Here is a 57,671-nt window from a genome sequence, read left to right on the forward strand (position 1 = left end):
GAGGTTGCCCATGTCGTGATACACCGTGCCGCCGCCGGTGCTGCGCCGCACGACCTTGACGCCCAACGCTTTCGCCGCCTCAACATTGACTTCCTTCTCGGCGTTCTGGTAACGGCCCACAATGATGGCGTTGTCGTTCTGCCACAGCAGCATGATTTCTGGGAATTGGGTCAGCTCGGTGAGGCAGTATTCTTCGAAGGCCAGATTCCACGTCGGATCTAGCGAACCGGTTTCCATGTAGATCATCAGGCTGGTCTCTCTAGATTAGTTTGCTCAGGTACACATTCAATGCTGATCGATCACCCCACAGAACACATCCGGCAGGCAATCGAGCCCGGCTATAATAGCGCAGAATCCCCCGATCGTTCACGTTTCCGGCGCTGCAACGGACCTACCGGGGATCAGTCCATGCTTGAGCCGCACTTACCGGACGGTCAGTTTCAGGTAATCCGCAGGGACAAAAAACGATCCTTCGGTCGTGCCCTGTGACACCGTCTTTTGCAGCGTCTGCTCCAGTTGGGCGGCGCTGGTCCGGTCCGCGAAGTAGTCCCGGAACGCCGTTACGACGTCGCGCAGGGCCTTAGGCGTTTCGTGCACGAACTCCAGCCGGTAATGCGCGATCCCGCTGTCGCGCAGTTGGTCGAGATAGCGGCTGGCGACCTGCGCCTGCGCGCCAAAAACCGTATTGCGGCAGCCGACATCCGCCATCACCGGGTGCACGCGGCCCTGCGTATCGCGCAGCGCGACGCGATGCTCTTTGCACGGCTGGCCGCAGTCGAGCTTACTCGTGCCCTGGGACAAGAAGCGGCAAAACACGCAGTGCTCCGTGTGGAATACGGGCAGGTGGTGGAACGCGATCGCTTCAAGCCGCTCGCCGCCAACCGCCTGCGCCAGCCTGCAAATCTGATCCGCGTTCAAGTCATGCGTAGGCGCGAGGCGGTCGATACCCAGCGTAAAGTAGGTCTCCGCCGTGATCTGGTTGGCTGCGTTCAGGCTGAAATCACCGATCAGCGCGTGCTGGTGACGGCTTTGCAGCAGCTCCAACAATCCACCCGACCGGACCACGATCTGGCAGTCCAGGCGCAGCAAGAAGTTCACGAGCGAGCCTTCCTGTGGCTTGAGCACGCGCGGACTGGCAACACGCGGCGTAATCCCGGCGGCCTTGATCTGCTCCACCGCCGGACGCAGCCCGTACAGATCGAGATAATCGAGCGTGATGCTGGCCGGGTTCAGATCCAGCGCGGCATCCAACTGGGACGGCGTGCGGACCAGCAGGTGCAGATGCACAGTATCGGGCGCAGTCGCAGGGCGTGCCGCAGGCAGGGCGCTTTCCAGCACCCGCACCAGATCGTGGAGCACGGGAGCGGGACGCGCCGCCTGCTGGTCGGCAAGCTGCTGGACCGCCGCCTGCCGCAGCCGGTTCAACAGCGAACTGGGCACAAAGGGGTCGCCCACAAGGTCCGCTTGCAGCGCGTCGAGCCGGTAAGCGGTGTTCCCTAACCGCCTAAGCTGCTCCTGTAAAAACTCGACCGTCACCCCGCGATTGGTTGCGGGTGATAACGCCTCATCCGAACGAACCGTCACCTGCACACCGGGCTGATCGACCAGCCACCAGGCGATCTCGAGCGGCTCCCCTACTTTTGCGGATACCCGCAGCTCAAGCGGCTGCCGGGCAAGCGGCGAGTTGGCCTGGATGAACGGTTTGGCGGCGCGATCGGTGTTTACGTCATGCGTACGCCAGACGCGATCGCCGGAGCGAATGCGGCTGAAGTCAATTGTGCGGTTACCAAAACGCAGCTCAAGCTGATCGCCAGCGCGCTCGACGGCATAGAGGCGTCCGCCCTCCTCCTTGAGTTCCGGGCTGCGCCAATCCGCCGCGTCGAACACAAGACCATCGCCCGCCTTGAGCGGTGCCACGTCCTCGACACCGGTCGGAGCAATCAGCACGCGATCACTGTAAACGCGCGTCACGGTGCCGCACATTACACCCCGATGGCGCGGCGACCGCCCTGACACCACCGCCTGATGGTTCGTGCCCGACAGGAAAAACGGGCCCATCCCCCGTGAATAGACCTGCTCAAGCTCGATTTCGTCCTGGCGGGACGGCGCGTACGGGCGTTGTTCCCAGGCCGCATCGACCGCCTGACGGTAGGCGCGTGTGGTCAGAGCGACATAGGCTTCGTCTTTGTAGCGCCCCTCGATCTTGAGCGACGCGATCCCGATCTCGACAATTTCCGGGATCAGAGCCAGAGCATTCAAATCGCCGGGCGAGAGCAAATACCGCGCATCCCCCAGCGGCGTAAGCACATCATCCACCAGAAGCTCGTACGGCAGGCGGCATGCCTGCGCGCACTGCCCCCGGTTGGCGCTGCGCCCGCCCCAGGCCTCCGACGAAAAACACTGGCCGGAGTACGACACGCACAGCGCCCCGTGGACAAATATTTCAAGTTCGCATTTAGTCTGGGCGCGAATGGCGCGGATATCTTTGAGCGACAGCTCCCGCGCCAGCAGCACCCGGCTGACCCCAAACCGCTGCGCCAGCGCGACACCTTCGGCGCTGGTGATGCTCATCTGCGTGCTGCCGAACACCGGCAGATCGGGCGCGATGCGGCGCGCCAACTGCGCCATGCCCACATCTTGCACGATGACCGAATCGGCTCCCGCCAACGCGATCAGCTCAAGCGTTTTTACCGCGTCGCGCAGCTCGTGGTCAAACACCAGCGTGTTGAAGGTCACATAGCCCTTCACCCCGCGCGTATGCAGCGTGCGCATCACGTCCGGCAGCTCTGCCGGCGTGAAGCCCACTTTTGCGCGTGCGGAAAAATGGTCGAGGCCAAAGTAAACGGCATCGGCCCCGGCCTCGATGGCGGCATGAAGCTGCGGCCAATAGCCTGCGGGACTCATCACTTCGGGCTTTTCGTTCATCGCTCATCACCCTACGACTGCCGGTGCGTCAAGGATGCGGGAACTCCCAGCACGCCGCTTCGTTCGTTCACCAGCGGATTCATCACGCGCAAAACGCGCCAAAAACGGCGCGCGTGATCTGCACCTGATTTTCCCTCATTTTTGACTATAAAAACATAGGCAAAGTCGGCTTTTTATTCGACGGCCAGATCAGATCAAAAGATCGGGCACATTCCTGCTTGACGGCGCGAAAAAAGTAGATGTAGAATAGTTGCATAAACAACTATTGCATACACAACTAAATTGACCTATGTCCAACTCAAAGACCCCATCCGAAGCGGGTTCAAGCTCGCAGCACTATCGCTTAATCAACGACATTTACGTGATGTTAGACAACGGCGATCGACGCGCACTCCTCCCCTTCAACCTCACAACGTCGCAGTACAACGCGCTCCTCTTGCTCGACGACACCAACGGCCAGCGGCTGGTACAGCTGAGCGAACGCCTGCTGCTGGACAAAAGCACAATCACCCGCCTCATCGACCAACTCGAACAAGCAGGTCTGGCGCAGCGAGTCACCGATCCCGATGACCGGCGCGCGCAGCGCGTCATCCTGACGCCGCTCGGCGTCGAGCGGCGCGATCAGGCCCAAATCGCTCATAACACGTCGCTCGAACAGCGGATGAGCAGTCTGAGCCAGGACGAACAGCACCAGCTCTACGAGCTTCTGCGCAAGCTGCGTACGGGCCTGCTCGACGATTTGGAACAACAGGACATTTAAGCCTGGAAGACATGCAGCACAGGGAGGCAACCGCTATCGATTTATTTGTGCGCCGGTCAGATGATGCAAGTTAGTTTTGGCAACTCTTACTTTGGAGGAAAGTTCAAAATGAAAACGCGTTCCGCATGGTTATCGCTCGTCCTGGTTGCGACCATCGTGCTGTCGCTGGCAGGCGCCGCATCGACTCAGGCTCAGGACGACGCCAAGCAACTCGTGGTATGGACCGATGAAAACCGCGCGTCAATCGTCGAAGGTGTTGGCGCGGCGTTCGAAGAAGAATATGGCATCAAAATCGTCGTCCAGCAGATGGCCTTTGGCGACATTCGCGACCAGCTCAAGACCGCTGGCCCCGCAGGCGAAGGCCCCGACATCCTGATCGGCGCGCATGACTGGCTCGGCGAACTGGTGATCAACGGCCTGCTGGCCCCGATCGACCTCGGCGACAAGGCCGAAGAATTCGCTCCCACTGCACTGCAAGCGTTCACCTACGATGGCGAGCTGTACGGCATGCCCTACGGCATCGAAAACGTCGCATTCTTCCGCAACACCGATCTCGTGCCCGACGCGCCTGAGACGTGGGAAGAAGTCGGTGAAATCGCCGCGCAGTTGAAGGAAGAGGGCAAAGCCGAATACGGGTACGTGATCCAGATCGCGGACACCTACCACTATAATCCGCTGATGACCTCGTTCGGCGGCTACATCTTCGGGCTGGACGAGAACAACGAATACGATCCGACCGACGTCGGCGTTGACAGCGAAGGTTCCATCGCGGCGGCCACCTGGATCGACGGCCAGATCGAAGCGGGCCTGACCCCCGGCGAAGCGGACTGGGACACCATTCACGCGCTGTTCGAAAGCGGCGACGCGGCCATGATCATCACCGGCCCGTGGGCGCTGGAGCGCATCCAGGCATCGGGCGTCCCGTACGCGATCAGCCCCATCCCCGATGGTGGCAAGCCGTTCCTGGGCGTGCAGGGCTTCATGATCAGCGCCTTCAGCAGCGAGCCGCTCCTGGCCCAGGCGTTCCTGACCGAATACCTCGCCACGGAAGACGTCATGCAGCAGTTGTTCGAAGCGGGCGACCGTCCCTCGGCGTTCATCACTGTAGCCGACGCGATCGAAGATCCCGACTATGCGGCCTTCGCTGAAGCCGGCGCAGTCGGCCAGCCGATGCCCGCCATCCCCGAAATGTCCGCCGTGTGGACCGCCGTCAACGACGCGATCACACTGACCTTCCAGCAGCAGAGCGATCCGGCAGATGCGTTCACCACGGCTGCCGAGCAGATCCGCACCGCGATTGCCGGTGAAGAATAAATCTTCACGGCTCGCGGGGAGATCACCCATGAAGCTAGCACCACAGGGTTCGGCCAGGGGTGGAGTAAAGCCCCTGGCTCCCTTTTCGGGCCGGGTCAGTAAAATCGCGCTGCGGTTGGTCGCGCTGGCGATCCTCGATGCCTTTGCCCTGATGTTCCTCACCCGGCTTTGGGCCGATGAGGTCTGGTTTCTGGCGGTATCGGTCAGCGTCATCACGCTCGGACTCAACGTATTCTTCCTATCGGACAGGTTTTATCCGTTCCGCTGGTTCTCGCCAGGGCTGGCGCTCATCATTTTGATGGTCGCCTACCCCATCGTTTACACCCTTTACATCTCGTTCACCAACTACCGCGACGGCAATCTGCTGCGCCAGAATCAAGCCATCGCGCAGATCGAAAACCGGCAGTATCTACCGTCCGACGCGCCGCTGTACGGGTGGACCGCGTTCGGCACGGAAGATGGGCACTATGCGCTGTGGCTGGTCGCGGACGACGGCAGCATGGTGTTCGCGCCGGAAGATGACGCCGCGCGCGTTGTCACAGCGGACGATCCGCAAATCGCCGAGCTGGACGAAGACAACATACCGGAGCGCTTCGGAGACTACGAGCGGCTGTCGGTGTTCACGGTTCCCTCCGGCTTTGAAACGCGCACGTTCGGCAAGCCGCCGGAAACCATCAAAATCGAGACGCAGTACAAAGCAGGCCAGTACCGCCAGCAGTACGTGTACGATGCCGCCCAGGAAGCCATGATCGATCAGGCGACCGGCGTGGTGTATACGGCGAAGCGCGGCACGTTCACCGCGCCGGATGGCAGCACGCTCTCGCCCGGCTACTACGTCCCGATCGGCCTGGACAACTTCAAGCGGCTGGTCACCAGCGACGCCATACGCGGGCCGTTCCTGCGCGTGTTCATGTGGACCTTTGCGCACGCCATCCTGACGGTGCTGATCACGTTCCTGTTCGGGCTGGGGCTGGCGCTGGTGCTCAACGATCCGATCGTCCCGGCGCGGCGAGTGCTCCGGTCGATGCTCCTGATCCCCTATGCCATTCCGGGCTTCATCAGCGTGCTGGTGTGGCGAGGGTTGCTTCGCCCGGAGTTCGGCGTCGTCAACCGGATGCTCGAAGACGTGTTCGGCTGGGCCCCATCGTGGTTTGCCGATCCGGTATGGGCCAAGCTCGGCATTTTGCTGGTCCAACTGTGGCTGGGCTTCCCGTACATGATGCTGATCTGTATGGGCGCGCTCCAGACGATCCCGCCGGAACTGCACGAAGCGGCCAAAGTGGATGGCGCAAACACGTGGCAGCGCTTCCGCAACATCACCCTGCCGCTGCTTCTGGTCACGGTCGGGCCGCTGCTGATCGCCGCGTTTGCCTATAACTTCAACAACTTCACGGTAATCCGCCTCTATAACCAGGGCGGCCCGCCAATCCCGGGCACAACGACCCCGGCGGGGCACACCGATATTCTGCTCACGTATACTTACCGGTTGGCGTTCGCCGGTCAGCGCGGGGCGGATTACAGCTTTGCGACGGCTATCACGCTGGTGATCTTCGTGCTCGTCGCCGCCATCACGCTCTTCAATTTCCGTTTTACCGGGGGATGGGAGGAGGTGTCCGAAAGTGTCTAGCGTCCATGTGTCCACCACCTCTTCGCCGGACGTCGAGGCGTCGCGCAAATACACCGCTGCCAGGAAGCGCCGTCACGCCCTGGATCTGACACTGCGCCTGATCGTGATCGGCATAGCGATGATCTTCGCGCTGTTCCCGGTGATCTGGATCGCGTCGGCGTCGGTGAACCCCAACAACTCGCTGGTCGGCCAGCGTTTGGTCCCCGAGCACGCGTCACTGGCGAACTATAACGAGCTGCTCCACAGCGACGTTCATCCTTTTTTGCGGTGGATGTGGAACTCGTTCAAGCTGGCGAGCATTTCCTCGGTCCTGTCAGTGCTGGTCAGCGCGCTCAGCGCCTACGCGTTCTCGCGCTTCCGGTTCCGGGGCCGCCGCAGCATGCTGCTGACGGTATTCCTGGTCCAGATCTTCCCGAACTCGCTCTCGATGGTGGCGACCTTCCTGCTGATCCAGCAGATCGGAGAGTACATCCCCTCGCTGGGGCTGAACTCGCACGGCGGGCTGATCCTGGTCTATCTGGGCGGCGCGATGGGGATCAACACGTGGCTGATGAAAGGCTACTTCGACTCGATCCCGCGCGAGCTGGACGAATCGGCCATGATCGACGGCGCGTCGCACTGGTATACGTTCTGGCGTATCATCATGCCGCTTGTGCGCCCGGTGCTGGCCGTCGTCGGCGTGCTGTCGTTCGTCGGCACGTATGGCGACTATCTGTTCGCCCTGCTGCTGGTCAAAGACAAGGACCTCTATACGCTGGCGGTCGGCATGAGCATCTTCATCGGCGACCAGTTCAGCCAAAAATGGGGCGTGTTCGCCGCCGGGGCGCTGCTCGGAGCGATTCCAATCGTGATCATTTACTTGCTCTTGCAAGATTTTATCGTCAGCGGGCTCACCCAGGGCGCAGTCAAAGGCTAACGCCGCGCTCGCTGTAAGCCGCACCATCTATCTACGTACCGCAAAGGCCGAATCACATGGAAGATTTCATCTTTGGGACCCTGGCAACTGACGAGCTAAAGCTTGTCCACCATCGCACCGCGCGGCAGGGCATCCATCACGCCCACTCGCTCGCGCCATTCGATCCCAAGCCAGGCGAACCGGTCACGATCACAACGCGCATCGGACCCGACCTGTCCGCGTCGCGCGTCGTCTGTTATTACACGTTGGATGGCAGCACGCCGGAAGGCAGCCGGGGACAGGCTCACAACGGCCTGACGCTCGATCTGGAACGTGTCGAAGTCGTGTGGGACACACTGCTGTGGGGATACTCAAGCATCTGGCAGGGAACCCTTCCCGCGCAGGCGAACGGCACGATCGTCCGCTACCGGATCGGCGCGTGGGACGGCGACAACCCGGAAACGTTCGCGGATTGGCCCGATATCCAGCTTACGGCGGAAACGGCGGCGTCGGCCTTCTTCCGCCACGAGGCGCTGCCAAACCTGACGCTGGGCGATCCCGCGTGCGGGCATATCTTCACTTACCACGTAGACGAGCACACCGCACCGCAGTGGGCCAGGGACGCGATCATCTACCAGATCTTCGTCGACCGGTTTTATCCCGGCGACGGTAAAGACTGGCTGCAAACCGGCGACATGAGCGGCATCTGCGGCGGGACGCTGTGGGGCGTGCGCGACAAGCTCGACTACATCGCGGATCTGGGCGCGACCTGCATCTGGCTCAGCCCGATCTTCAACAGCCCGTCGCACCACGGCTACGACGCGACAGATCTGTACCACATCGAGCCGCACCTGGGCGGCGACGAGTCGCTGCACGCGCTGGTCGACGCGGCCCACGCGCGGGGCATTCGCGTTCTGCTCGACTTCGTATGCAACCACATCTCGGCGCAGCATCCGTTCTTCCAGGACGCGCTGAGTTCGCCCTCCAGCCCATACAGCGAGTGGTTCACGTTCGACGACTCGCCCATCGGCTACCGCACCTTCTTCGAAGTGCCGTCCATGCCGCAGGTCAATCTGGCGCATCCGGGCGCAAAAGAGTGGATGATCGATGCGGCGCGGTACTGGCTGCGCGACTACGACGTGGATGGCTACCGGTTGGACTATGCGAACGGCCCCAGCCCGGACTTCTGGCCGGATTTCTGGGCCGCATGCAAAGCCATCAAACCGGACTCTTTCAGCTTTGGCGAAGTCATCGACGCGCCGAGCCTGCTGCGCCCATACGTGGGCCGGTTGGATGGCGGCCTGGACTTCCACCTGAGCGATGCGCTGCGCAAAACGTACGGCTGGAAACAGTGGACGGAAAGCGACCTGGATCGCTTCTTGGAGCGCCACCTGTCCTACTTCCCGTCCGACTTCGTGATGCCGACCTTCCTCGACAGTCACGACATGGATCGTTTCCTGTTCATCGCCCAGGACGATATCGAGGCGCTACGCAAGGCGCTGGCCATCCAAATGCGCCTGCCCGGTCCGCCGATCGTTTACTACGGGACGGAAGTGGGCATGTCTCAAACCACCGGCAAAAATGACGGCTCGATGCTGGAAGTCAGCCGCGCGCCGATGGTCTGGGACGCAAGACAGGATCGAGACCTGCTGCACTACTACAAGGAACAGATCCAGCAGCGGCGGGAAAATCGCGGCATCTCCGCATAGCAGGCCAGAAACAACAAACCGGGCCTACTTGCTGCTAGATGGCAAGTAGGCCCGGTTGCTAAACATCAACCGTGGCCCAGGGCGCGGTTTGTTTTTTCCCTCGAACAACACCTTCTACATCACGAAACCCCACCGCAGCAGTGCTTGAACTTTCTACCGCTCCCGCACGGGCACGGATCGTTGCGCCCCACGCCTGCAAACCGGCGCTGCCGCTCCATCTCTTCGCGGGCCAGGTGCAGCATGATGTTGGCCGGGGGCCGTCCCTGCGCGAGTTCGCTCGCCATGAAGCGCATCGGCTGGTCGATGTGCGTGAAGAACGCCTTGTACCCGTCGCAAAGGTAGTTCAGCCCCGGCTCACCGTCCGGCGTCGTGAGAATCCGATTTTTCGGGCAGCCGCCGTTGCAGATGAACCGCACCTCGCAGTCGCGGCAGTACTGCGGCAGCGTATCGCGCTTGGCCTGCCCAAAGCGCCACTGCTGCGGGCTGTTGGCAAGCTCGGCCAGCGGCACGACCGCCATGTTGCCCAGCTTGTGCGCAGGTTCGACAAAGTGATCGCACGAGTACACGTCGCTGTTGTGCTCCATCGCCAGCGCACCGCCGCACGTCTCCTCGAAGATGCACAGCCCCGGCGACTGTCCCAACCACGCCGCCAGCGCCACATCGAAGATCTGCACGAAGACCCGCCCGACGTCGCGGCGCACCCATTCATCGAAGACACTGCTCAAGAACTGCCCGTACTGCTTGCCGGTCACCGAGCGCGCCGTGACCGCCGTGCCTTCCTGAAAGCCGGTGACGTTATCGCGCTCCACGATGGGGATGAACTGGATGAACTGCGCCTCCACCTCGTCGCGCAGGAAACGGTAAACTTCCAGCGGATGCCGCGCGTTCCGTGCGTGGACGCACGCCAGCACGTTGAAATCGACGCCGTACTCCTTGAGCAGAGTCACCCCGCGCAGCACATGCGCCAGCGTCGGACGTCCCCCCTTATCGACGCGGTAACCGTCGTGCAGGTCGCCCGGCCCGTCGATGCTGACGCCGATCAAAAAGTCGTGCTCGTGGAAAAACTGCGCCCAGTCGTCAGTGAGAGTGGTCCCGTTCGTCTGAAGCGTGTTGTGAATCCGCATACCCGGCTTGCGATATTTCTCTTGATAGCTGACAGCGGCGCGGAAAGAATCCAGCCCCATCAGCGTTGGCTCACCGCCCTGCCACGCGAACGTCACTTCGGGGACCTGCTGCGCCTCGATATATTGGCGCGTGTAGTCTTCGAGCAGGTTTTCGGGCATACGAAAATCGCTGCCCGGATAGAGTTTTTCCTTCGAGAGAAAGTAGCAGTATTCGCAGTCGAGGTTGCATATCGCGCCGCGCGGCTTCAACATGACGTGGAATGCCGGGCGGATCGAAGGGGGCGATTTTGCTTTCAAGCCAACGGCCTCCCACAGCCGGATCCGCCTGTTCGACCGGTCCGGCTGCGTCCATACTTATACGGTAGCGGGCATCTCCTGCGCCGCGACGAGCGCGTGTACCAGATGGCACGCGGCGCGGTGGCCGGGACTGACCTCGACCAGCGGCGGCTCCGTCTCGAAACACTGCGGTTGGGCCAGCGGGCAGCGCGTATTGAAGTTGCAGCCCTTCGGCGGATTCGCAGGGCTGGGCACGTCGCCTTCCAGCTCGATGATCTCGCGCTGCTCCTCGATCACCGGGTCGGGGATCGGCACAGCCGACAGCAGCGCCCGCGTATAGGGATGCAGCGGGTTTTTGTACAGCTCGTTGCGGTCGGTCAGCTCCACGATTTTACCCAGGTACATCACCGCAATGCGATCGCTGATGTGGCGCACCATACTCAGGTCGTGCGCGATGAACAGGTACGTCAGCCCCAGCGAATCCTGAAGTTCCTCGAGCAGATTCACGATCTGCGCCTGGATCGAGACGTCCAGCGCGGAGACCGGCTCGTCGCAGACGATGAAGCGCGGCTCCAACCCCAGCGATCGCGCGATGCCGATGCGCTGGCGCTGCCCGCCGGAAAACTCGTGCGGGTAACGCTTGGCGAAATAGGGCCGCAGCCCGACCATTTCCAGCAGCTCGCGCACGCGCTCGTCGCGTCGTTCGCGCGGGATAACGCGGTGGTACATCATCGGCTCGCTGATGATGTTGCCCACCGTCATGCGCGGGTTGAGCGAGGCGTACGGATCCTGAAAGATCATCTGGATGTTACGGCGCATCGCGCGCATTTCCGCCGGTTTAAGCTGCGTGATGTCCTGATCCTCGAAGAAGACTTTCCCGGCGGTCGGCCTGTAGATCTGGAGCAGCGTTCGACCCACGGTCGTTTTACCGCAGCCGCTCTCCCCTACCAGCCCCAGCGTCTCGCCCTCGTAGATCTCGAAGCTGACGTCATCGACCGCCTTCACGTCACCGACGTGCTTACGGATGACCGCGCCCTGGCGGATCGGGAAATACTTCTTCAGGCCCTCCACCCGCACCAGGATATTTTGATTAGGCTTCGACACGCTGACCTCCGTTTACGTGCGCGCGCTGCGTCTCATCTTTGCGCCAGCAGGCCACGCGGTGCTGGTCACTCACGAATTCCTCCGGCGGCATCTCGGTCAGACAGCGCTCGATGACCATGCTGCAGCGCGGCGCAAACGGACAGCCTGCGGGCAGCGCAACCTGATCCGGCGGGTGGCCGGGGATCGACGCGAGCTTGGTGTTGGGCGGCGCGTCCAACCGGGGCAGCGATCCGAGCAGGCCCAGCGTATACGGATGGCGTGGATCGGCGTAGAGATCCTTGACCGGCGCGGCCTCGATGATGTATCCGGCATACATGACCATCACGCGCTGCGCCAGCCGCGCCACCACGCCCAGGTCGTGCGTGATCCAGATCACGGCCATATGGGTCCGCTGCTGCAAGCGCCGCACGAGATTCACGATCTGCGACTGGATGGTCACGTCCAGGGCGGTCGTCGGCTCGTCGGCGATGAGCAGATCCGGCTCGCAGGCCAGCGCCATCGCGATCATCGCGCGCTGGCGCATCCCGCCCGAAAACTGGTACGGATAATCCTTCAGGCGCGCTTTGGGGTTGGGAATGCTCACCATTTCCAGCAGTTCGGTGGCGCGCAGTCTCGCGGCGATTCCATGTGCCTTGCCGTGCTGTTCGAGCGCTTCGGTGATCTGACGCTCGATGGTCAGCACCGGATTGAGCGACGTCATGGGGTCCTGAAAGATCATGGCGATCTCGTTGCCCCGGATCTTGCGCATCGCTTCGTCGTTGAGCTTGAGCAGATCGCGCCCCTTGAACATCACCCGGCCCGATTCGATCTTGCCGGGCGGTTGGGGAATAAGGCGCATCACCGACCGGACGCCGACACTTTTGCCGCAGCCGCTTTCACCGACGATGGCCACGATCTCATCCTGATTGACCGTGTAGGAGATGCCGTTGACAGCGCTGACGACGCCTTCACTGGTATAAAAGCGCGTTACGAGGTTTTCAACTTCTAGCAACAAGTCTCTTGACTCCTCACTCTATAGATAATAGGGCGTCTCTATTCCGGCTCGCCGGGTGCGCCGTGCAGCCGGTCCGTGAGATTCATGAAGCTCGCTAACAATTTCTCCCGCGCCAGGACCGGATCGCGGCGTTTGATTGCCTCAAAAATCGCGTAGTGTGCTTCGTACTCTATGCCAAGGCTGACATCGCCGCCCAAATCGTCGTTGACCGTCTCGAACGCGCGCCAGAACACGCGCAGCAGGCTAACGAATGTATCATTTTCGAGCGACTGGTAGAGCACATTGTGAAACTGTTCGTCCAGATCGGCAAAACCGGCATTGCTGTTGGCGCGCGCTTTCCACGCCTGCATGATGGCATCCAACTGCGCGATATCGTCGGGCGTGATGCGCTCGACGACCTCACCAATGGTGGCCGATTCGAGCCAGATGCGGATTTGCAGTAGTTCGCGGAAGGCCGCCGGATTGAAGCAGATCCCGTAGCTCAACGTCTCCAGCACGGGGTCCAGGTTCCACTTGCGTACGAAAAACCCTTCGCCGCGCTGCACGCGCACGATCCCCAGCGATTGCAGCGACTTCATCGCCTCGCGGATCGAGCTGCGGCCCACGCCAAGATCGGCGGCAAGCTGTGCTTCCGGCGGCAGCGAATCACCGGGTTTGAGCTTCTTTTCGAGGATATAACGCTGAATGTGCTTGCGGACCGCCTCGCTGAGAACGGGGCGACGAAGATTAGCGTCCATATTTTTAAGCCTGAAAAAAGCCAGTGACGGCGCAAATAGTTCTCAAACTGCGGGACGGAGCGTTGTTGACAAGCCCGATATTCTTATACTATAATTCAGATGTCTGATATCTGAACTAAGTATAACATTAGCTAAATTTGAATGTCAACACCAGCGCATTTCAGCATTCGCTGAGCAACTAGTTTAACAAATCAAAGTTTTAAGGAGGCGCTTATCTGACCTTTCCCCCAGCTCATTCTTCACCTTAATTAACTAGTTCCATGGCACGATTAATCTGGAGAAAACCTCATTATGATGAAGAGACTCATTGCGATTTTCCTCGTCCTCGCCGTCGCAATCCCCACATTCTCCGTCACCTCGGCGCAGGGTGACGAACAGGTGCTGTACATCGGTCTGGACGTTGGCCCCGGCGGTTACAACAACAGCATGCCCTACAATTATGGCGCGGGGCACACCATGCACAGCAAGATGTACACGCCGCTGTTCATCTGGAACGCCGATTCAACTGACATCGTACCGTTCATCGTGGAAAGCTACGAGTCCAACGACGACTTCACCGTCTGGACGTTCAAACTGCGCGAAGACGTCTACTTCTCGGACGGCGAGCAGCTTACGGCCAGCGACGTGAAGTTCACCGCCGACTTCATGACCTCGTCCGACATCAACCTCGAAAACTTCAATCACATCAACGAAGCGTTCGGGCAGATCGAGGGCTTCGAGGCCCATCGCAACGGCGAAGCGGAAGAACTTTCCGGCGTTCAGGTCGTCGATGACTTCACCTTCCAGTACACGCTCAGCTCGTCCAACCCGCGCATCTATGGGCGCATGTACGGCACGTACATCTTCCCGCAGCACGCGATCGACTTCGCCCCGGCGGACTACCAGACGACCGACTGGTGGTATAATGCCGACAAGCAGGTTGGCTCCGGTCCGTGGGTCGTGGCCGACTACAAGCGTGATGAATATATCGAGCTTGCGCCCAACGAGTACTACTTCCAGGGCAAGCCGAAGCTCGACCGTCTGGTAAACCGCTACTTCCCGGATGAAACGGCTGCCGTCCTGGCGCTGGCCGCGGGTGAAATCGACTTCTCGTACGTCAGCCCGGACGTGCTTCCCACGCTCGATCCCGATACGTTCGAGATCTACGGCGGCAATTCGTATGTGTCGATCTTCTTCCACATCAACTACAACAACTCGCCGGAAGAATGGCAGGATCTGCGCGTGCGTCAGGCGTTCATGTACGCCATCGACCGTCAGGCCATCGCGGACGTCGTGCTCGAAGGTACCCACATGGTGCTGCCGTGCCTCGTCCCGATCGAAAGCGTTTACACCGACAACCTGAACGACTATGCCTATGATCCCGACAAGGCGAAGGCGCTGCTGGCCGAAGCCGGTGTCGATCCCGCCGACCTGGGCACGATCGACTGGGTCACGCACCCCGGTTACGCCAACCCGCTGATGAAGGATGCAGTTCAGGCGTCCCAGGCGTATCTGGCCGACATCGGCATCCAGGCCGAAATGCGCTACCTCGACCTGCCGACATGGCGTACCACCTATCTGGCCGAAGGGTACCAGATGGGCTTCCGTGGTCAGGCGTATGCCATCTTCAGCCCGCCGCTGGCCGCACTCTACACCAACGCAGGCGCGCAGGGTGGCGACATCAACGGATGGGACTATGCCGCGACCGGATTCGAGGACGTGGTGAATCAGGCCCTGACCGCACCGACGTTTGAAGAATACACCGCCAAGCTGGGCGAGCTGTGCCAGATGGAAAACGACCAACTGCCCTGGCTGCCCATGTGGGTCGGCGAGCGCTACGGTGCGCTGAACCAGCGCGTCAAAGACTTCTACTGGTATCCCGCCGGTGGTGGTGGCCCTTACGACGACCACTCCGAACTGTGGTACATCGAGGACTGAGCCTCACCGCATCATCTAGCGTACGAGGGGGCGGGCAGCCGCCCCCTTTTTAAGCGACGTCATCAATAGACTTTATTCCCCAATATTCGCCGAAGAGGTGTGTGAATGGGTGGGTATGTAATACGGCGTCTTTTGATCAGTATCCCTGTATTGTTTCTGGTCACATTTCTGGTTTTTACCCTGATCGAAATTGCGCCCGGCGATGTGGTTGACTACTTTATCTCGCCCGAGTCGATGCAGTACACGACCGAAGCGGACATCCAGCGGCTACGCGAGCGGACCGGCCTGGACCAGCCCTTCCTGGTGCGCTACGGCAACTGGCTGGGGCATCTGGCGCAGGGCGACCTGGGCTACAGCTTCGTGGAAAGCAAGCCCGTTAGCGACCTGATCGTCGAGCACATGAAAAACACGCTGCCGTTGATGGGCCTCGCGTGGGTTATGGGCATCGTGATCGGGATCACCCTCGGCGTGTTCGTGGGACTCCGCCAGTATTCCGTGTGGGATTTTTCGCTCACAGGATTCTCCTTTCTAGGGTTATCGATCCCGGCATTTATCTCCGGCATCCTCGGACTCTATATCTTTTCCGTGCGATTAGGCTGGTTCCCGGCGGGCGGGATGCGCACGGCAGGCGGTGAGGGGTCGGTGTGGGACTCGCTCTATCACCTCATTTTGCCCGCCTCGACGCTGGCGCTGATGGACATCGCGCGCAACATGCGTTACATGCGCTTCAGTATGCTGGAAGTGCTCAACCAAGACTACATCACCACCGCCCGCGCTAAGGGATTGCGCCCCCGCCTGATCAACTACCGGCACGCCATGCGCAACGCGCTGCTGCCCGTGGTGACGGTAGTGGGGCTGAGCCTGCCGCAGCTGGTCGCAGGCGCGGTGTTTATCGAGACGATCTACAGCTGGCGCGGCATGGGCACGCTGTATCTCAACGCGGTTTCGGGGCGCGACTATCCGGTGATTATGGGCGTCAACCTCGTCTTTGCCGTGATGGTGCTCGCCGCGAACCTGCTGACCGATATTGCCTATTCGATGGTTGACCCACGGGTCCGTTTTGAGGACTAGCACACGATGACCGAGCATATCGAATCCATGACCAATAATTCCGTCCCGGTCGTCAATCTCGAAGCCAACGCGCGCATCGAAACGCCCACGCAGATCGCGTGGCGGCGCTTCAGGCGTCACCGTCTGGCGTTCATCAGCCTGATCGTGCTGGTGATCATCACTGTGATGGCGATCGGCGCGCCGCTGTTCACCCAGTACAACCCGGACGAAATGAGTCTGCGTGACCGCGCGCTGGCTCCCAGCAGCACCCACTGGCTCGGCACGGATAATCTGGGCCGCGACATGTGGTCGCGCACGGTCTACGGCGGGCGCGTCTCGCTGGAAGTCGGGCTGGCGGCGGCAGGCATCTCGACCGTGATCGGCGTGATCCTGGGCGCCATTTCCGGCTACTATGGCCGCTGGGTCGATATGGTGATCATGCGCATCACCGATGTGGTGATGACCTTTCCGCCGATCATTATCATGCTGACGGTCGCTGCCATCGCCGGGACGGGGCTGCTGAACGTGATCCTGATCATCGGCGGGTTGCGCTGGCCCGCGACCACGCGCCTCGTACGCGGGCAGTACCTGTCGCTCAAGAATCAGGAATTTGTGCTGGCGGCGCGCACGATGGGCCTGCCGGACTGGATCATCATCACGCGGCACATCCTGCCGAGCGTGATGGCGCCCTTGATGGCAAACGTGACGTTTGCCGTCAGCGCAGCGATCTTGGCCGAAGCCGGGTTGAGCTTCCTGGGTATGGGCATCCCCCTGCCTACGCCGACCTGGGGCAACATCATGGAAAACGCGCGCAGCCTGACCATTTTGCAGGACAAACCCTGGATGTGGATGCCCGCCGCCGCCGCAACCCTGCTGACGGTGCTGTGCATCAACTTCGTGGGCGACGGCCTGCGTGACGCGCTCGATCCGCAGCAGCAGATGTCCTGACGCGGAGACAACCAGGCGATGAATCCCCTGCGGAGAGACCAGATCCGCGGCAACTGGGCCGCGCTCGTTCTGCCAATCGACGCCGACGACCGTATCGATTTCGCCCTTCTCGCGGACGAGATCGATACATTGACGGGGATGGGTGTCGATGGGCTGTACTCCAACGGAACGACGGCGGAATTCTACAACCAGACTGAAGCCGAGTTCGACGCCATCCACGCGCTGTTTGCGGAGAAATGCAGCGCGGCGGGTGTGCCCTTCCAGATCGGCGTCAGCCACATGAGTCCCATGATTTCGCTGGAGCGCCTGCACCGGGTGCGCGATCTGCATCCGGGCGCGGTGCAGGTGATTCTGCCGGACTGGTTCCCCCCTACCGGTGCAGAGGCCATCGCGTTTTTGCAGCGCATGGCGGATACCAGCGCGCCGGTGGGTCTGGTGCTCTACAACCCGCCGCACGCCAAATGTAGGCTCCAGCCGGAGGAAATCGGCAGGCTGGCCGCATCGATCCCGGCGCTGCTGGGCGTCAAAGTGGCGGGCGGTGACGCGGACTGGTACGCGCGTATGAAAGCCGCCGCGCCCGATCTCTCGCTGTTCGTGGCGGGGCATACGCTGGCGACCGGATGGAGCCTGGGCGCGCACGGAGCCTATTCCAATGTCGCGTGCCTGCATCCGCGCGCCGCGCAGCGCTGGACCGACCAGATGCGGACCGATCTACCCGCCGCGCTGGAACTGGAAACACGCATCCAGACCTTCATGCGCGAGCACATCCACCCCTACATCAACGAGCAAGGTTATTCCAATCAGGCCGTCGACAAGCTGCTGATGGCAGTTGGCGGTTGGTGCGACGTCGGCACGCGGCTGCGCTGGCCGTATCGCTGGATTCCGCTCAGTGAGGCCGACCGCCTGCGCCCCATCGCGCGTGACTTATTGCCTGAATTCTTCGTCTGAATCGAGAGCTTCTCATGCCGCCCAATATTCTTTTGATCCTGACCGACCAGCAGCGCACGGATACGCTCGGCTTTCGGGGGCAGGCACCCTGCCGCACGCCACATGTGGACCGGCTCGCCGCCGAGGGCATTTCGTTCGATCGCGCGATCTGCACCGCGCCGCTGTGCTCGCCGTCGCGCGCGTCGATCTTCTCCGCTCAGTACCCGCATCAGGTCGATATGATGACCAATCACGGCACGCTCAGCGTGCCGCCACACCTGACGGATCCGCTCAAAGCACGCGGCTACTATACGGCTTACGCGGGCAAGGCTCACCTCCAGCCGGAGGCGGAACCGGCCAATATCTTTGGCTCTAAAGAGGAACAGGAAGCGCGCTACAAGCTGGAAGGCTTCGAGTTCAAGCCGGAAAATGCGGACCGCGTAATCGCGCGCTGGTTCGACCGCGTGGCGGGCGAAAATCAGTCCGAGTACGTCGCGTGGTGCGAAGAAAACAGTAAGCCGAACGGCTTTCCTTATGCCGATCCGCGCCTGCGCACGCATCGACAGCCCGCCATGTCGATTCCCAAGACGGCGGTGATGGAGATGGATGTGCAGGACACCATCGACGGCTGGATCACCAACCATGCGCTGCGCTTCTTCGAGGAGCGCCCACGCGGGCAGCCGTTTTTCCTGGTGTGCAGCTACGTCGGCCCGCACCCGCCATTCAAGGTGCCGGAACCGTACTACAGCATGTACGACCCGGCGGACATTCTGGAGCCGCCCAACTTCCACGACGGGCCGAACAAGCCCCGCGCCAACGAGACCAGCTTCTACCACCAATTGTGGCTTGATCACGGCGACGACTGGGCCTCGTGGCAAAAGTCGATGGCGGTGTATTGGGGCTATTGCACGATGATCGACGATCAGGTCGGGTTGCTGCTGGGTGCGCTCGAAGCCGAGGGCGTGCTGGACGAGACGCTAGTGATCTTCGCCTCCGATCACGGCGAAATGCTGGGCAGTCACGGCCTGTGGCACAAGATGATGCCTTACGAAGAGGCGATCCGCGTGCCGCTGGTGATGCGCCTGCCGGGCACAATCCCGGCGGGCGTACGCAGCGACGCGGTGACGTCGCTGATCGACATCGCGCCGACGATCCTGTCGGTGTGCAGGGAAGCTGTGCCGCCGGAGTACGTTGGGCGCGATCTCTCGCCCGCGTTCGCGGACGGGGCGGAGTTCCAGGCCGATGCGTACCGCTTCGCAGAGCACAAGCCGCTCGGTGAGTGGCACGCCACGGTCGAGTTCCGGCTGGTGGTGGACGACCGCTACAAATACGTATGGAACCAGGGCGACCTGAACGAGCTGTACGATCTGCAAACCGATCCCTACGAGCTGGACAACCTGATCGACCGGCCCAAACACGCCGCGACTCAAACACGCTTGCGCGCGCGCCTCGCACAGTGGATGTACGACACGGACGATCCGTTGAGGGAGGCGTTCGAAAAGGAGGTCTCGTGAGCGCACCGAATATTCTGTACCTGCACTCGCACGACACCGGGCGCACCGTGCAGCCTTATGGTTACGCTGTGCCTACGCCGAGCATCCAGCGGCTGGCCGAAGAGGGCATGCTGTTCCGGCAGGCGTTTTGCGCCGCGCCGACCTGCTCTCCCAGCCGTGCCGCGCTGCTGACGGGGCAGAGTCCGCACAACTGCGGGCAGGTGGGGCTGGCGAACCTGGGCGTCAATCTGCGCGACACGCATAAACATGTGGCACATACGCTGCACGGCGTAGGCTACACCACGGCGCTGTTCGGCGTGCAGCACTTGCACGTCGATTCCACGCTGTTGGGCTACGATGTGATCGCGGAGGTGAAGAAAGACCCGAACCGGGCGCACCCTTCCGCCAAGTATCCCGCCGCGCAGACGACCGAAAACGCGATCCGTTTTCTCGAGGCGACCCCACCCCAGCCATTTTTCATGTCGGTCGGCTACTTCGAAACGCACCGGCCTTTTCCGCCCTCCGACAGCCCGGACGAAGAGAAGTACAGCCAGCCACCCGCCCCCCTGCCGGACGCGCCCGACGTACGCCGCGACATGGCCGGGTTCAAGGCCAGCGCGCGCATCCTGGACCGCAACATCGGCGCGGTGCTGGATGCGCTGGAGCGGACCGGGCTGGCGGAGAATACGCTGGTGATCTGCACCACCGATCACGGCCTCGCGTTCCCGTGGATGAAGTGCACGCTGACCGATCACGGCACGGGCGTCATGCTGATCCTGCGCGGGCCGGGAGGCTTCACGGACGGAAAAGTGTGCGACGCGCTGGTGTCGCACCTCGACCTGTACCCGACGATCTGCGAACTGGCAGGCATCCCCGCACCGGAGTGGACGCAGGGACGCTCACTGCTGCCGCTGGCGCGCGGCGAAGCGGACGCCATCCACGATGCGATCTTCTCGGAAATCAACTACCACGTCGCCTACGAGCCGCAGCGCGCCGTGCGCACCACGCGCTACAAGTACATCCGGCATTTTGGCGCACGTGATACCGTGTACGTCGCCAACACCGATTCCGGCCCTAGCAAATCGACGCTGCTGGCGGCGGGGTATGCCGATACGCCCATCGCGCACGAACAGCTTTACGACCTGACGTTCGATCCTCAGGAGCGCCGCAACCTCGCGGACAAGCCGGAGCTGTGGCCCGTGCTGGACGAGATGCGCGCGCGCCTGGACGCGTGGATGCAGCGAACGGACGATCCGCTGTTGGCGGGTGACGTACCGCTGCCGCCCGGCGCGGTAACCAGCCCACTCGACGAACCGGAAGCCGAGGATTGGAACCGGCGGCGTCCGCCGATCGCGTGGGATACGCGCATCCCGGTCGATAACCGCCGCGTATGAAAAGGAAATTATGAACCACACAATTGCGTTCCCGCCGGGCCTCAGCCGCTTCCAGCCCCTGCCGACCATCCTGTGTTACGACGACTTCGATCGCGGCACGAACGGCTGGGTAGACCTAAAGCCCAATTACCGTTTCGAAGGCTTCGAGCCGCGCAAAGGCCCGCTGGACCTGACGCGCTGGGGGCCAACGATGCTCAGCAGCGCGACCTTCGCCTTCCCCGGTACGCACGGCTCGATGGACGGCACGTACTCGCTCAAGCTGACCACGCGCCCCATCGCCAACCCGTACGAGCAGATCCCCGCGCCGGGCAGCCTGGGTCACGCTATCAAGCGCATGGCGATGCACCAGCCGCCGGGTCTACTCCAGTTCGAGATGTGGTACACCTACACGCCGGAACAGGATCGCATCGGCCTGGGCGAAAAAGACATCCGCGCGTTCGGTTTCCTGTTCGATTTGCAGGACGGCCAGTACCGCTACATGCCCGGCGTGCGCTACCTCAATGCGGTGAACGGCGAGCTGGTCCAGCGCTGGCAGTACTGCAACGCGGACGGCGTGACCGACGCCGAATGGGAATATGGCATGGAGGGCTGGTGCAAGCGCGGCATCGATCCGCAGTGGTTCGGGCGGCGCTACGCTGACGGGCACACCGACGGGTTCAAGGATGTGCCGGATGGCGCGCAGCACCTGTGCTACAACGAGAGCGACGATAAGATCAATTGGATGTACCTGCGCCTCACGGTTGACCTGGAAAAGCGCGCGTACGTCGAGATGCAGTCCGGTAACCGGGTGTTCGACCTGCGCGGCCTCAGTCCCACGCTCGTACCGGGGTACGCCAACATCGAGGGCCTGCTGAACCCGATGCTGTGGGTGGAAACCGACACGGATCGCCGCGTGTTCCTCTACGTGGATTCGGTCGTGATCTCGATGGGATCGGGGGAGAACGCGTGATGCGCCAGTTTCAGACAACGGTATTAGAGCGCAAGACAGCGATTCGCGGCGCGCATGCCACCGAGCCGTTCGAGGCAGGCTGGGCAAGCGAAGCGATCTACTTCGTCGAGGCGCACGAGCTGGCGGGCGGCACGCTGCGCGCCGTGGTGCAGATCTCGCCGGATGGCATCCGCTGGATCGACGAGGGATCTGCGTGCGAACTGGCTGAGCCGGGCCAGACATTCGTCCGCGTGGCGCACTTCGGCGGCTTTTTGCGGCTGGCGCTCAACGCGCCGGAGAACGGCGATGGCGACACTACCGCCCTCGTTACGGTCCATCTGGCGCTGAAGTCGTGATGCGCGGCGGTTATTGAGGTTCGGGCGCCTCGGTGGTGGCACGCGCGCGGATGCTGATGCGCAAGCCCTCGTACGTGCCCACCAGTTCCCGCTTGGCGGCTTCGGGATCGCCGCGCTTGACGGCATCAATCACCGCACGGTGGCGGTGGACGTTTTCGAGCTTACGTTCAGGCGTGGGCGGATCCTGCTTGAAGGTGCGGAACGCGATCCAGAACACTTCGAACAGCTTGAGCATCGTTTCGTTGCCCAGCGCGCCGTAGAGCGTGCGGTGAAAGTCGGCATCGATCAGCGCGTCGTCGAAGTTACCCGCACGGATCTGCGCTTCCCACCGGGCGATCAGGTCTTCCAGGCGAGCGATCGTCTCAGCATCGATGATCTGGACGACATCGACCATCACGGCGGATTCGAGCCACATGCGGATATCGAGCAGTTCGGCCAGCGACTTCGTGTTGAACTTCAGCCCATATTCGAGCGTCTCGAGCACGGGGTCCAGGTTCCATTCGCGCACGAACAGGCCGTTGCCATGCCGGGCCTCGATGATGCCCAGCGATTGCAGCGCCTTGACCGCCTCGCGCACGGAACTGCGCCCCACACCGAGGTCTTCCGCCAGCTGGTTCTCGGATGGCAGCGCATCGCCCGCTTGCAGCTTCTGCGTAATGATAAAGTCCTTGATGTAATCGCGGACGGACTGGCTGAGTGCGGGACCGCGCAGCTTGTGAACCATGAGAAATTCCTCAGATATCCGATGATAACTGACATCTTAGCCTGAGTGTAAGTTTGTGTCAAACCCGACTTGACACACCTGACAGGGCCGCCTACAATCATATCAGACATCAGATATCCTATAAAATACCGATCATGTTCAAAAGTACTGTTTTTGCCCCCTACTCCGCATTACCCGATCCGGCGGCGTTGTCTCATGCGCCCACCCACTCCCGGACTGGTTCGTCACTGATGTGTATCCCAATCTGCCGCATCCTTCGGAGGCCCCATGGCGTCGCCTAATCTGCTCGTGATGCTGACCGACCAACAGCGCATCGATACCGTGGGCGCGTACGGCAGCCCCGTCTGCCAGACGCCCACTCTCGATCGCTTCGCGCAGACGGCGGCGGTCTTCGACCAGGCGTATACGGTCTGCGCGCTGTGCAGCCCGGCGCGCGCCTCGATCTACACCGGCCTGTATCCGCACCATCACGGCATGGAGCGCAACGAGATCGAGTTCCGCGACGACGCGCGGCTCGTCTCACAGGATCTGATCGATGCGGGCTACCGCTGCGGCTTCGTCGGCAAGTGGCACTGCGGCGTCGAAAAGCTCCCGCGCGATTTCGGCTTCGAGGGCATGAGCGTGCCCGGCTACGGCAACGCGCGCAAGACGCCCGAATATCGCGCCTACCTGGAGCGCACCGGCCTCGAACCGGCGACGGTCGAGACGGAGGGCGCGGGTTGGGCCAATAACACCGTGCTGATGGGCAAAATGAGCGGTCCCGTTGAGGCGTCCGTGCCGTACTTCCTGGCGGAAGAGGCGATTGCCACCCTGCGCCGCTACCACGACGCGGGCCAGCCGTTTCTGCTGTTCCTGAACTTCTGGGGGCCGCACGCACCTTACCTGCCCTCCGAGCCGTACGCGTCGATGTACGATCCGGCAGCGATCCCGCCCTGGCCGAACTTCGAGGATACGTACGAGGGCAAGCCTGTCGCGCACCGCCGCTACCGGGATTCGTTCTACGGCGAGGGCAACCCGGTCCGCTCGTGGGACGAGTGGGCGAAGTGGGTCGCACGCTATTACGGCTTCATGACGCAGATCGATGCGCAGATGGGCCGCGTGCTCGACGCGTTGGACGAACTGGTGCTGGCCGACAGCACCGCCGTGATTGCCAGCACGGATCACGGCGAGCATGCAGGCGCGCACGGCGGCGTGCACGACAAAGAAATGCTGATGTACCAGGAGACGTATCACATCCCCTTCATGCTGCGCCTGCCAGGGCAAAAAGAAGGGACGCGCGTCGCGCAGCCGGTGAGCAACCTAGACATCACGCCGACGCTGCTGGATCTGGCGGGCGTCGAGCCACAGCGTCCACTGGACGGGCGCAGTCTCGCGCCGCTGGCGCGCGGCGAGGATCAGCCGGAGCGCGGTGACACGGTGCTGTGCGTGTTCAACGGCCATCACATTCTGTACCAATCGCGCATGGTCACCAACGGCGCGCTGAAATACATCTTCAACCCCACCGACCGCGACGAGCTGTACGACCTGAATACAGATCCGTGGGAGCTGTGCAACCTGATCGACGATCCGGCCTATGTGGAAGCGCTTAAGGCGCTGCGCGTGCGGATGGAAGCGCACCTGCGCGAAGCGGGTGACGATCTCGTGCACATCTATTTCCAAAACCTGTTTGCACCGCGCCAACCGGCCACGCCGGAGCACTTCACGCCGTACCGCGACTGAGCGGCACAGGGGGATAGCATAATGCCAGAGACGTATACCGCCCCAGTCACGCGGCTGTGGGACTCGGACGTGCTCGTGGTGGGCGGTGGCCCCGCCGGAGTGATCGCGGCTGCGGCGGCGGCGCGCAGCGGCGCATCCGTGACGCTGATCGAGCGTTACGGCTTTTTGGGCGGCAACAGCACCCAGATTCTCGATCGCTTCTGCGGCTTCTTCACGCCCGGTCCCGATCCGCAAAAGGTTGTGGGCGGCCTGCCGGACGAGGTAATCGACGCGCTGTTCCAGCGTCACGCCGCCAGCTACCACATGTGCCCCTACAGCGACGCGCAGTTGATCACCTACAATCCTGACGTGCTCAAAGTGATCTGGGAGCGGCTGGCGCTGGATGCGGGCGTGCGGCTGCTGGGCCACGTCCAGGTGATCGACGTGCTGCGCGACGGCGACCGCGTGACGGGCGTGATCGGCGCGGGTAAAAGCGGCCTGATCAGCCTCGGCGCGGCAGTGATCGTCGATGCCTCCGGTGACGCGGACGTAGCATTCCGCACGGGCGTGCCTTGCGAGGGCGCGGAGACGGGCGTGCTCCAGGCGCTGACCACCACCTTCCGGCTGATCAACGTCGATACGGACCGCGCGGGGCAGGTTGCGCCCGGCACGCTGCACGCGATGATGGTCGAAGCGGACGCGCGCGGCGACTACGACCTGCCGCGCCACCAGGGCAGCGCCAGCCTGACATGTATGCCGGGCGTGGTCGCCACTAACATGACGAAAGTGATCGACGTGGACGTAACCGATCCCTGCCAGATGTCCGCCGCGGAGATCGAAGGGCGGCGGCAGGCGATGGAATACGCCCGCTTCCTGGTCGAGCAGGTGCCGGGATACGAGCACGCCGTGCTCGGCGGGCTGAGCACACAGATCGGAATCCGTGAAAGTCGCCGCATCCGGGGGCAGTACCGGCTGACGCGCGACGATATTGTGACCGGGCGGGCCTTCGAGGACGCCATCGCGCGCTGCGCGTGGCCGATCGAGGATCATCACGCCCGCCCGGATACACGCTGGGAGCGTGTCGCGCAGGGCGGCACGTTCGATATCCCCTACCGCTGCCTCGTGCCGCAGGCCGTCGAGGGGCTGCTGGTGGCCGGGCGCTGCCTGTCGGCGGACCACGACGCGCACGCCTCCGTGCGGGTCATGGCGCAGTGCATGGCGATGGGACAGGCTGCCGGGGTCGGTGCGGCACTGGCCGCGCAGCGCGGCGTTTCTCCCGGCGATGTGCCGGTGCGCGAGGTGCAGGATCGCATCCGCGCATGGGGCGCATTGATCTGACGGATCGCCAGCCCGCGTAATTGACTTCCGCTGGCGGTTGATCTACAATGACTGTATTAAGATATCAGACATCTGAACTCACTTTAGTGGAGAATTAGTTTTATGCTCGAACACCTCTCGTGGGATGCCCCTATTATTGCGGATGTTGAGGTTCTCGTGTGCGGCGGCGGCCCCGCCGGGCTTGGCGCAGCGTTGGCATCAGCGCGCCAGGGCGCGCACACGATGCTCATCGAGCAGCAGGGCTGTTTGGGCGGCGTCGCCACCAGCAGCCTGATCGGCACGTGGTTCGGCAGCTACTCGCGCGATGGCCGCTACCCGGTGATCGAGGGCGTCTTCAAGGAAATCGTGGACCGGCTGGTGGCCGAAGGCTCGGCCAAACCCCCGACCAACGACCTCGATGGCGGATCGGCCTACAGTGGCTATGCGCCGTGGCATCGCGGCACCGTGCCCTTCGAGTTCGAAGCGGCCAAGCGACTGTTCGACTGCATGGCCCAGGAAGCCGGAATCACACTGCGCTTCTTCACTACGGCGTTGTACCCCAAGATCGAAGACGAACGCATCACGGGCATGTTCGTCGCGTCGAAGGCCGGAATCGAGTTCATCCGCGCGCAGACGGTGATCGACGCCACCGGCGACGCGGACGTCGCGTTCCGCGCGGGATGCCCGATGCTGATCGGCCTGGAGGAAGAGGGCCACCGGGGCTGGATGTCGCCCGGCGCGATGTCGTTCGTACTGGAAGAAGTGGACGCACAGGCCTACGGCGATTACTGCCGGGCCGGGGATTACCGCTTCCGCGACATGATCAAGCACCTGCGCGAAATTGGCGAATGGCCCTACACCGACGACATTTTCATTGCGTTCGAACTGCCCAACCCCAAACAGTATTACGTCAAGGTCAGCCCGACCACGCACGAGCAGGGCTTCGACGGCACCGACCCCGACGTGCTGACGCTTGGCATGACCAGAGGCCGCCAGGAAGTCCACCGACTGCTGACCGTCCTGCGTAAGTACTTCCCCGGCTTCGCCCATGCGCGCCTGTCGCAGACCGCGCCGGTGATCGGCGTGCGCAATACGCGGCGCATCATCGGTGAGTATCAGGTTGCCACCAGCGACGTGCGCGACGGGCGTCACTTCGCGGACACCATCGCCCTGACCGGCTATCACTGGGATATGGCGACGCCCGGCACAGAGCAGCGCCTGCTGCACAAAGTCGAGATCGCCCTGCCCTACGCCGAAATCCCCTACGGCTGCATCATCCCCAAGACGGTCGACAACTTGCTGGCCCCGGGCCGCGCGATCTCGGCGGAATGGGACGTGCTGGGACCGTTCCGCATCATGCCCGCCGCGTTTGCGATGGGCCAGGGTGCAGGCACGGCGGCGGCGATGGCGGCGCACAGCGGCATCGCCATGCGCGACGTGGACGTTCCGGCGCTGCGCGAGCGGTTGCGCGCCCAAGGCGCGATCGTGGACGGGCCGGAAGGCTAGGAACGAACGATGTCCCCCCAACTTCCAAATCTGGTTGTCATCACCTGTCACGACCTGGGCGCCACTCTCGGCTGCTACGGCAAACCGATCCATACGCCAAACCTGGACGCCATCGCCGGACAGGGCGTGCTGCTCGAAAATCACTTCGCGCCCGCGTCGATCTGCTCCCCGGCACGCGGATCGCTGTGGACCGGCTGTTATCCGCACACACACGGCCTGATGGGCCTGATGCCGCGCGGTTGGGAAGTGGACGCGGATCGCTGCCCGCCGCTGCCCATGCTGCTCAAGGACGCGGGCTACGAAAGCCACCTATTCGGCGTGCAGCACGAACATTGGGATCCCGCCCGTCTGGGCTATGACGCCATCCACAAGCTGCCGTCCGAGTTCTGCGACGACGTGACACCCGCCGTGGTGGACTGGCTGCGCGCGCATGCGGACGGCGAGACGCCATTCCTGGCGACGGTTGGCTTCTTCGACCCGCACCGCATCGGTCTCGCCAGCCAGGGCTACCGCCCCGACCTGCTCAACCAGCCGCCGTCGCACTTCTGGCGCGACGTGTACACCAGAGTCGATCCCGATACGGTCGAGGTGCCGCCGTTCCTGCTCGATACGCCCGTGCAGCGCGCGGAGCTGGCCGACTTTTACGCCGCGATCGAGTTCGTCGATCAGCAGATCGGCGCAATCATGCGCACGCTGGACGAAACCGGGCTGGCCGATAACACGCTGCTGATGTTCGTCATCGATCACGGCGCGTCGTTCCTGCACGCCAAGGGCACGCTGTACGACGGCGGCACGAAGGTCGCGTGCATGCTGCGCTGGCCGGGTGTGATCCCGGCGGGGCAGCGTGTGACGGGGCTGACCAGCCACGTGGACATCGTGCCAAGCCTGCTGGATCTGCTCGGTTTGCCGATTCCGGCGCATGTCGAAGGGCAGAGCCTCGCGGACGTGCTGCGCGGCAGCGACAGCGTCACGCGCGATTACGTCTATGCCGAAAAGAACTACACGCAGTACTTCGACCCGCAGCGCATGGTGCGCTCGGAGCGGTTCAAGTACATCCGGCGTGGGATTCGCAGCTCGATCTTCGACTTCGTGCTGACCGAGCTGGAAATGAGCGCGCCGAGCTTCCGCAACAACAAGGACGTGTTCGGATTTTACTCCTGCGCGCGGCGCACCGAGGAACTCTACGATCTCGACGCGGACCCCGCCGAACTGCACAACCTGGCCGAAGATCCGGCCTACGCGGACACGCTGAACGCCCTGCGTGCCGCGCTGGATCGCCACCTGGATGCCACCGCCGACCCGTTCCGCGACCTGCGCATCACGCCGCAGATGCCTGCGGACGTCTATGCCGAAATGAAGCGGGCGAGGTAGGCTGCGATGAACTCACGCGAGCGTATCAAGACATCGCTGGCGTTCCGGGAACCGGACCGCATCGGCAAGGGGGACGCCTATTGGGAAGATACGCTCACCCGCTGGTACGACGAAGGACTGCCGCACGACGCCGATGTGAAGGGCGTCTTCGGGTTTGACATCGAGCCGATCTTCATGGACGCCTCGCTGCGACTGCCGGAAACGCTGCTCGAAGACACCGACGAATACACCATCCGCCAGGACAAGATCGGCTACACGGCCAAGCAGTGGAAAGGCCGTTCCGGGGCGCTGGGCTACCTGGACCACATGATCAAGACGCGCGAGGATTGGGATCGCCTCAAGAGCCGCCTCGCAGTGGACTTTGGCGGCACGAGCCGCATTCACACCGTCTCGTACTTCGAGCCGTTCGTGCCGTACCCCACCTGGGCGGAGATGGGCGCGACCTTCCGCGATTTACTCGCCAAAGAGCGCTACTTGCTGCTGCACGTCTACGGCCCGTGGGAAGCGACGTGGCGCAAGCACGGCTTCGACACGTCCCTGATGACGCTGGCGCTGGAGCCTGAGTTCATCGCGGACATGTGCGAAACGCACGTCGATCTGGTGATCGCCACGCTCGACCGCGCGCGGGAAGAGGGCATCGTGCCGGACGGCCTGTTTATGGTCGAAGACCTGGGCATGAGCACCGGGATGATGTTTTCACCGCGCATGTACGCGCAGGTGATCTACCCCGCACACAAACGCCTGGGCGACGCGCTGCACGCGCGCGGCATCGACTATTTCATGCACAGCGACGGCGACATCCGCACGGTAATCCCGCGCCTGATCGAGGCGGGCGTGCAGGTGCTCCAGCCGCTGGAAGCCAAGAGCCGCATGGACGTGCGGACGCTCAAGGCGGAGTACGGGCGCGATCTGGTGTTCTTCGGCAACATCGACGTGCGCAAGATGTCCGCGTCGAAGGCCGAGCTTGAAGAAGAAGTGCGTACCAAGCTGGCTGCGGTGATGCCGGGCGGCGGGTATATCTACCACTCCGATCACTCGGTGCCGCCGACCGTTAGTTTTGAAAACTACTGTTTCCTGATGGATCTCTTAAGTCGATACGGTTCTTACTGACCGTTGGAGGACAATACAACGATGCATCAATTTTCAGGTACGTGGCCCGCGCTCGTAACGCCGTATACGGCGGATAATGCAATCAACGTCGATACGGTGGTCAAGCTCGTGTCCTACCACCTGGAGAAAAACGTCGGCGGCTTTTATGTCTGCGGCAGCACGGGCAGCGGCGTGTACCAATCCGTGGCCGAGCGCAAGCTGATGGCCGAAACGGCACTGAAGACGGTCGCCGGACGTGTGCCGGTCGTGGTGCACGTTGGTGCGGTGGCGCTGGTGGACGCGATCGATCTCGCGCGGCACGCCCAGGAACACGGCGCGGCAGCGTTCAGCAGCATCATCCCGCCGCTGTATCCCCACATGAGCGACGTGCTCGACTATTACGAAGCACTGGCAAGCGCCGTGCCCGATTTTTCATTTTTTCCCTATCTGGCCCGGCCCGAAGTCAACGCGCTCGATCTGGTTCGCAAGCTGATCCACCTGCCCAACGTGGTCGGGACCAAATACACCGGGCCGAACATGTACGAATTCAAGCAGATCGCATCCCTGCGCGACGAGAACTGGTCAGTCTTTTCGGGCATGGACGAGCAGAGCATCTTCGCGGCGATGAGCGGTTCGTGCGGGCACATCGGCTCCACGCTGAACTTCATGCCGGGCGCATACGCCAGGATTCGCGCGCACGTCCTCGCCGGGGAACATGACTCCGCGCTGAGCTTGCAGCAGCAGGCCAACGCCGTGACGCGCGTGCTGCTCAACCACGACTTCGGCGGCACACTGTACGAGACGATGAGCATCCTCGGCTTCGACTGCGGCACCCCGCGCCTGCCATGGCATCCGCTCTCGGCGGAGGACAAGGAAACTTTCCGCACGGAACTCGAAGCGGCGGGATTCTGGGACGTGGCGAAGATGTAGCGACGGCCTGCAAGCGACCCTGCACGCGTTTGGACTGAACGAGGACTATCACGCATGAAAGTTGCCGCACTCACCTACCAACAGCGCCTCGACGCGCTGCGCGCCACCAAAATGGCCCAGACCCGCGAGAAGCAGGCCGTGCTGGGCGCGATGGACCACGACGACTGGGCCATCGTGCTGCCGCCGCCGGAACTGCGCGAGGTGGTGGACGCGATCAGCGGGTCCGGCGAGCCGATCAAGGACTGCATCTTCAAGGGCTGGCAGCCCAAGGCGAACCACCCGTCCGGCGGGATGTTCGGCCCGCGCGCCGTGGGCGATAACTACCGCGACTTTCTGGAACGTCACCCGGTCTATATCGATCCCATGAGTTCGCTGGCCGGGGCGTATATGTTCAACTTCATGTCGTACCGCAAGCCGTACTGGAATCCCGACTTCGACTTCAGCGACCTCGTGCCGGAGCAGGAAAAGTACAAACTGATCCACGGCATCGGCGGCAGCCAGCACTTTTGCCAGGACCTGCAAATCGGGCTGGACCTGGGCTGGCAGGGCCTGCTGGAAAAGATCCGCGCCTATCGCAAGCAGAACTACCCGCACGGCCACGACTTCTATCATGGCATCGGGCAGGTGGTGCATGGCGTCCAGAACTGGATCGGACGCCACGCCGAGGCCGCCCGCGCGATGGCCGCGCAGGAATCCGACCCGGCGCTGCGGCAGAATCTCGACGAGCTGGCCGCGATCAACGCCTACCTCGTGACCGAACCGCCGCGCACCTTCCGCGAGGCGTGCCAGTGGATTCTGTGGTACCAGATGACAGCGCGCATGTACAACGGCAGCGGATCGCTGGGGCGGCTCGACGTGCTGCTGCTGCCGTACTACGAGCGCGACACGGCGGCGGGCCTGCTCACCGACGAGGAAGCGATCTTTCACGTCGCGTGCCTGCTGCTGCGCGACACGGCCTATCTTCAGCTCGGCGGGCTGGACGCAAACGGCCACGACGTGACAAATCACCTGTCGTACCTGATCCTCGAAGCGGGCCACCGGCTGCGCATCCCGGCCAACATCGGCGTGAGCGTGGGCGCGGGCGTCGATCCGGCGCTGCTCCAGCGCGCGGTCGAGATCATCGTGCAAGACAAGCAGGGCTACCCCAAGTTCCTGGGCACGGATCAGGTGGTCGAGGGCACGGCGAAAAACGACGTTCCGCTGAAAGCTGCACGCCAGCGCGTCTACTCCGGCTGTCACTGGTCGGCCATTCCGGGGCGCGAATATGGCCTGATGGACATCGTGAAGATCAACTTTGGCACCGTATTCGACGTCGCCCTGCGCGACATGCTGGCCGATAGAGACGCGTCGCCGTCGATGGATGCGCTGTGGGATCGCTTCGCGTACCATCTGGGGCGCGCCGTGGACGTGGTAGCTCAGGGGCTGGACGTGCACATGGCGCACATGCACGAGGTCTTCCCCGAACTTGTGCTCGACCTGTGCTGCTACGGCCCGGTCGAAAAGGGCCTCGACGCATCGCACGGCGGCGTGGAATTTTACCTGCTGGGTGTGGATGGGGCGGCACTGGCGACCGTCGCGGACTCCTTCGCGGCCATCGAGCAGCGCGTCATGCAGGAAGGCCGCATGAGCTGGAACGACCTGCTGCGCCACCTGGACGAAAACTGGTCCGGGCCGGATGGCGAGCGCGCCCGGCTGATGATGCGCGGCGTGCCGCGCTTCGGCCACGGCAACACGGCGGCGGACGGGTACGCGCGGCGCATCAGCAATACGTTCAGTGCATTGGTCCACGCCAAGCCCACGCCGGACGGCTTCCGTATGGTCCCCGGCATTTTCTCCTGGGCGCTTACGCTGTCCATGGGGCGCGTGCTGGGCGCGACGCCCAACGGTCGCCGTGCAGGCGAGCCAATCTCACATGGCGCGAATCCGCATCCCGGGTTCCGCAAAGACGGCGCGCCAACCGCGCTGGCGGTCGCCGTGGCAAGCGTGCAGCCCGGCTATGGCAACACCGCGCCGCTGCAAATCGACCTCGAACCGTCCATCGCGCAGGACGATCTCGCGCAGGCGCAGATCGCCAGCCTGATCCGCACGCATTTCGACCTGGGCGGAACGCAAATCAACATGAATGTGCTGGACACGCAAACCCTGCTCGAAGCGTACGAGGATCCGTCGAAGTATCCCGATCTCGTCGTGCGCGTGACAGGCTTCAGCGCCTATTTTGCCAGCCTGTCGCCGGAGTTCCGCAAAATGGTGGTGGATCGGGTGCTCGCCGCCGAAAAAGCCTGAACGAACTGACGCTCTGGTTGGGGCGATGCTGCCCCGTGCCCAGCACGTCACGATCGGGAGCGAAGACTACTTTGCTCCCGATTTTTTCATGAATGCCCGCGTATCACACGCCCGCCGGGGCATCGTAACCGGTCATGGAAATTCAAGCTGTGACCCCGTTCGGAGCGTGACAAAACCCCGGACATGGGAGATTCCTACTATTGCCGGGATCAGCCGGGGCTCGTATAGTGAGGTCGAAATGTTAAGAATGTAAAGACAACGGAGACCATCCCGATATGGGGCGCAGATAGTCGCCATGCGGGGAAAAGGTTCACAGGCAATGACCTACTTAAACTTCCTGACCACAACCGCATAAGCATGTAATCACCGGTCCCGTTTGCGGACCAAACCGGGGCGCTGCGTCAGTTCCTCTGCTGAAAGATCAGGCAGCGTCACACGGATTCAACTCACTTCCGACCAAAATAACCCAGGAGGCTCAGCCGCAGATAGGCCTATCTCAGTGCAAGCCCTGGCTATTTGACGGGCACACTGTAGAGGAACCCAAAACCGCATGGGGCTGCTTAGCCGGCCCGCGCGCCGTGCGGAAAACGCCTAATGCACCAGCCTGACGCAGATAGTCGTTGGAGGGGGGCTGCACAGGCGGACGCGATGCGCCCGAACTTCGGGCGAACTGATGACGGCACTGCCGACAGAATTCGCGAGCACGCGCTGAAGGAGCCGGAATGCTTAGCCTACGTCGTACCGTAATTTACCTGTTGATACTTTGCGCGGTGATCCTGGCCGCGTTTAGCCGGTGGTTGGCCGCCAGCGCCGAGGAAATGACCGAACAGGTCACAGGCGCGCCCAATGACCAGAAGTTTGTCTACGCCGCCCTGGCGACCTGTATTCTGCTGCTGGGATTGATCGGCATACGCATCGTTGTCGCCCGCCTCGACCGCGTGCTGGATCGCTGGCACGTGCCCATGCACCAGGCGCTGCGCATTCAGCGCCTGGAAGTCGCCTCGCCCAATCAGATTCGCAGCGCCATGCATCACAGCCTGCACTCAATGCGCTTTTTGGGCAGCGTGGTGATCGCCGGGATTTACCTCTCGCGCATTCTGGTGCTGTTCCCCGAAGCGGAACCGCTGGCGCTCGAACTGCAAGCGCTGATCCGCATGCCGCTGGAGAAGATCTGGCAGGCGTTCGTCGCTTATCTGCCCAATCTGTTCGAAATCATCGTCATTCTGGTCGTGACACGCTACCTGCTCAAGCTGGTGCACCTGTTCTTCCACGCGCTTGGCATGGGGATCATCGTCGTGCGCGGGTTCTACCCGGACTGGGCCGAGCCGACCTACAAGATCGTGCGGATTCTGGCGGTGGTGTTCGTCGGGTTCATCATCATGCCGCTGCTGCCCGGCTCCGACTCGCAGTTCTTCGAGGAAATCTCGTTTTTCCTGGGACTGCTGGTGTCTCTCGGCTCGACGTCTGCCATCAAGAATATGACCGCTGGCATGGTGCTGACCTATACGCGCTCCTTCCAGATCGGTGACCGCATCTGCGTCAACGGGTCGGTGGGCGACGTGCTGGAAAAAAGCCTGTTCGTGACGCGCATCCAGACCATCAAAAACGAGCAGATCGCGATCCCGAACAGCCTGGTGCTGGACAACGAGATCATCAATTACGCGACGATGGCCGAGACGGACGGGCTGATCCTACACACCTCGATCACCATCGGCTACGACGTGGACTGGCGCCAGGTGCACGAACTGATGATCGCGGCGGCGCTGCAGACCGAGCACATCCACGAAGATCCGGAGCCGTTCGTGCTGCAAACCAGCCTGGATGATTACTACGTGTCCTATCAGGTGAATGCCTACACCGACCGGCCCGACTGCATGGCGACGATCTACTCCGAGATGCACCAGAACATCCTCGACGCCTTCCACGATGCGGGCGTAGAGATCATGTCACCGGCCTACACCGCACTGCGAAACGGGAACGATCCGGCCATCCCGAAGATCCGCCGCGCCAACGAACTACCCCACACAACGCCGCGCCGTCCATCCCGCCCGCCGCAAAGCCAGCCGGTCAGCCTGCCCATGCGCGAGCACGCAGGCGCTGCCCGATAGCTATAGACACAAAGGGATCTTCGAGGACATGGCGATCCTCGAAGATCCCTTCACGCTCACGGGATGTTTACCTCGGCTAATTTGATGCGGCAGTTTCGGTCGCAGCCTCGGTTGCACCGGCAGATGGCCCGCCGAAGATGGCTTCCAACTGCGGCAGGACGGCATCCAGCGCAAACGGCAGGCTCAAGGGAGAACTGAAGCCCAGCGCGTTTTCCGACTGTTCGTCGAGGTAGATTACGCGCCCTTCCTTCACCGCGTCGAGCTGGCCGAACAGCGGATCGGCTTCCAGAGCTTCGCGCCCGCCCTCGATGAACTGCAGGTTGAGGATCGCGATCAGATCCTGGTCGAGCAGGTCAATTCGCTCCGTGCTGAGATTCGAGTAAAACGAGTCGCCCGCAACTTCCAGCAGTTCGTCGGGCATCACGAAGCCCAGATCGGTGAAGAAGCGGCCCCGGCTGTCTTCCGCCGTGTAAAAGCCATAGGTCCCGTCATAGTAGTAGGCGACGGCGACGGTCTTGCCTTCAAAGTCGGGATTGTTGGCGCGGGCGTCCTCGAACAGCCCATCGACGTTCGCCACAATCTCTTCCGCTTCCGCGCTCTTGCCCACCGCCTGCCCGATCTCCAGCGTGACTTCCTGCCAGGGCATGCCGAAGTCGATGTAGTCGTCGGTCTGCGCGATGGTCGGCGCGATCTGCGACAGGGTGTCGTACTCGTCCTGCGTGATGCCGGACGTCACCGCGCTGATGAGGTCGGGCTTCAGCGCCAGGATCGCCTCGTAGTCCAGGCCGCCAAACGGCATGTTGAGCACGACGGGCTGATCCCCCTCGACGTAGTCCTCCGCCCAGGGGAAGATGGCGTTGTCTTCGTCACCATACCAGTAGCGCACCGCGACCGGAGTTACGCCGAGTGCCAGCAGGAAGTCCTGTTCGGTATAGCCGATTGCTACCACACGCTGCGGCGCTTCGGTGATCGTCGTGCTGCCGAACTTGTGCTCGATCGTGACCGGGAACGGATCGTCGTCCTGAGCGTGGCTCGGCACGGCGGCAAAGCCCAACACCAGGGCGAGCACCACCAAAATCAAAACGGCTTTCTTCATTTGACTGCACCTTTCGGGTACGGCTGGCCGCGGCCAGTGTCATCAATACAAAAGGGTCTCACACAAGCACACCCACAGGCTCTTTCACCCGTCCGTTCGAGCGCGGCACGGCTTGATGACGCCGCTTGTGGTGGCCGCGTCGCCCGATCGGCACGCACATCGGCGTGCCGGTGACGGGATCGGGAATCACTTCCGACTTCAGCCCGAACACCTGCAAGATGTTCTCCGGCGTCATGACGTCCTCCGGCTCGCCCTGCGCCACGATCTGCCCACCGCGCATGGCGACGATGGTGTCGGCATAGCGCGCGGCCTGGTTCAAATCGTGCAGCACTATCACGATGGTGCTGCCCTCGGCGTTGAGGTCGTCCAGCAGGTCGAGCACGTCCATCTGGTATGCCAGATCGAGGTACGTCGTCGGCTCGTCGAGCAGCAGCACTTCGGTTTGTTGGGCCAGCGCCATCGCAATCCAGGCCCGCTGGCGCTGCCCGCCGCTGAGCGTATCGACCGGGCGATCCGCGAACATCGACAGGTTGGTCGTGTCCAGCGCGTCCTGCACAATCCGCTCGTCCTCCGCGCTCCATTGCTGGAACCAGTTCTGGTGAGGGTAGCGCCCCTGGGCCACCAGCTCATGCACGGTCAACCCGTCCGGCGCGGTCGGCGACTGCGGCAATATGCCGAGCTGCCGGGCGAGATCGCGTGCCTTCATGGCGTGGATGTCGCGCCCGCTGAGGTAAACGCCGCCCGACGCGGGCTTGAGCAGCCTCGACAGGCCGCGCAGCAGCGTCGATTTGCCGCAGCCGTTCGGCCCCACCAGCGCCGTGATCGTGCCCTGCCGGATGCGCAGGTTAAGTTCATGCACGACGACTGCGCCGCCGTCGTAGGACAGTGACAGGTTGTCGGTGTGGAGTAGTTCGGTCACAAATCCCCCTATCCGCGGGAGCGGTACAACAGAAACATGAAATACGGCGCGCCGATCAGCGCGGTGACGATGCCGATGGGCAGTTCGGAGGGTGCGATCACCCACCGCCCGATCAGGTCCGCGAGCACCAGCAGTGCGCCACCAAACAGCGCCGCCACAGGCAGTAGCCCCTCGTGCGACGGCCCGACGAGCCGCCGTGTGACGTGTGGCGCGACCAACCCCACGAAACCGATCGTCCCAGCCACCGCGACGGCAGCGGCGGCCAGCGCGGAACTGATCACCAGCAGCGCCACGCGCTGCATCTCGACGCGCGTGCCCAGTCCACGCGCGATCTCATCGCCCAGGGACAGGGCGTTAAGCTGGCGCGCCGCCAACAACGCGACCGGCAGCAGCACCAGCAGCCACGTGCCCAACGCGCGGACATGCGACCAGTTGCGCCCATAAACGCTACCCGTCAGCCAGACGTATGCCTGCTGCACATCGGTGATGTCGCCAAAAACCAGCATGAACGAGGTCAGCGCGCCGAGCACCGACGCCAGCGCCACGCCAATGAGGATCAGGCGCACGGGCGTGCTGCCGCCGTTTTTCCACGAGAGCACGTAGATCGCCATCGACGTCAGCAGCGCGCCGCCAAACGCAGCCCACGGCAGCAGTGACAGCGGCACGTCGCGGAACCAGACGATCAGCGCGACCGCCGCCAGCCCTGCCCCGGCGCTGACGCCCAAAATGCCCGGCTCCGCCAGCGGATTGCGCGTGATGCTCTGCATGATCGTGCCGGATGTCGCCAGCGCCGCGCCGACCAGGAACGCGGTCAGAATGCGCGGCAGGCGGAACGTGTCCACAACGAGGTGATCATTGGCGTAATCAGGGTGATCGTGCGGCAGCGTACCGGTCAGCGTGCGCAGCACGTCCCACGGCGAGATGTCGTATTCGCCGTAGCTGATGCTGAACACCAGCACGACGAACGTCAGCGCCAGGATGACCAGCGCAACGCCCGGCACGCGCCGGTCGAGCTTAAACGACAGCCGCAGCCGCCGCGAGCGCAGCGCAATCCAGCCGGGTTTGGTGCTTGAATGGGCGGCCATCAGCGACGCACCTTCCACCGCGCCAGAAAGATGAAGAACGGCGCGCCGAGCACGGCCATCATGATACCAACGGGCAGTTCCTGGGGCCGCAGCACAAGCCGCGCCGCGACGTCCGCCACGGTGATCAGGATGCCGCCCAGGATCATCGAAGAGGGAATGATCCAGCGGTAGTCCACACCGACGACAAAACGCGCGACGTGCGGCACGATCAGCCCGACGAAGCCGATCGGCCCGGCCAGCGCGACCGATCCGCCCGCCAGCAGCACGACCATCACTGCCGCGACCGCCTTGACCAGCAGCGTATTCTGGCCCAGCCCCTTCGCCACGTCTTCGCCCAGGCTGATCGTCGTGATCTGGCGGCTGATCAGCACCGAACCAACCAACCCGGCCAGCACGATCGGCGTCATCTGTCGCAGCAGCTCCATATCGCGCCCGGCCAGCGACCCGGCAGTCCAGAAGCGGATCTTGTCGAGCGTCTCCTGGTCTTGAATCAGGATCGCGGTGGTCAGCGACGAAACGAACGAAGTCAGGATGACGCCCGCCAGCGTCAGTCGCAGCGGGGTCGCCCCGCCCCGCCCCAGCGATCCGAGGCCGTAGACGATCAGCGCCGCCGCTGCTGCGCCAATCAGTGCCGCCAGCGCATAAATCGACATGGGCGGATCGCCAATGAGATACACGGACATCACCACCGCGAAGGCCGCGCCCGCGTTGATGCCCAGGATGCCGCTGTCGGCTAATGGATTGCGCGTTAGCCCCTGCATGATCGCCCCGGCGGCGGCCAGCCCTGCCCCCACCACCACGCCCGACAGCACGCGCGGCAGGCGCACCGTGCGGATGATCAGGTGCTCGAACTGGGTGGAGTCGTAGTGCAGCAGGGCATTGAAGACTGTCTCCGGCTTGATGTCCGCCGCGCCGAGCGTGATGCTCCACACCAGGCAGAGCACCAGCAGCCCGGCAGCGACCGCCAACCCCGGCAGTAGCAGACTCCGCCTGCCGAGCAGACGGGTCGTGTTTGAATGGGCCTGTTTGACTTGAACCGCCATCGCGGTGGCTCCACAGCGATTTTCAGATACGGTCTCGATAAAACGAGAGATTCAAGAAGGCGAGCAGTTCGCCAGCGACCTACAGCCCCGGCCTCTCGACCGCCTATTTTGTCAGATAACGGTGATAGAATCTAGGCCCTTGCTTGAAACCTATCCTGCCGCGATGAGAATCTTTGTTTTCAACTCGCTTTAATTTGGACGGCGCACAGTGGTTTTAGGCAGATCAGAAAACACGGAACAGCATAAATGGGAGGTTGGCGTACGAAGCAAAAACAGAACGGGCCTCATCACTTGAGGCCCGCCATGTTGCAATGGTCCCGGTCAATGCCGCCGGGATCACGTACTCAGATCCTCGCGCATTTGCTCGAACTCGGCCCGGCTGATCTCACCGCGTGCATACCGCTCTTTGAGGATGTCCAGCGCGCGGTACGACGGCTGCCGGACTTCCTCGTTCTCAGGCGTTTGGTGCGGCCTTGATCCCCGTACTCCCTGCAAAAGCCACGCGCCGATCAAAATCAGCCCGCCCCAGAACACGAACATCATCAGACCGCCGAAGATCATCGACTCCCAACCGATTCCTTGATGCGGATACCACATCATTACGCCTCACTTCCCTTGTTGCTGTTCCATTCGGACAGCTTATCGCCCAGGCTTAAAGGTCCTGTGTCGGAAATGTGACGTTTTTGTAAAGCCCCGGTGCGCCTATGTAGCGAGCCAGCGTTTTGCTATGACGCCAACTGTACGCGGCGCAGCAGCTGCGCATTGATCGCCACGATCACCGTGCTCAGCGACATAAACAGTGCGCCCACCGCCGGAGAGAGCAAAATCCCGATGGGAGCCAACACGCCCGCCGCCAGCGGCAGCGCAACCACGTTGTAGCCCGTCGCCCACAGCAGATTCTGGATCATCTTGCGATAGGTCGCACGGCTCAGCTCGAAGATGTTCACCGCGTCGAGGGGGTTGCTGCGCACCAGGATGATGCCCGCCGATTCGATGGCGACATCCGTGCCGCTGCCAATGGCGATCCCAACATCCGCGCGGGTCAGGGCTGGCGCGTCGTTGACGCCGTCGCCCACCATGGCAACCCGTTTGCCTTGTTTTTGCAGCTCCGCGACCTTCTGATCCTTGTGTTCCGGCAGCACTTCGGCAAAGTACGTATCGATGCCGATTTCCTCCGCTACTGCCCGTGCAACCGCTTCGCTGTCGCCAGTCAGCATCGCTACCTCGATCCCCATTGCGTGCAGCCTGCGCACCGCTTCGCGGCTCTCCTGGCGGATGACGTCAGCCAATGCAAACGCAGCCACAGGTTTTGCGTCATCAATGAGATATACGACCGACTGCCCCTTGGTCCCGGCATCGTCACGGAACCGGCTCAGTGCGTCGGGCAAATTGCTCTCCAGCATTTCCAGCAAGCGGGGCCCGCCCACATAGACCGTGCGACCCTCATAGGTGGCCTGAATGCCGCGCCCTTTGATCGCCTCGAAGTCGTTCACCGCAGGCGGCGTGAGATTACGCTCTTGCGCCGCCCGGCGAATGCCGCGTGCGATCAGATGCTCCGAGTCGCCCTCCACCGCCAGCGCGACGGCCAACGCCCGGTCCTCATCCCACCCGTTCGCCGTCGCCACGTTCACCACGCCAAATTCACCCTCGGTCAATGTGCCGGTCTTGTCGAAAATCACGGTATCGATCAGCCGCGCTTCTTCCAGCGCCAACCGGTCGCGCACCAAAATGCCGTTGCGCGCCCCCTGGGACGTGCTGATCGCCACCACGAGCGGCACCGCCAATCCCAACGCGTGCGGGCAGGCGATCACCAGCACCGTCACGGCCCGTTCGAGCACATCCAGCTCGAAACCCACGGCGATCACCCACGCGACAATCGTGATCGCGGCGACGATCAGCGCCACGTAGAACAGCCATCCGGCGGCCCGGTCGGCCAGAATCTGAGTGTTGGATTTACTTTGCTGGGCCTGCTCCACCAGCCGCATGATGCCCGCGAGCGCCGTCTCCTCCCCGGTCGCCGTGACGCGCACACGCAAGCTGCCATCGCCGTTGATCGTCCCGCCGATCACCTCGTCGCCAGGATTCTTCTCCACCGGTTTGGACTCGCCGGTAATCATGGCCTCGTTGACATCCGAGTGGCCTTCTTCGACCCTTCCGTCCGCCGGAACGCTCGCGCCAGGACGGACCAGGATCAGGTCGTCGTTCCGAAGCTGGCTCACCGGGACCTCTTCCGTACCGCCATTGGTGATGCGCTCGGCGGTGTCGGGCATCAGTTTGGCAAGCTCGTTCAGCGCGCCGGATGCCTGTCGCACGCTGCGCATTTCGATCCAGTGGCCCAGCAGCATGATGTCGATCAGGGTTGCCATCTCCCAGAAAAAGCCGCTGTCGGGCGCGGCGAAGACGGCAAACACGCTGTACACAAACGCCACCGTGATCGCCAGTGAGATGAGAGTCATCATCGCAGGCTGACGGTTCTTCACCTCCGGCACCGCCATTTGCAGGAACGGCAGCCCACCGTAGAAGAAAATGGCGATGGCAAACGCCGAGCCGATCCAGCGATCGCCCGCAAACTCGGGCATACTGAAGCCGAACCAATCTTGCAGCATCGGGCTGAACAGCAGCACCGGGATCGTCAGCAGCAGCGATACCCAGAAGCGATTGCGAAACATAATCTCGTGACCGGTGTGATCGACGTGCGCGCCGCCGTGATTGTGACCGCTGTGCGCGGCATGGGCCTGAGGGTCATGATGCTCCGTGGCGCCATGTGTCGCGTGGTCCATCGCCTGCTCTCGCGCATTACCCGTGTGTGCCGAATGGTGCTCCATGTGCTGATCAGCGGCCTCGGGCGAGTGCTCCTCCACAGCGGAGTGTGTATGTTGATCGGGCATGATACCTCCCAGGTGATTGTGTAGAATAGTGACGCGGCAGCGCCACCACAGCCCCCTAAATGGATTCATAAGGGCTGCAAGAAACGGGGGGCAACCACGCCAATTAAAAAGATTATAGGGAATCTAATCTGGCGTTGAATACGCCAAATGGCTCGCCGTCACTCCGGCCATTTGGCTGCAGACAGTTCATTTTTTCAGGCGCTCTGAGTCCAGAACAGCGTCAGGTTCAGGAATATGGGGAACAGATCGAACGAACAGGGGCGTGTCAACGCAGCCGTTACCGATCAACGGGGAAGTTGCTCACCAGCGGAAAATATGCTTAAAAGTGCGCGTGCAATGTATTGGGGGCATGCGAAGGCGTTCGCGCTATCTGGCCGCAACGCCGTGCACGACCTGCTCCACCGGAAAGCTGAAAGGGTCCTGGATCAGAGCAGGAAAACCCAACCGGCTGAGATGCAGGTAGATTTGAGCGCGGCTGGTAGCGGCGGTCTGGATTACGCTCAACAGAATATCCCGCAGCTCGAACGACGCCCCGAGATCCAGGAATACAGGCTCTACCCGATTTTCCAACTCGGTGGGACTCAGTTCAGTGATGAAATCGTGTATTTCCTCTTCCAGCGCATCCCATTCCTCACGAATGGCGGCGCGCGTCGGAAGCTGCGAGTTTTGCAGAAACTCCACCTCGCCATGCCAGAGGTAATTCACCCATAAATTCTCATTCACCACCATGCGAACGATCTGGGTGTGGAGAGAAGGACCGCCGTCGTTCTGGGGCTGCGCGAACTGCGCGTCGCTGAGGGCCGTCACGGCGCGCCAGAGTTGGTCGTTCGCCTGGTAGTGATCGTTGAACAGCTTGAGGAGCGATTCCTTATCCATCTGCGTCTCTCTCCGAAACCCTGAATGGAGCAGTGCTGGAGCGTTCTTGACGGGATTGGAGACCTATGATCCTTCTTGGGAATTTGGAACATAAGTTCTATTATTATAATATTATTTACCCCCAAAAGTCAAGTTTCATTGGGCGCGCTTTGAGTGATTCCTGCCTGAAAATGCATCCCCGTCTACGCTCCTAGCCATAGTCTCCAGGCCGGAGGAGACGTCCGAATACGCAAGCGGCCAGCCCTGTGGACGTTGCACGGGGCTGGCCGCTTTTCAGCAGTCATAATCCGAACGAGGACTTACTGGCCGCACGCACCCTGAGGCGCCACATACCCCGCGCTGACCCAACCCCGCAGCCCCTCATAGTCCACGTAGAACCAGCCGTCCGTACGCTCAAACGCGGTCAGGGTCACATTGTACGGGAGTATACGGATCACCGCGCTGCCATCGTCCGGCTGCTCGCGCAGGTTAAGAATGTGATTGGTCGTCACCATGCAGCCCGCCAGCGAGGTCGTGAAGCCGGTGTTCGCCGGAACGACGCCCGTTACGCTGGCCGATCCACTGACCAGCACCACCGTCCCCGCGTTTGGCACACTCGTGCAGGTGTAACCATCGCGCATGAAAACGGGCAGTTCGACCACCGTGCGCGGCGAGACGGTTGCATCCAGGTACAGGAACACGCCCTCGCCCTGCAAGCAGACCGAAATCGCGTTGTTAAAGAATGGGGTCGAAGTGCCATTTTGATACAGCGCGAACACGTCCACGGCCTGAAGCACGCCGCGCCCAAGCACATCCGGTTTGCCAACTTCGGCGGATTGGCGCACGAAGACCGAATTGTCAACCAGCACGCGGCAGAACACGCCGCCATCGGTTACCGTGCCCTGCGGCACATTAGCGCGAATGATCTCATTGGTCGTCCCGTCAAAGTCGGCGCAAAGCGGCACCGGCTGCCACACCGCAATCGATACGGTTGCCGTGCCACTGCCGCCAAAATCGTTGGCCGCGGTGTAGCGGAAGGAGTCCACCCCTACGAAGCCCGCAGCAGGTGTATAGACGATCTGCCCATTCACCATGACCGTCTGTCCATACGAAGGTTGGCTCATGCCAGCAATGTGCAGCGGGTTGCCATCCGGATCGCTGTCGTTAGCAAGCACGTTCAGCGTGAGCGCCGTGTTTACCCGCGTATCCGCCCCGTCATCATTGGCAATGATCGTGCTCTCTTTCAACACCACGTAAAGCGTCACGGTAGCGCTGCCGCTGTCCGTCGTGCCATCGGTGGCGTGATAGGTAAAGCTGTCGGTGCCAATAAAGCCGGGATTGGGCACATACTCGAACGAACCGTCCGGGTTGAAGGCCGCCATAACGCCGCTGGCAGGATACGTTTCCAGTACGGCCTGTAAGGGAGTGCCGTTTCCGCCCGTATCGCCGTTCAGAACGCCATTCGCGGCATCCACCGTCAGGGGCTGCCCCTTTCCGATCGAATATTCGTCGTTATCGGCGCTAACCGGACCGTCATTGTCCAGGTTGATCGCGTCGGGATCGCTCACAGCTATTCCGTTATACATGGCATCGGTGCTGATAGCCGGGTCGCTGACGATCGAATAGGTAATATCCCCATCGATCACGAGGTCGTCCTGTCCATGCACCGTGATGGTCTGCGGGTTGTTCCAGTCGATATCGGTGAAGACAACCGTCACCGCATTTTGCTGCGTGACGCCATCGGTACTGAGCAGCCCTTCAGCCGTATTGCCACTGGTGAACGTCACACTTACCTGGGCAGTAGGTTGGCTGGTCAGGACAACCGTAAAGATGGCGGTTCCCCCGGCTTCCGTCGTATCGCCGCTGAGCGCCGAAACCGCAACGCCCACGACATCATCATTCGTGATAAGCCCCTGGCCCTGCCCGTCGGATACGCTGGTTGACAGGCCCGTCACGTTTGTAATGTTGACGGTGAACGCCTCATCCAGCTCCGCGATCACATCGCCATTGACGGTGACGCTGAACGTATAGGTGGATGCCCCGGCGGGGATCGTTTGCCCGATCAGACTTTGCGCAACGTAGTCACTGCCCGCAGCAGCCGCACCGTCTGCCGTGGCGATGTCAAATGCCACGCCGCCCGGGCCCGCCGGGCTCGTCAGGCTGACCGTAAACGTGAAGGTCGTGGTTCCGGTATTGCCCTCCGCCAGCGTCACATCATTGACGCTGAGCGCAGTGGCGTCATCGTTTGTGATGGTGCCCTGGCCCTGGCCGTCGCCCAGGCTGGCCGAAAGCCCGCTGATGTTCGTCACATTCACCACGAACGCCTCGTCCGTTTCGACCGCCGTGTCGCCGTTGACGGTGACGTTGAACGTGTAGGTATCGAACCCCGCCGCGATGGTTTGCCCGGTCAGGCTTTGGGCCACGTAGTCGCTGCCCGCAGCAGCCGTACCGTCCACCGTGGCGATGTCGAACGTCACCCCGCCCGGCCCCGCCGGGCTCGTCAAACTCACCGTGAAGGCAAAGATCGTAGCCCCGGCGTTCCCCTCCGCCAGAGTCACGTCATTGATGTTGAGCGTGGTGGCATCGTCGTTGTTGATCGTGCCCTGACCCTGCCCGTCGCCCAGGCTGGCCCCGATCCCGCTCACGTTCGTCACGTTCACGGTAAACGCTTCAGCCGCTTCAACCGTTGTGTCGCCGTTGACCGTGACGTTGAACGTGTAGGTATCAAACCCCGCAGCGATGGTTTGCCCGGTAAGGCTTTGGGCCACATAGTCACTGCCCGCCGTCGCGGTGCCATCCGCCGTGGCGATGTCGAACGTCACGCCACCCGGCCCTGCCGGGTTTGTCAGGCTGACCGTGAAGGCAAAGATCGTGGCCCCGGCGTTACCTTCCGCCAGAGTCACGTCATTGATGTTGAGCGTGGTGGTGTCGTCGTTGTTGATCGTGCCCTGGCCCTGACCGTCACCCAGGCTGGCTCCGATCCCAGTCACGTTCGTCACGTTCACGACGAACGCTTCAGCCGCTTCAACCGTCGTGTCGCCGTTGACGGTGACGTTGAACGTGTAGGTATCAGCCCCGGCGGCGATAGTCTGCCCGATCAGAGCCTGCGGCACGTAGTCACTGCCTGCCGTCGCCGTGCCGTCCGCTGTGGCGATGTCGAACGTCACGCCGCCCGGCCCCGCCGGATTCGTCAGGCTGACGGTGAAGGCGAACATTGTCGTCCCGGCATTCCCTTCCGCCAGAGACACGTCATTGATGCTGAGCGTAGTGGTATCGTCGTTGTTGATCGTGCCCTGACCCTGACCATCAGAGACAACAGCGCCCACCACGTTGGTCACGTTCACCACGAACGTTTCGTTGTCTTCAACCGCCGTGTCACCGTTGACCGTGACGTTGAAGGTATAGCTATCGACCCCGGCGGCAATCGTCGCAGCGGTCAGGCTTTGCGCCACGTAGTCGCTGCCAGCAGCAGCCGTGCCGTCCGCCGTGGCGATGTCGAACGTCACCCCGCCCGGAGCAGCCGCATACGACAAACTGACTGTGAACGCGAATGTCGTGGTTCCGGCATTTCCTTCAGTCGCTGTCACGTCGCTTATGATAAGCAGTGGATCGTCGTCATTGGTAATGGTGCCCTGTCCCTGCCCATCCCCGATGCTGGCGCCGATCCCGCCTATGTTCGTGACGTTCACGAAGAAGTTTTCGTTCAGTTCACTTGCCGTATCACCGTTGACGGTGACGTTGAACGTATATGTATCACTCCCAGCGGCGATCGTCTGTCCGGTCAGAGTTTGGGCCACATAGTCACTGCCCGCAGTGGCGGTGCCGTCGGTGGTGGAGATGTCGAACGTCACGCCGCCCGGCCCTGCGGGGTTCGTCAGGCTCACCGTGAAAGCAAAGGTGATCGTCCCAGCATCGCCTTCCGCCAGACTCACATCACCGATGTTGAGCGTGGTGGTATCATCATTGTTGATCGTGCCCTGCCCCTGACCGTCCCCGATGCTGGCCCCGATCCCGCTGATGTTCGTCACGTTGACGAAGAAGGTTTCATTGTCTTCGACGACCGTATCGCCGTTGACGGTGACGTTAAACGTGTAGGTATCCGCTCCGGCGGCGATCGTCTGCCCGGCCAGGCTTTGGGCCACATAGTCACTACCCGCAGTGGCGGTGCCATCCGCCGTGGCGATGTCGAACGTCACGCCACCCGGCCCTGCCGGGTTCGTCAGGCTGATTGTGAAGGCAGCGGTGACGGTTCCAGCATCCCCTTCCGTCAGCGTCGCATCGCTGACGTTAAGCGTGGTGGTATCATCATTGCCGATCGTGATCTGCCCCTGTCCATCGGAGATGATCGCGCCCGCCGCATTCGTGGCGTTCACGAAGAAGGTTTCGTCATCTTCAATGGCTGCATCGCCGTTGACGGCGACGTTGAACGTATAGGTACTGGACCCGGCGGGGATCGTCACACCGGTCAGGCTTTGGGCCACATAGTCGCTGCCCGCCGCCGCCGTACCATCAGCGGTGCCAACGTCGAACGTCACGCCGCCCGCCTCAGCCGGGATCGACAGATCAACGGTGACAGCAAAGATCGTCGTGCCGCTGTTGCCCTCGTTCTGAACCATGTCGTTCACGGTAATAGCCGGAAGGTCATCATTGGTGATCGTGCCCTGTCCCTGCCCATCGCCAATGCTGGCCCCGATCCCGCCGATGTTCGTGACGTTGACGAGGAGGGTTTCATCCGGCTCGCCCGTCGTATCGCCGTTGACGGTGACGCTGAACGCATAGGTGCTAGCCCCGGCGGGGATCGTCTGGCCGGTCAGGCTTTGGGCCACGTAGTCGCTGCCCGCCGTGGCGGTGTCATCGGCGGTGGCAATGTTGAATGACACGCCGCCCGGCCCTGCCGGATTTGTCAGACTCCCCGTGAAAGCGAGGGTTGCGGTCCCGCTGTTTCCCTCCATCACGCTCGCGTCGCTGATATTCAGCGTGGTGGTATCATCATTGTTGATGGTACCCTGCCCCTGACCGTCGGTGACACTCGCTCCAACGACGTTGCTCAAATTGACAAAGAAAGTTTCATTGTCTTCGAGGATCGTATCGCCGTTAACAGTGACGGTAAACGTGTAAGAAGATGATCCGGCGGGGATCGTCTGCCCGGTCAGGCTTTGGGCCACATAGTCACTGCCCGCGGTGGCAGTACCGTTGGCAGTGGTGATGTCGAACGTCACGCCCGATCCTTCAGCCGCCGCAGACAATCCCGCTGTGAAAGTCAGGGTCTTTGTCCCGCTGTCACCCTCCGTCACTGCCACGTCGTTAACGGAAATTCCAGGGAGCACCGGGGCAACCGTGATCGTAAAACCGCCGACAGCTCTGGGAGCCCACGACGTCGTAACCAACGTGTAATTTACGCCCGTTGTGAGATAGTGAGTGATCGTCGGGTATTGGTTAAGGCCGCCGACTACATGAAGCGCATTGGTTAATGAGCTGCTCGGGTTAAAGGCCCCTCCATAGAGAATGGTTGAGGAGCCGCATACGCCGTTATCCGCACGGCAGATGTTGCCGGAGATAGAAATGTTATAGGTCCGGCTTTCACTGACAGTAAACACCTGCGAACTGTAGTACCAATCTGAAGTACCGAGAGTTCTTGTCGGTGGATTTCCGAGATCGGGAGGATCAAAGGTTGGCCCACCGGTTAAGGCTCCCGACCAACTGTCAGGCCCTGCATAAACAGGTTGGGTCGGCAGCGCCAGGAGCAGAACGATTCCAGATAACAAAATAACTAATAGAATTCGAACCCTCACCGACGTACACTGTCTCATCGATCCCCCACGAGCATCGTGCAGCACTCAAGAATTTATTCAGATCATGATCTTTGTAGTTGGCAGTAGAGAGGGAGGGTGGCTCGCAGAGGCATGATCTTAACTAGTATACCGTATAACAAGGTATTTAGCATAACAGAGAGAGTTACAGTGACGTAACTGGGTCACCTCAAATCATATTCTTTCTCGATCTATAAGGGTCAGACCATTATTTATACTTATATCTTTGGAACACTTGCAGCTCCAGGCGCGATGAGTAACACACCTCACCGGGTAGAACGAGCCAGGGATGTCCACGCGTCTGGGAGCATCGTCATACCCCGGTGCAGCAATGCGGGATCCTGTGTGATCCGCAGAGCGGTCATTGTGCAGTATTCGGTTCCAACGTGTAAATATCCTGGCCGGATGAGTCAGCGCGCAGCCCGCCTTCCTGAAGCGCAGCAGAGACGTTGAGCATGATCAGCACCACGCAGGCCACCACCAGCAGAGTCAGGAAGACTGGGATCGGCTGGCTTTTTCTGGCGTTGTTTTTTTGTCCATCGTGTCAGGGTCCACCCTCGTATGCGGCCAATAAACTCGATCACCGGATCGATCGGGCACAGGTACGTGCAGAACGGACGCCGGATGATGAGCGACGAGAACAGGATCAAAACCAGGAACATCCAGGGGAAGAACCCCCCGGTCATGGCAAACAGCGTCCCGAACGGTTCGTAACTGGTCGCGGCGGGCTGTCGCAGCGCCAACCCCAGCAGGATCGCCGCCAGCGCCAGCCCGCGCTGAAGCTGTTTAAAGCGCGGATAAAACGGCTGGGGCCGGTAGATCTGCGCCCCGCCAATCGCGCCCAGGCATTCCTGCACGCCCCCAAATGGGCAGAACCAGGAACAATACGGATTTCTGCCACGCGCAAATGTAGCCAGCACCACCCCGCCGAACAGCAAATACCAGTACAGGTGTGTATGCCAGTCGGGCCAGTAGCCGGACAAAAACGCCGTAAAGTGCGCCAGCGTCAGGGGCTTGTTGAGTATGAAGCCCAGCATAACAACGCCTACGCCAAGCATCCCCAGCCGGATCCAGCGCTTAGCCTTGCTGTTCCGGCTGCGCGAGGTGAAAAAGCCGCTGGCAAACAGCGCGATCAACGTCACCTCCGGCCAGCCGAACACGATCCCGGTCGAGCCGGTAATCTGAGTCGAGTGAAGCGTGTTGACGGCCCGCTCGATGGCGAGCGCAACGGCTTCGGAACTCAGCGTCGCGCCAGTGACCGCATCGACGTCACGGCCAAGCTGGAGCGGCTCGGAACCGGTGTAACCGAGGAAGCGGTTGAAGTATCCGTCTTCGCGCAGCCAGTCGAAAAAGCCCGGCGTTTCGTGCTGTTCGATCACCTGAACGCCGACCACCTACCCGCCGGGATCGACGCCCACGAGCATCGAGACCGGGCCGCCATAACCAGCAGCCTCCCCCACCGCCGCGTAACCCAATGGCGTTTCGCTGTCATTGCCATACGCCACATACACGCCATTTTGATCGCTCACACGCTGGGTGCCGGGCAGTACATTTTTGACGAGCGCGGTGACGTTAGAGCCGGTGCGCAGATAGCCCACACACCACGCAGCCGCAACCAGAACCAAAACCGCAGCCGCCTGCCACTGTTCGCGGCGGCGGCGGCGCAGATAGCGAGCATGAGGCGTTTCAACGGTGGAGCCAGCAGTCAAAGTCATCGGGTTCAATTAACGGCATGCAATAGACGACGAGAGCAGCCAGCGGCGCGCGTCGGTCATCACGACAGCCAACGGCGGCTCCTCGCCGCACCAATAGCAGATGGTTCCCTCCGCCGCGGGGCGGCCACACTGCGCGCACGATGCGATTGGGCGCTGCATGATCGGCTGGCGCTCGAAGGGTGACGCAGTGGACGCCTGGGAACGCGTGATCGTACCGACCGGGCAGCTCGCCCAGCAGATGCGGCAGTCCACGCATTGGCCGGGCCGGAACGCGATCGTATACCGGTCCGCCTCGACGCAAACCTCCAACGCGCCCGTGGGGCAGTAATCCGTACAGGCGTCACAGGTCACGCAGTCCGCGCCGACTGTAATCGACGGCCACGCCGTAACGGGCGCTTCGGGCGCTGCCTGGGCGCGACTGGCAAACACAGAGGCGGCGTGTGCCATCCATGCGGGCAAGCGTGGCGTTTTCTTTGGAGATTCCTGCCCTGTCCAGGGGATATCAAATACGTTCTGTGCGCGACCAGCACGAGATCGTTCGCTGGCAAACAGCATCTTAAAAAAGCCCCGGCGCGACACGCGGCGATGTTCGCCGCTAAGCACGGGGCGCTGCACCTCCGCTCCGGCATCGGCGGACATCACGAGGCAGGTGATACACGCATCGTGCCCGGAATCGCGCAGCCAGTCGTTGGCAACATCCGTCGCGGACCGAATCTCGCCCGAAACGCCTGCCAGCGGACAATCTGCGCACGCATCCAATCGCGCACATACGGCCCGGTCCAGGCCCATCTCGAACCACGAGCCGGGCGACATTGCCGCAAGACAGGTCGGAATTTGCAGGCTGCCCACATCGGGCCGCCCCGTCTCCGGGCGTGGATGGTGCGCGCAGAACAGATCGACCACATCGTTCAGCTCGGCAATGTTCGCAACCGGAGTACGCTCGCTCCAGTAGGGCGCCTCGAAGACTTCCGCCGGGCAGATATGCAGGCACAGGCCGCACCCCACGCACCGATCGAGATCCAGGGATACACTGTTCCCGCTCAGGGTCACGGCCTGCGCGGGACAAAGCGTGCTGCATAAATCGCACCCGGCGCTGCTGTGCCGGGCGTTCAAACAGTGCTGAAGGTGCAGCTCCGTCGGACGTGTGACGAACGGAAACGCGGCCATGACCTCCTCCCTTCCGGCTACCGGGGCTGATATGCGCCCGTTTCCAGGCGCAAGAATGTCGCGGCAAGCGCGGCGAAACAGCGATAGAACCGCTCCTCGGTAAGTTCCTGCACGCGGCAGAACAACGTGACGCCCCAGGTGCCCAGGTGCTCGTCGAGGAATGTCTGCTCTGTTCGGCGCCACTTTTTCGCCATGGCGTTATTTCCGGCGTCCCAGGCTTCCGATTCCTTGCCACACAGGTACACCAGAAATTCCAGCTCGATCGTCAGATGGTCGGGGGAATTTTTCGAGACCATGTGCAGCCCGGCATCCCGATAGCAGCGGTCCACGACCATCGCAGTGGGGCTGGCGATGAGCAGCGGCTGGCTGGTCGCGGTCGCTTCTTCGCGGTACAGCGTCTCGTAGATCGGGATCAACGGCACGCGCGGATTATTGAACAGGCGCATATACTCCACCCGCAGTTGGCTCAACACCGCCGCCGGATCATCGTCACGGCACCGCGACGACAGTTCGACCAAGCCGTTCAGCGAGGCTGTGTACTGCGCTTCACTCAGGGCCAGCGCGCTCAGGCTTTGCCGGAGATCTTCGACCAACGTACCAATCTGCAAGTCAAAAATGAGATCGCTGGTGGGGTTGGAAAAACCGATCGCCAGCAGGCGGTAAAGATCGCTGCGATGCTGCGCGAGTTCGGCCAGTTTGGAAAAAGCGGCAGTCGCCGCGTCGTCTGCAAGAGTCATCATGTCAGTCCTCCCCGGAAGCAGGCACGCCGGATATCAGCGCGCCTGCTCCGCGGCTCGTATGCTAAAAGGGTGGATTCTTTACTTGGAGGCTTTACTCGCCAGTTTGAGCGGCAGCGAGCGGAAGCCCAGCGTCAGCAGCAGCACGAACAGCCCCACCAGCCCCAGGCTCAGGGCCAACTCCACGATCTGCGGCGCGTAGGACGACGAGCCAATGTCCACACCCGCGTAGGTGAGGTTCGGCTCAGAAAAGCCCATACGCACGAACAGCAGACGCTTGGCCGCCAAACCGATCAGGGTCAGCGCGGACGCTGCCACAACGCCGCTGAACTGCACCTGAGGCAGCACGTAAAGCGTGATCGCCAGGACGAACGCCACGATTTCGATCCAGAACAGCGGCGAGCCGATCATGTCTTCCGCCAGCGCGACGCCATTTTCCGAACGGCCAAAGGTTTCCGTGACGATTTCGCTCACGACCAGTAGTAGATTGAGGCCCAGCAAGCCCGCCGTGCCAACCGCTACCGGCTTAAAGGCAGCGAGATCGGGCTTCAGGTAGCCGGTGCGGCCCAGGACCGCGACCAGGAGCAGCAGCACCGCACCCGCCGAAGCGACAGCGCTCACTTCGAACGACATCGGCTGAATAGCCGAGAACCAGTAATCGTGCGCGACCTGCGTCGCAAACACCAGCGCCGTCATACCGTCCGCCAGCCCGGCGGCCAGCGCGACGTAGGCCAGCGCTTTAGGCGACTTGCCGCCCTTGCGCTCGGACTGCAGCAGGCGGCTCAGATACACGGTCGAGATGATCAGGTAGGCGATCGTCAGCAGCAGGTCCCACAGCAGCGGCGAGCCAAGCCGCCCGTAGGTGACCAGATGCCACAGCCGCATCGGCTTGCCGATGTCGATCAGAATGAACAGCCCTCCGGCAATCAGCGCCGACAGGCTGACGAATGCCGCGATCTTGGCGTAGGGGCGGAACTTGGGCAGATCGAGGATCACCGGCAGCGCGGCCAACACCAGCGCCCCGCCGCTGAGGCCCATGAAGAAGATGAAGCCTGCGACGTACAGTCCCCACGTTTCCAGATTTGACAGATTCGTGACGCCGATCCCCTCGACGATCTGGTACACCCACGCGCCAACGCCGACCAGTGCCAGCAGGCTCACGACGACCAGCCAGATCGTCCCATTCGCGCTCTTTTTCGATTGCGTGATGGCAGTCATGGTTTAACCCCTTTACGTCAGGAAGTAGACCGAGGGCTTGGTGCCCTTTTCGGCCAGAAGCTGGAAGTGCGAACGCGAGCGCAGCACCATGGAGACGTCGCTGTCCGGGTCCTTCAGATCACCGAAGTGACGCGCGCGCGCCGGGCACTGCTCGATGCAGGCAGGCAGCAGCCCCTGCCCCAGCCGGTGGAAGCAGAACGTACACTTTTCCACCGTATCGGTTTGGTGCGCTGGCACAGCGGCATCGCCCACGGCAAAGTCAAGCTGGTAAGCCGGTTCCTGCCAGTTGAACTGGCGCACGCCGGTATAGGGGCAGGCCACCATGCAGTAGCGGCAGCCGATGCAGCGATCGTAGTCCTGCACGACGATGCCGTCTTCTTCCCGCTTATAGGTCGCACCCACCGGGCAGACCTTGACGCAGGCCGGATTTTCGCAGTGCTGGCAGGCCATCGTCAGATACTGCATTTGCAGGTTCGGATACGTGCCGTCGGGCGTATCCATCGATTCGCCGCCGACGGTCAGCACACGGTTCCACCAGATGCCGTCCGGCACGTTGTTTTCGACCTTGCACGCCATGGCGCAGGTATTGCAGCCGATGCAGCGCTTGAGGTCGATGACCATCACAAGATGTTTCTTAGCCATGAAGCCCCCTAGACCTTACGCACTTCGACCAGGACATCGAAGAAAGATTGGTTGATGGTGACAGGATTGAGATAGCTCTTCGTCAGCTCCTGGTACCCACCTTCGCGGAACTGGTTGCGCTGCCAGCCTTTGGGGATGTTGACCAGGCCGGGGCGCATCCCACTGCTGACGATGGCCTTCAGGACGACATGGCCGCGGTCGTTGTAGGCTTCCACGTAGTCGCCGGTTTCGATGCCGCGCGCGTCCGCATCTTCGGGCGAGAGTTTGATGACCGGCTCCGGATCCAGCTCGCGCAGCCAGGGGATGTTGAAGAACTGGGTATGCACGCGCCAGCGCGTGTGTTCCTGGGTTGCCACCAGCGGGTACTTCTCGTAGAGCGGATTTTCGGGCCACGCTTCCGCCGGGGGCCGGAAGTACGGCAGACGCTCGGCGCCCGGGTCGAAGTCCTGGCCGTAATCGAGGCGCGGTTTGGGATCTTCCACGTAGAACTGCACCCGTCCGGTCGCCGTGGGCACGACGCCGCCTTCGCCGTAGATGAACGGATCGGCCATGAAGCGGATCGACTTCTGCTCGCGCAGTGTTTCCGGCGTGATGTCGAACGCCCGCAGCGCGTCCGAATCCAGCACGACGTCGATCAGTTCCGCGTCGGTCATCGTGAAGGAATCGCCCACGCCGAGGCCCGGCGCGATCAGGTTCATGATGTCCACGTCCGACTTGGCCTCATAGGCAGGCTCGACGGCTTTTTCCTGGATCATGGCAATGGGATGATTCCCCTGCGTCACGACCTCGTTGACCTCGAACCAGTGCGCGACGGGCAGGACGAGATCCGCATACCGCGCGGAGTCGGTCATCACAGTGTCGGCCACGACGATGAAGTCAAAGCCCGGCAGAATGTGATCGAGCCATTCGCGCTGGTCGGCGGTATTGCTCAGCGGATTCGCGCAGTGGACGTAAAGCGCCTTGAGCGGGTACGGCTGGCCGTTGTATTCGCCGGTTTCGATCACCGAGCGCAGCTTGAGGATCGGCACACTGGGACCGGCATGGAAATCGGGCGGGAACATAATGCCCGCGTAATTCACCGCTGCGCCGCCAATGAACATACCCGCGCCCGCGCCGGGCTTGCCGATGTTGCCGGTCAGTCCGGCCAGCGTCGCCAGCGCGTGCCCGTGGAACTGGCCGTTGTCGTAGTGATCGGGGCCAAAGCCGGGATAAAGCATCGACGGGGTATTGGTCGCATACAGCCGCGCGATCTCGCGGATCTGCTCGGGGCGCACGTCGGTCAGTTTGGCCGCTTCTTCCGGCACGTACTGGTCGGTGAGTTCTTTGAGCAGGCTGAACGCCGTGGTCACGCTGATCCCCTCGACCTCGAACGTGCCTTCCAGGGCGGGATTCGCCACTTCAGCCAGCACGCCCGCTTCGTCAGCGTCGGCGTCCCACACGATGAACGGATCTTCTTCGCCTTCTTCGACTGCCTCGCCTGTGATGTCGCTCTGGCGCAGGAAGCGCTTGGTATCGGCGCGAACCAGGAACGGAGAGACGGTGTGATCGCGCAGGAAGGGTTTGTCGGTCAGGTCTTCCTCGATGATGACCTGCATCATCGACAGCGCCAGCGCCACATCCGACGCGGGCCGGATCGGGACGAAGATGTCCGCCTTGGCCGCCGTCGAGGTGAACATCGGATCGATGACCACCAACTTGGCACCCTTTTCGAGCGCATCCGCAACGAAGTGCCAGTTATGAATCTGGCTTTCCGCAATATTCGAACCCCACACGATGATCGTGCGCGAATTCGCCATGTCCGCCGGTTCGTTGCTGTGCATGAACGGGTATCCGCCGATCACCCGATCGATACCGACGGGGAAAGCGAGGTCTACGCACGGGTCGATGGCGGTCGCGCCGAGAGCGTTCTGCATCTTGACAGCGATACCGCCGCTGCCGTGCACCGCGCCATAGTTGCCAGAGATGGGTAGGAATGCGAGTGCCGAATCACCGTATTCCTCACGAATCCCGGTGAAACGATCCACGATCATCGAGATCGCTTCGTCCCACGAGATCTGTTCCCACTTGTCTTCGCCGCGCTCACCCGCGCGCTTCATGGGGTACTTGAGCCGGTCGGGGTGGTACATGCGCTGAATGTGCGTCATGCCGCGCAGACAGATGCGGTTGTAACGGGGATCGGCCATCGGGGCCATCGAGACCTTGACCACGCGACCATTCCGCACATGCGCATGCAGACGGCAGCTTTCCCAGCAGTTGGGACGACACACGCCGTTAAAAATCTGTTCTTCGGCCTCGGCGGCCAGCGATCGCTGTTCAACGCCTTCCGCCAGCGCCTGCACGATGCTGCCGGATGAGGATGCCAGCACCGCAGTGGACACGCCTGCCGCCGCGGTCCCTTTCAAGAAGGTGCGGCGTGACAGTCCAGACTGCTCATGGACATCTTTGACATCGTCCATCAGTTGCACTTCCTTTGCTTTGAGTTGAATGATGTTTTTCTGTTTCTCTAGGAGGCGGGAAATATAAGTGTTGCAGCGTTTTCCCCTGAGAAGCTGGACTATGCGGGGAATAAGTTCTTCATAGGCATTCTCCATGACAATGACGGCGTTCGCTCCCCCGTGAACCACGGCGTCCCGGTATTCGATCGTGCCGGTCGAAAGCAGGGCCGCGATGGGGACCGCGGGCGCATTGAGTCGCAGCGCATCCAAGACGGCAGCGTAGGGTTGCTGGTAGCCGAAAATGTCCACGATAACGGCTGTGGTTGGCTGCCGGATGGCATCGAGCAGGTCGTCCAGCGTTTGCACGCTGACGATTTCAGCGCTCAGGTCAGACAGCAGATAGTGCAGGGTTTCGCGCAGCCAGGATCGCTGGACTGCGATAACCAGACGCGCTCGTTGGGCTTGAGCCATCTCACACCTCGTATCGGGCATTTTCGAGCACAACATACCGGCAGAGCCGGATCGCTCACCGTCTCATGCTTTATTCTAGGTGGCAG

At 62.0% G+C, this 57,671-nt stretch carries 42 protein-coding genes and 1 pseudogene; 21 read left to right on the forward strand and 22 right to left on the reverse strand.

What is annotated here, in order from left to right; translation table 11 throughout:
* A partial coding sequence (locus V7116_RS01405; protein WP_442891726.1) for a lipoate--protein ligase family protein occupies nt 1–246 on the reverse strand: 246 nt, incomplete at its 3' end.
* Between the two features lie 177 nt (nt 247–423).
* Complete coding sequence (locus V7116_RS01410) at nt 424–2,925, reverse strand: U32 family peptidase (protein WP_324389645.1); 2,502 nt, start codon at nt 2,923–2,925, stop codon at nt 424–426.
* Nucleotides 2,926–3,289: 364 nt separating this feature from the next.
* Here V7116_RS01410 and V7116_RS01415 point away from each other — a divergent pair, with 364 nt between their 5' ends.
* The 5 genes from V7116_RS01415 (at nt 3,290) to V7116_RS01435 (ending at nt 9,230) form a co-directional block, all read left to right on the forward strand.
* Complete coding sequence (locus tag V7116_RS01415; RefSeq protein WP_324389647.1) at nt 3,290–3,685, forward strand: MarR family winged helix-turn-helix transcriptional regulator; 396 nt, start codon at nt 3,290–3,292, stop codon at nt 3,683–3,685.
* A 108-nt stretch (nt 3,686–3,793) separates the two neighbouring features.
* Nucleotides 3,794–4,999 (forward strand): sugar ABC transporter substrate-binding protein, encoded by a 1,206-nt coding sequence (locus V7116_RS01420; protein ID WP_324389649.1) that lies wholly within the window; start codon nt 3,794–3,796, stop codon nt 4,997–4,999.
* Between the two features lie 28 nt (nt 5,000–5,027).
* Nucleotides 5,028–6,626, forward strand: coding sequence for a maltose ABC transporter permease MalF (gene malF / locus V7116_RS01425; RefSeq protein WP_324389651.1), 1,599 nt, complete (start codon nt 5,028–5,030; stop codon nt 6,624–6,626).
* Nucleotides 6,619–7,542: a sugar ABC transporter permease gene (locus V7116_RS01430; protein ID WP_324389653.1), complete on the forward strand. Its 924-nt coding sequence runs from the start codon at nt 6,619–6,621 to the stop codon at nt 7,540–7,542. Before malF ends, V7116_RS01430 begins: the two co-directional genes overlap by 8 nt.
* Nucleotides 7,543–7,598: 56 nt before the next feature.
* Nucleotides 7,599–9,230: an alpha-amylase family glycosyl hydrolase gene (locus tag V7116_RS01435; RefSeq protein ID WP_324389655.1), complete on the forward strand. Its 1,632-nt coding sequence runs from the start codon at nt 7,599–7,601 to the stop codon at nt 9,228–9,230.
* 119 nt (nt 9,231–9,349) lie between these two features.
* Here V7116_RS01435 and V7116_RS01440 read toward each other — a convergent pair whose 3' ends face one another.
* The 4 genes from V7116_RS01440 to V7116_RS01455 all read right to left on the reverse strand — a co-directional run bounded on the left by V7116_RS01440 (nt 9,350) and on the right by V7116_RS01455 (nt 13,465).
* The gene (locus V7116_RS01440) at nt 9,350–10,606 is read right to left on the reverse strand and encodes an anaerobic sulfatase maturase (protein ID WP_349258387.1); all 1,257 of its coding nucleotides are present in this window, start codon (nt 10,604–10,606) and stop codon (nt 9,350–9,352) included.
* A gap of 102 nt (nt 10,607–10,708) precedes the next feature.
* Complete coding sequence (locus V7116_RS01445) at nt 10,709–11,734, reverse strand: ABC transporter ATP-binding protein (protein WP_324389659.1); 1,026 nt, start codon at nt 11,732–11,734, stop codon at nt 10,709–10,711.
* Complete coding sequence (locus V7116_RS01450; RefSeq protein WP_324389661.1) at nt 11,721–12,728, reverse strand: ABC transporter ATP-binding protein; 1,008 nt, start codon at nt 12,726–12,728, stop codon at nt 11,721–11,723. The genes V7116_RS01445 and V7116_RS01450 overlap by 14 nt, the downstream gene beginning before the upstream one ends.
* Before the next feature lie 38 nt (nt 12,729–12,766).
* A complete protein-coding gene (locus V7116_RS01455) occupies nt 12,767–13,465 on the reverse strand; it encodes a FadR/GntR family transcriptional regulator (protein ID WP_324389663.1) in 699 nt (232 codons plus the stop codon).
* Nucleotides 13,466–13,756: 291 nt separating this feature from the next.
* Between V7116_RS01455 and V7116_RS01460 the strand changes: the two genes are divergently transcribed.
* The 8 genes from V7116_RS01460 to V7116_RS01495 all read left to right on the forward strand — a co-directional run bounded on the left by V7116_RS01460 (nt 13,757) and on the right by V7116_RS01495 (nt 22,478).
* Nucleotides 13,757–15,382 carry an ABC transporter substrate-binding protein gene (locus V7116_RS01460; protein WP_324389665.1) on the forward strand — a complete coding sequence of 542 codons (1,626 nt, stop codon included), beginning with the start codon at nt 13,757–13,759 and terminating at the stop codon, nt 15,380–15,382.
* 105 nt (nt 15,383–15,487) lie between these two features.
* Nucleotides 15,488–16,453 (forward strand): ABC transporter permease, encoded by a 966-nt coding sequence (locus V7116_RS01465; RefSeq protein ID WP_324389667.1) that lies wholly within the window; start codon nt 15,488–15,490, stop codon nt 16,451–16,453.
* A gap of 6 nt (nt 16,454–16,459) precedes the next feature.
* The gene (gene opp4C / locus V7116_RS01470) at nt 16,460–17,380 is read left to right on the forward strand and encodes an oligopeptide ABC transporter permease (protein WP_324389669.1); all 921 of its coding nucleotides are present in this window, start codon (nt 16,460–16,462) and stop codon (nt 17,378–17,380) included.
* An 18-nt stretch (nt 17,381–17,398) separates the two neighbouring features.
* Entirely contained in the window at nt 17,399–18,328 is a 930-nt protein-coding gene (locus V7116_RS01475) for a dihydrodipicolinate synthase family protein (RefSeq protein ID WP_324389671.1), read from the forward strand.
* 14 nt (nt 18,329–18,342) lie between these two features.
* Nucleotides 18,343–19,821 carry a sulfatase-like hydrolase/transferase gene (locus V7116_RS01480; RefSeq protein WP_324389673.1) on the forward strand — a complete coding sequence of 493 codons (1,479 nt, stop codon included), beginning with the start codon at nt 18,343–18,345 and terminating at the stop codon, nt 19,819–19,821.
* Nucleotides 19,818–21,194 (forward strand): sulfatase family protein, encoded by a 1,377-nt coding sequence (locus V7116_RS01485; RefSeq protein WP_324389675.1) that lies wholly within the window; start codon nt 19,818–19,820, stop codon nt 21,192–21,194. The genes V7116_RS01480 and V7116_RS01485 overlap by 4 nt, the downstream gene beginning before the upstream one ends.
* A 10-nt stretch (nt 21,195–21,204) precedes the next feature.
* Complete coding sequence (locus V7116_RS01490; RefSeq protein ID WP_324389677.1) at nt 21,205–22,143, forward strand: DUF6772 family protein; 939 nt, start codon at nt 21,205–21,207, stop codon at nt 22,141–22,143.
* Entirely contained in the window at nt 22,143–22,478 is a 336-nt protein-coding gene (locus V7116_RS01495; RefSeq protein WP_324389679.1) for a DUF6385 domain-containing protein, read from the forward strand. Before V7116_RS01490 ends, V7116_RS01495 begins: the two co-directional genes overlap by 1 nt.
* A gap of 10 nt (nt 22,479–22,488) precedes the next feature.
* Here the strand turns inward: V7116_RS01495 and V7116_RS01500 are convergent, their stop codons facing one another.
* Complete coding sequence (locus V7116_RS01500) at nt 22,489–23,202, reverse strand: FadR/GntR family transcriptional regulator (protein ID WP_324389681.1); 714 nt, start codon at nt 23,200–23,202, stop codon at nt 22,489–22,491.
* A 267-nt stretch (nt 23,203–23,469) separates the two neighbouring features.
* Between V7116_RS01500 and V7116_RS01505 the strand changes: the two genes are divergently transcribed.
* From V7116_RS01505 to V7116_RS01540, 8 genes are all read left to right on the forward strand, one after another.
* Nucleotides 23,470–24,921 carry a sulfatase-like hydrolase/transferase gene (locus V7116_RS01505; RefSeq protein ID WP_324389683.1) on the forward strand — a complete coding sequence of 484 codons (1,452 nt, stop codon included), beginning with the start codon at nt 23,470–23,472 and terminating at the stop codon, nt 24,919–24,921.
* Between the two features lie 21 nt (nt 24,922–24,942).
* Nucleotides 24,943–26,238: an FAD-dependent oxidoreductase gene (locus V7116_RS01510; RefSeq protein ID WP_324389685.1), complete on the forward strand. Its 1,296-nt coding sequence runs from the start codon at nt 24,943–24,945 to the stop codon at nt 26,236–26,238.
* Nucleotides 26,239–26,340: 102 nt separating this feature from the next.
* Nucleotides 26,341–27,723: an FAD-dependent oxidoreductase gene (locus V7116_RS01515; protein ID WP_324389687.1), complete on the forward strand. Its 1,383-nt coding sequence runs from the start codon at nt 26,341–26,343 to the stop codon at nt 27,721–27,723.
* 9 nt (nt 27,724–27,732) lie between these two features.
* Entirely contained in the window at nt 27,733–29,094 is a 1,362-nt protein-coding gene (locus V7116_RS01520) for a sulfatase family protein (protein ID WP_324389689.1), read from the forward strand.
* A 6-nt stretch (nt 29,095–29,100) separates the two neighbouring features.
* Nucleotides 29,101–30,204: a uroporphyrinogen decarboxylase family protein gene (locus V7116_RS01525; protein WP_324389691.1), complete on the forward strand. Its 1,104-nt coding sequence runs from the start codon at nt 29,101–29,103 to the stop codon at nt 30,202–30,204.
* Nucleotides 30,205–30,225: 21 nt separating this feature from the next.
* Complete coding sequence (locus V7116_RS01530; RefSeq protein ID WP_324389693.1) at nt 30,226–31,113, forward strand: dihydrodipicolinate synthase family protein; 888 nt, start codon at nt 30,226–30,228, stop codon at nt 31,111–31,113.
* Nucleotides 31,114–31,167: 54 nt separating this feature from the next.
* Complete coding sequence (locus V7116_RS01535; protein WP_324389695.1) at nt 31,168–33,396, forward strand: pyruvate formate lyase family protein; 2,229 nt, start codon at nt 31,168–31,170, stop codon at nt 33,394–33,396.
* A 722-nt stretch (nt 33,397–34,118) separates the two neighbouring features.
* The gene (locus V7116_RS01540; RefSeq protein ID WP_324389697.1) at nt 34,119–35,504 is read left to right on the forward strand and encodes a mechanosensitive ion channel family protein; all 1,386 of its coding nucleotides are present in this window, start codon (nt 34,119–34,121) and stop codon (nt 35,502–35,504) included.
* A gap of 76 nt (nt 35,505–35,580) precedes the next feature.
* Here the strand turns inward: V7116_RS01540 and V7116_RS01545 are convergent, their stop codons facing one another.
* From V7116_RS01545 to V7116_RS01615, 15 genes and pseudogenes are all read right to left on the reverse strand, one after another.
* On the reverse strand, nt 35,581–36,600 hold the full coding sequence (locus V7116_RS01545; protein ID WP_324389699.1) for an iron-siderophore ABC transporter substrate-binding protein: 1,020 nt from the start codon (nt 36,598–36,600) through the stop codon (nt 35,581–35,583).
* Nucleotides 36,601–36,658: 58 nt separating this feature from the next.
* The gene (locus V7116_RS01550) at nt 36,659–37,519 is read right to left on the reverse strand and encodes an ABC transporter ATP-binding protein (RefSeq protein WP_324389701.1); all 861 of its coding nucleotides are present in this window, start codon (nt 37,517–37,519) and stop codon (nt 36,659–36,661) included.
* A gap of 8 nt (nt 37,520–37,527) precedes the next feature.
* Nucleotides 37,528–38,604, reverse strand: coding sequence for a FecCD family ABC transporter permease (locus V7116_RS01555; protein ID WP_324389703.1), 1,077 nt, complete (start codon nt 38,602–38,604; stop codon nt 37,528–37,530).
* Nucleotides 38,604–39,647 carry a FecCD family ABC transporter permease gene (locus V7116_RS01560; RefSeq protein ID WP_324389705.1) on the reverse strand — a complete coding sequence of 348 codons (1,044 nt, stop codon included), beginning with the start codon at nt 39,645–39,647 and terminating at the stop codon, nt 38,604–38,606. Before V7116_RS01560 ends, V7116_RS01555 begins: the two co-directional genes overlap by 1 nt.
* Before the next feature lie 336 nt (nt 39,648–39,983).
* Complete coding sequence (locus V7116_RS01565) at nt 39,984–40,247, reverse strand: SHOCT domain-containing protein (protein WP_324389707.1); 264 nt, start codon at nt 40,245–40,247, stop codon at nt 39,984–39,986.
* Between the two features lie 125 nt (nt 40,248–40,372).
* Nucleotides 40,373–42,535: a copper-translocating P-type ATPase gene (locus V7116_RS01570; RefSeq protein WP_324389709.1), complete on the reverse strand. Its 2,163-nt coding sequence runs from the start codon at nt 42,533–42,535 to the stop codon at nt 40,373–40,375.
* Nucleotides 42,536–42,901: 366 nt separating this feature from the next.
* Nucleotides 42,902–43,411 (reverse strand): DinB family protein, encoded by a 510-nt coding sequence (locus V7116_RS01575; RefSeq protein WP_324389711.1) that lies wholly within the window; start codon nt 43,409–43,411, stop codon nt 42,902–42,904.
* A 338-nt stretch (nt 43,412–43,749) separates the two neighbouring features.
* Nucleotides 43,750–48,711, reverse strand: a pseudogene (locus V7116_RS01580) (Calx-beta domain-containing protein); the annotation flags it as partial.
* A gap of 899 nt (nt 48,712–49,610) precedes the next feature.
* Nucleotides 49,611–50,594: an FMN-binding protein gene (locus V7116_RS01585; RefSeq protein WP_324389715.1), complete on the reverse strand. Its 984-nt coding sequence runs from the start codon at nt 50,592–50,594 to the stop codon at nt 49,611–49,613.
* Nucleotides 50,595–50,915, reverse strand: a complete 321-nt coding sequence (locus V7116_RS01590) for a hypothetical protein (RefSeq protein ID WP_324389717.1) — start codon at nt 50,913–50,915, stop codon at nt 50,595–50,597. It abuts the gene before it with no gap.
* Between the two features lie 9 nt (nt 50,916–50,924).
* Complete coding sequence (locus tag V7116_RS01595) at nt 50,925–52,082, reverse strand: 4Fe-4S dicluster domain-containing protein (RefSeq protein WP_324389718.1); 1,158 nt, start codon at nt 52,080–52,082, stop codon at nt 50,925–50,927.
* Nucleotides 52,083–52,099: 17 nt separating this feature from the next.
* Entirely contained in the window at nt 52,100–52,822 is a 723-nt protein-coding gene (locus tag V7116_RS01600) for a TorD/DmsD family molecular chaperone (RefSeq protein ID WP_324389720.1), read from the reverse strand.
* 78 nt (nt 52,823–52,900) lie between these two features.
* On the reverse strand, nt 52,901–54,037 hold the full coding sequence (gene nrfD / locus V7116_RS01605; protein WP_324389722.1) for an NrfD/PsrC family molybdoenzyme membrane anchor subunit: 1,137 nt from the start codon (nt 54,035–54,037) through the stop codon (nt 52,901–52,903).
* Nucleotides 54,038–54,049: 12 nt separating this feature from the next.
* The gene (locus V7116_RS01610; protein WP_324389724.1) at nt 54,050–54,679 is read right to left on the reverse strand and encodes a 4Fe-4S dicluster domain-containing protein; all 630 of its coding nucleotides are present in this window, start codon (nt 54,677–54,679) and stop codon (nt 54,050–54,052) included.
* 8 nt (nt 54,680–54,687) lie between these two features.
* Nucleotides 54,688–57,585 carry a molybdopterin-dependent oxidoreductase gene (locus V7116_RS01615; protein ID WP_324389726.1) on the reverse strand — a complete coding sequence of 966 codons (2,898 nt, stop codon included), beginning with the start codon at nt 57,583–57,585 and terminating at the stop codon, nt 54,688–54,690.
* Between the last annotated feature and the right edge of the window lie 86 nt (nt 57,586–57,671).

This window comes from Aggregatilinea sp. (genome assembly GCF_036822615.1).
In the GTDB taxonomy this organism is placed as follows: domain Bacteria; phylum Chloroflexota; class Anaerolineae; order Aggregatilineales; family Aggregatilineaceae; genus Aggregatilinea.

Bases quoted from the DNA above. Each gene is read 5' to 3' on its own strand.
- V7116_RS01410 (WP_324389645.1), bottom strand. From the start codon at position 2,925: ATGAACGAAAAGCCCGAAGTGATGAGTCCCGCAGGCTATTGGCCGCAG.
- V7116_RS01415 (WP_324389647.1), top strand. From the start codon at position 3,290: ATGTTAGACAACGGCGATCGACGCGCACTCCTCCCCTTCAACCTCACA.
- V7116_RS01420 (WP_324389649.1), top strand. From the start codon at position 3,794: ATGAAAACGCGTTCCGCATGGTTATCGCTCGTCCTGGTTGCGACCATC.
- malF (WP_324389651.1), top strand. From the start codon at position 5,028: ATGAAGCTAGCACCACAGGGTTCGGCCAGGGGTGGAGTAAAGCCCCTG.
- V7116_RS01435 (WP_324389655.1), top strand. From the start codon at position 7,599: ATGGAAGATTTCATCTTTGGGACCCTGGCAACTGACGAGCTAAAGCTT.
- V7116_RS01440 (WP_349258387.1), bottom strand. From the start codon at position 10,606: ATGTTGAAGCCGCGCGGCGCGATATGCAACCTCGACTGCGAATACTGC.
- V7116_RS01455 (WP_324389663.1), bottom strand. From the start codon at position 13,465: ATGGACGCTAATCTTCGTCGCCCCGTTCTCAGCGAGGCGGTCCGCAAG.
- V7116_RS01460 (WP_324389665.1), top strand. From the start codon at position 13,757: ATGATGAAGAGACTCATTGCGATTTTCCTCGTCCTCGCCGTCGCAATC.
- V7116_RS01465 (WP_324389667.1), top strand. From the start codon at position 15,488: ATGGGTGGGTATGTAATACGGCGTCTTTTGATCAGTATCCCTGTATTG.
- opp4C (WP_324389669.1), top strand. From the start codon at position 16,460: ATGACCGAGCATATCGAATCCATGACCAATAATTCCGTCCCGGTCGTC.
- V7116_RS01475 (WP_324389671.1), top strand. From the start codon at position 17,399: ATGAATCCCCTGCGGAGAGACCAGATCCGCGGCAACTGGGCCGCGCTC.
- V7116_RS01480 (WP_324389673.1), top strand. From the start codon at position 18,343: ATGCCGCCCAATATTCTTTTGATCCTGACCGACCAGCAGCGCACGGAT.
- V7116_RS01490 (WP_324389677.1), top strand. From the start codon at position 21,205: ATGAACCACACAATTGCGTTCCCGCCGGGCCTCAGCCGCTTCCAGCCC.
- V7116_RS01495 (WP_324389679.1), top strand. From the start codon at position 22,143: ATGCGCCAGTTTCAGACAACGGTATTAGAGCGCAAGACAGCGATTCGC.
- V7116_RS01500 (WP_324389681.1), bottom strand. From the start codon at position 23,202: ATGGTTCACAAGCTGCGCGGTCCCGCACTCAGCCAGTCCGTCCGCGAT.
- V7116_RS01505 (WP_324389683.1), top strand. From the start codon at position 23,470: ATGGCGTCGCCTAATCTGCTCGTGATGCTGACCGACCAACAGCGCATC.
- V7116_RS01510 (WP_324389685.1), top strand. From the start codon at position 24,943: ATGCCAGAGACGTATACCGCCCCAGTCACGCGGCTGTGGGACTCGGAC.
- V7116_RS01515 (WP_324389687.1), top strand. From the start codon at position 26,341: ATGCTCGAACACCTCTCGTGGGATGCCCCTATTATTGCGGATGTTGAG.
- V7116_RS01520 (WP_324389689.1), top strand. From the start codon at position 27,733: ATGTCCCCCCAACTTCCAAATCTGGTTGTCATCACCTGTCACGACCTG.
- V7116_RS01525 (WP_324389691.1), top strand. From the start codon at position 29,101: ATGAACTCACGCGAGCGTATCAAGACATCGCTGGCGTTCCGGGAACCG.
- V7116_RS01530 (WP_324389693.1), top strand. From the start codon at position 30,226: ATGCATCAATTTTCAGGTACGTGGCCCGCGCTCGTAACGCCGTATACG.
- V7116_RS01535 (WP_324389695.1), top strand. From the start codon at position 31,168: ATGAAAGTTGCCGCACTCACCTACCAACAGCGCCTCGACGCGCTGCGC.
- V7116_RS01540 (WP_324389697.1), top strand. From the start codon at position 34,119: ATGCTTAGCCTACGTCGTACCGTAATTTACCTGTTGATACTTTGCGCG.
- V7116_RS01545 (WP_324389699.1), bottom strand. From the start codon at position 36,600: ATGAAGAAAGCCGTTTTGATTTTGGTGGTGCTCGCCCTGGTGTTGGGC.
- V7116_RS01555 (WP_324389703.1), bottom strand. From the start codon at position 38,604: ATGGCCGCCCATTCAAGCACCAAACCCGGCTGGATTGCGCTGCGCTCG.
- V7116_RS01560 (WP_324389705.1), bottom strand. From the start codon at position 39,647: ATGGCGGTTCAAGTCAAACAGGCCCATTCAAACACGACCCGTCTGCTC.
- V7116_RS01565 (WP_324389707.1), bottom strand. From the start codon at position 40,247: ATGATGTGGTATCCGCATCAAGGAATCGGTTGGGAGTCGATGATCTTC.
- V7116_RS01570 (WP_324389709.1), bottom strand. From the start codon at position 42,535: ATGCCCGATCAACATACACACTCCGCTGTGGAGGAGCACTCGCCCGAG.
- V7116_RS01575 (WP_324389711.1), bottom strand. From the start codon at position 43,411: ATGGATAAGGAATCGCTCCTCAAGCTGTTCAACGATCACTACCAGGCG.
- V7116_RS01590 (WP_324389717.1), bottom strand. From the start codon at position 50,915: ATGACTTTGACTGCTGGCTCCACCGTTGAAACGCCTCATGCTCGCTAT.
- V7116_RS01595 (WP_324389718.1), bottom strand. From the start codon at position 52,082: ATGGCCGCGTTTCCGTTCGTCACACGTCCGACGGAGCTGCACCTTCAG.
- V7116_RS01600 (WP_324389720.1), bottom strand. From the start codon at position 52,822: ATGATGACTCTTGCAGACGACGCGGCGACTGCCGCTTTTTCCAAACTG.
- nrfD (WP_324389722.1), bottom strand. From the start codon at position 54,037: ATGACTGCCATCACGCAATCGAAAAAGAGCGCGAATGGGACGATCTGG.
- V7116_RS01610 (WP_324389724.1), bottom strand. From the start codon at position 54,679: ATGGCTAAGAAACATCTTGTGATGGTCATCGACCTCAAGCGCTGCATC.
- V7116_RS01615 (WP_324389726.1), bottom strand. From the start codon at position 57,585: ATGGCTCAAGCCCAACGAGCGCGTCTGGTTATCGCAGTCCAGCGATCC.